This window comes from Pseudomonas sp. HY2-MNA-CIBAN-0224 (assembly GCF_040310285.1).
Lineage (GTDB): Bacteria > Pseudomonadota > Gammaproteobacteria > Pseudomonadales > Pseudomonadaceae > Aquipseudomonas > Aquipseudomonas helleri.
Map to the genome: position 1 here is coordinate 1 of NZ_JBEOPQ010000048.1, position 45,402 is coordinate 45,402.

40 protein-coding genes and 1 riboswitch are annotated in these 45,402 nt (G+C 60.5%); of the genes, 28 read left to right on the plus strand and 12 right to left on the minus strand.

The genetic code is table 11. From position 1 onward, the window contains the following. Positions 1-67 precede the first annotated feature (67 nt). The 4 genes from AAEZ03_RS18950 to AAEZ03_RS18965 form a co-directional block, all read right to left on the minus strand. Positions 68-1,024, minus strand: coding sequence for a hypothetical protein (locus tag AAEZ03_RS18950; RefSeq protein WP_048366633.1), 957 nt, complete (start codon positions 1,022-1,024; stop codon positions 68-70). A 41-nt stretch (positions 1,025-1,065) separates the two neighbouring features. Beyond that, positions 1,066-1,878: an aldo/keto reductase gene (locus AAEZ03_RS18955; RefSeq protein WP_123751136.1), complete on the minus strand. Its 813-nt coding sequence runs from the start codon at positions 1,876-1,878 to the stop codon at positions 1,066-1,068. Next, a complete protein-coding gene (locus AAEZ03_RS18960) occupies positions 1,875-3,050 on the minus strand; it encodes an NAD(P)/FAD-dependent oxidoreductase (protein WP_350580716.1) in 1,176 nt (391 codons plus the stop codon). Before AAEZ03_RS18960 ends, AAEZ03_RS18955 begins: the two co-directional genes overlap by 4 nt. 99 nt (positions 3,051-3,149) lie before the next feature. Then, the gene (locus AAEZ03_RS18965; RefSeq protein WP_048366630.1) at positions 3,150-3,482 is read right to left on the minus strand and encodes a DMT family transporter; all 333 of its coding nucleotides are present in this window, start codon (positions 3,480-3,482) and stop codon (positions 3,150-3,152) included. 149 nt (positions 3,483-3,631) lie between these two features. Here AAEZ03_RS18965 and waaA point away from each other — a divergent pair, with 149 nt between their 5' ends. Further along, entirely contained in the window at positions 3,632-4,909 is a 1,278-nt protein-coding gene (waaA, locus tag AAEZ03_RS18970) for a lipid IV(A) 3-deoxy-D-manno-octulosonic acid transferase (RefSeq protein WP_350580719.1), read from the plus strand. A 65-nt stretch (positions 4,910-4,974) separates the two neighbouring features. On the opposite strand, the gene AAEZ03_RS18975 is transcribed toward waaA, so the two are convergent. Further along, complete coding sequence (locus AAEZ03_RS18975) at positions 4,975-6,411, minus strand: TolC family outer membrane protein (protein ID WP_048385224.1); 1,437 nt, start codon at positions 6,409-6,411, stop codon at positions 4,975-4,977. A gap of 179 nt (positions 6,412-6,590) precedes the next feature. Continuing rightward, a riboswitch (TPP riboswitch) is annotated at positions 6,591-6,696 on the plus strand. A gap of 154 nt (positions 6,697-6,850) precedes the next feature. Between AAEZ03_RS18975 and thiC the strand changes: the two genes are divergently transcribed. Continuing rightward, the gene (gene thiC / locus AAEZ03_RS18980; RefSeq protein WP_048366627.1) at positions 6,851-8,740 is read left to right on the plus strand and encodes a phosphomethylpyrimidine synthase ThiC; all 1,890 of its coding nucleotides are present in this window, start codon (positions 6,851-6,853) and stop codon (positions 8,738-8,740) included. 148 nt (positions 8,741-8,888) lie between these two features. After that, a complete protein-coding gene (cytX, locus tag AAEZ03_RS18985; RefSeq protein ID WP_350580723.1) occupies positions 8,889-10,151 on the plus strand; it encodes a putative hydroxymethylpyrimidine transporter CytX in 1,263 nt (420 codons plus the stop codon). A gap of 75 nt (positions 10,152-10,226) precedes the next feature. Here the strand turns inward: cytX and AAEZ03_RS18990 are convergent, their stop codons facing one another. After that, positions 10,227-10,964, minus strand: a complete 738-nt coding sequence (locus tag AAEZ03_RS18990) for an RsiV family protein (RefSeq protein WP_350580726.1) — start codon at positions 10,962-10,964, stop codon at positions 10,227-10,229. A 223-nt stretch (positions 10,965-11,187) separates the two neighbouring features. Here AAEZ03_RS18990 and AAEZ03_RS18995 point away from each other — a divergent pair, with 223 nt between their 5' ends. From AAEZ03_RS18995 to AAEZ03_RS19035, 9 genes are all read left to right on the plus strand, one after another. Further along, positions 11,188-11,811 carry an NUDIX domain-containing protein gene (locus AAEZ03_RS18995; RefSeq protein ID WP_123751141.1) on the plus strand — a complete coding sequence of 208 codons (624 nt, stop codon included), beginning with the start codon at positions 11,188-11,190 and terminating at the stop codon, positions 11,809-11,811. Further along, complete coding sequence (locus AAEZ03_RS19000) at positions 11,802-12,254, plus strand: DUF1249 domain-containing protein (protein ID WP_048366623.1); 453 nt, start codon at positions 11,802-11,804, stop codon at positions 12,252-12,254. Before AAEZ03_RS18995 ends, AAEZ03_RS19000 begins: the two co-directional genes overlap by 10 nt. A gap of 118 nt (positions 12,255-12,372) precedes the next feature. Next, entirely contained in the window at positions 12,373-13,188 is an 816-nt protein-coding gene (cpdA, locus tag AAEZ03_RS19005; RefSeq protein ID WP_350580730.1) for a 3',5'-cyclic-AMP phosphodiesterase, read from the plus strand. A 109-nt stretch (positions 13,189-13,297) separates the two neighbouring features. After that, a complete protein-coding gene (locus tag AAEZ03_RS19010) occupies positions 13,298-13,906 on the plus strand; it encodes a YqiA/YcfP family alpha/beta fold hydrolase (RefSeq protein WP_350580733.1) in 609 nt (202 codons plus the stop codon). 52 nt (positions 13,907-13,958) lie between these two features. Continuing rightward, positions 13,959-15,863, plus strand: a complete 1,905-nt coding sequence (gene parE, locus AAEZ03_RS19015; protein WP_153334875.1) for a DNA topoisomerase IV subunit B — start codon at positions 13,959-13,961, stop codon at positions 15,861-15,863. Continuing rightward, positions 15,863-16,843, plus strand: a complete 981-nt coding sequence (locus tag AAEZ03_RS19020) for an esterase-like activity of phytase family protein (protein ID WP_278941656.1) — start codon at positions 15,863-15,865, stop codon at positions 16,841-16,843. Before parE ends, AAEZ03_RS19020 begins: the two co-directional genes overlap by 1 nt. Continuing rightward, entirely contained in the window at positions 16,840-17,361 is a 522-nt protein-coding gene (locus AAEZ03_RS19025) for a retropepsin-like aspartic protease family protein (protein ID WP_048366618.1), read from the plus strand. Before AAEZ03_RS19020 ends, AAEZ03_RS19025 begins: the two co-directional genes overlap by 4 nt. Before the next feature lie 11 nt (positions 17,362-17,372). Beyond that, on the plus strand, positions 17,373-19,637 hold the full coding sequence (gene parC, locus AAEZ03_RS19030) for a DNA topoisomerase IV subunit A (protein ID WP_350580737.1): 2,265 nt from the start codon (positions 17,373-17,375) through the stop codon (positions 19,635-19,637). A 171-nt stretch (positions 19,638-19,808) separates the two neighbouring features. Beyond that, positions 19,809-20,513, plus strand: coding sequence for a PqiC family protein (locus AAEZ03_RS19035; protein WP_178126534.1), 705 nt, complete (start codon positions 19,809-19,811; stop codon positions 20,511-20,513). Between the two features lie 177 nt (positions 20,514-20,690). Here AAEZ03_RS19035 and AAEZ03_RS19040 read toward each other — a convergent pair whose 3' ends face one another. Continuing rightward, on the minus strand, positions 20,691-22,220 hold the full coding sequence (locus tag AAEZ03_RS19040) for an AhpA/YtjB family protein (RefSeq protein ID WP_350580739.1): 1,530 nt from the start codon (positions 22,218-22,220) through the stop codon (positions 20,691-20,693). A gap of 132 nt (positions 22,221-22,352) precedes the next feature. On the opposite strand from AAEZ03_RS19040, the gene serB reads away from it, so the two are divergent. Further along, the gene (serB, locus tag AAEZ03_RS19045) at positions 22,353-23,567 is read left to right on the plus strand and encodes a phosphoserine phosphatase SerB (RefSeq protein WP_123751149.1); all 1,215 of its coding nucleotides are present in this window, start codon (positions 22,353-22,355) and stop codon (positions 23,565-23,567) included. Positions 23,568-23,660: 93 nt separating this feature from the next. Here the strand turns inward: serB and asd are convergent, their stop codons facing one another. Genes asd through AAEZ03_RS19060 form a run of 3 tightly spaced genes read right to left on the minus strand, consistent with a single transcriptional unit; the run spans position 23,661 to position 26,931 of the window. Beyond that, positions 23,661-24,512, minus strand: coding sequence for an archaetidylserine decarboxylase (asd, locus tag AAEZ03_RS19050; RefSeq protein WP_048385252.1), 852 nt, complete (start codon positions 24,510-24,512; stop codon positions 23,661-23,663). A 9-nt stretch (positions 24,513-24,521) separates the two neighbouring features. Next, complete coding sequence (locus AAEZ03_RS19055; RefSeq protein ID WP_282363771.1) at positions 24,522-25,349, minus strand: rhodanese-like domain-containing protein; 828 nt, start codon at positions 25,347-25,349, stop codon at positions 24,522-24,524. A gap of 43 nt (positions 25,350-25,392) precedes the next feature. Continuing rightward, positions 25,393-26,931: an HDOD domain-containing protein gene (locus AAEZ03_RS19060; protein ID WP_048366611.1), complete on the minus strand. Its 1,539-nt coding sequence runs from the start codon at positions 26,929-26,931 to the stop codon at positions 25,393-25,395. A gap of 165 nt (positions 26,932-27,096) precedes the next feature. Between AAEZ03_RS19060 and motA the strand changes: the two genes are divergently transcribed. Beyond that, entirely contained in the window at positions 27,097-27,948 is an 852-nt protein-coding gene (motA, locus tag AAEZ03_RS19065) for a flagellar motor stator protein MotA (protein WP_123751150.1), read from the plus strand. 3 nt (positions 27,949-27,951) lie between these two features. Further along, complete coding sequence (gene motB / locus AAEZ03_RS19070; RefSeq protein WP_350580743.1) at positions 27,952-28,968, plus strand: flagellar motor protein MotB; 1,017 nt, start codon at positions 27,952-27,954, stop codon at positions 28,966-28,968. A 112-nt stretch (positions 28,969-29,080) separates the two neighbouring features. On the opposite strand, the gene rsgA is transcribed toward motB, so the two are convergent. After that, complete coding sequence (rsgA, locus tag AAEZ03_RS19075) at positions 29,081-30,112, minus strand: small ribosomal subunit biogenesis GTPase RsgA (protein ID WP_350580746.1); 1,032 nt, start codon at positions 30,110-30,112, stop codon at positions 29,081-29,083. A 104-nt stretch (positions 30,113-30,216) separates the two neighbouring features. On the opposite strand from rsgA, the gene orn reads away from it, so the two are divergent. Beyond that, positions 30,217-30,759 (plus strand): oligoribonuclease, encoded by a 543-nt coding sequence (gene orn, locus AAEZ03_RS19080; RefSeq protein ID WP_350580748.1) that lies wholly within the window; start codon positions 30,217-30,219, stop codon positions 30,757-30,759. A 185-nt stretch (positions 30,760-30,944) separates the two neighbouring features. Next, positions 30,945-31,556, plus strand: a complete 612-nt coding sequence (locus AAEZ03_RS19085) for a trimeric intracellular cation channel family protein (RefSeq protein ID WP_048366606.1) — start codon at positions 30,945-30,947, stop codon at positions 31,554-31,556. Between the two features lie 223 nt (positions 31,557-31,779). Here AAEZ03_RS19085 and queG read toward each other — a convergent pair whose 3' ends face one another. Then, complete coding sequence (queG, locus tag AAEZ03_RS19090) at positions 31,780-32,847, minus strand: tRNA epoxyqueuosine(34) reductase QueG (RefSeq protein ID WP_350580750.1); 1,068 nt, start codon at positions 32,845-32,847, stop codon at positions 31,780-31,782. A 62-nt stretch (positions 32,848-32,909) separates the two neighbouring features. On the opposite strand from queG, the gene AAEZ03_RS19095 reads away from it, so the two are divergent. The 11 genes from AAEZ03_RS19095 (at position 32,910) to AAEZ03_RS19145 (ending at position 45,253) form a co-directional block, all read left to right on the plus strand. Then, positions 32,910-33,770: an NAD(P)H-hydrate dehydratase gene (locus tag AAEZ03_RS19095; RefSeq protein ID WP_262124798.1), complete on the plus strand. Its 861-nt coding sequence runs from the start codon at positions 32,910-32,912 to the stop codon at positions 33,768-33,770. Continuing rightward, entirely contained in the window at positions 33,758-34,228 is a 471-nt protein-coding gene (gene tsaE, locus AAEZ03_RS19100; RefSeq protein WP_350580753.1) for a tRNA (adenosine(37)-N6)-threonylcarbamoyltransferase complex ATPase subunit type 1 TsaE, read from the plus strand. Before AAEZ03_RS19095 ends, tsaE begins: the two co-directional genes overlap by 13 nt. Before the next feature lie 2 nt (positions 34,229-34,230). Then, on the plus strand, positions 34,231-35,673 hold the full coding sequence (locus AAEZ03_RS19105; RefSeq protein WP_228392679.1) for an N-acetylmuramoyl-L-alanine amidase: 1,443 nt from the start codon (positions 34,231-34,233) through the stop codon (positions 35,671-35,673). Then, on the plus strand, positions 35,670-37,580 hold the full coding sequence (gene mutL, locus AAEZ03_RS19110) for a DNA mismatch repair endonuclease MutL (protein WP_502947934.1): 1,911 nt from the start codon (positions 35,670-35,672) through the stop codon (positions 37,578-37,580). The genes AAEZ03_RS19105 and mutL overlap by 4 nt, the downstream gene beginning before the upstream one ends. Next, a complete protein-coding gene (gene miaA, locus AAEZ03_RS19115) occupies positions 37,580-38,560 on the plus strand; it encodes a tRNA (adenosine(37)-N6)-dimethylallyltransferase MiaA (protein WP_350580756.1) in 981 nt (326 codons plus the stop codon). Before mutL ends, miaA begins: the two co-directional genes overlap by 1 nt. Before the next feature lie 90 nt (positions 38,561-38,650). After that, positions 38,651-38,911, plus strand: coding sequence for an RNA chaperone Hfq (hfq, locus tag AAEZ03_RS19120; protein WP_048366600.1), 261 nt, complete (start codon positions 38,651-38,653; stop codon positions 38,909-38,911). Positions 38,912-38,923: 12 nt separating this feature from the next. Continuing rightward, entirely contained in the window at positions 38,924-40,225 is a 1,302-nt protein-coding gene (gene hflX, locus AAEZ03_RS19125; RefSeq protein ID WP_048366599.1) for a ribosome rescue GTPase HflX, read from the plus strand. A gap of 96 nt (positions 40,226-40,321) precedes the next feature. Continuing rightward, positions 40,322-41,506, plus strand: a complete 1,185-nt coding sequence (gene hflK, locus AAEZ03_RS19130; RefSeq protein ID WP_048366598.1) for an FtsH protease activity modulator HflK — start codon at positions 40,322-40,324, stop codon at positions 41,504-41,506. Continuing rightward, a complete protein-coding gene (hflC, locus tag AAEZ03_RS19135; protein WP_048366597.1) occupies positions 41,506-42,378 on the plus strand; it encodes a protease modulator HflC in 873 nt (290 codons plus the stop codon). Before hflK ends, hflC begins: the two co-directional genes overlap by 1 nt. 343 nt (positions 42,379-42,721) lie before the next feature. Beyond that, a complete protein-coding gene (locus tag AAEZ03_RS19140) occupies positions 42,722-43,909 on the plus strand; it encodes an ATP phosphoribosyltransferase regulatory subunit (protein ID WP_048385271.1) in 1,188 nt (395 codons plus the stop codon). A gap of 54 nt (positions 43,910-43,963) precedes the next feature. Continuing rightward, positions 43,964-45,253 carry an adenylosuccinate synthase gene (locus AAEZ03_RS19145; protein WP_048366595.1) on the plus strand — a complete coding sequence of 430 codons (1,290 nt, stop codon included), beginning with the start codon at positions 43,964-43,966 and terminating at the stop codon, positions 45,251-45,253. The last annotated feature ends 149 nt before the right edge of the window (positions 45,254-45,402 follow it).

Sequence of the window (45,402 nt, forward strand, 5' to 3'; positions counted from 1 at the left end):
AGCTTGCCTCGCGATCTTTCAAGATCAAAAGATCGCGAGGCAAGCTCGCTCCTACAGGCGTGTTGGGCTATCCGGCCTTTACGACCTTCCTGAACATCTGCCGCGCCTTGCCCGTCAGGCGTTTGAGCCGCGACTCTTTGTCGGGTGCGCTCAAACCTTGCTGCTTGAGCCAGTCTTTCCAGCGAATGCGTTCTTCGCTCACCACCCAGCCCTCTTGCGGCGCAAAACTTTCCGCCAGGTACACGCCTCGGGTGCTGGCCGGTTTCAGTTGATCCTTGTGCAAGGTGTACAGCTCGGCGCACGGCTGGCCGTCGGTCAGCGGCATCAGGTACAGGTCCGGGCGCTTGCGGTTGAGGCGGGCGACCAGTTGATCCCCTTCCAGACGCTCATCAACATGAAACAGGCTCAGTGACTTGGCTTCTTTGGGCACTTCAAGGCGCAGGTCGTAAATCAGTTGCAAAGAGGCGGTGGGCAAGTGCACATAGGCTCGCGGGCGCTCAAGCAACGGCTGGTTGGCGCAGCGCACCGGGCGCGCCGCGCCGGAAAACGGCGTCAGGCGAAACGACAGCGCTTCACGGTAATGCAGCGCGCTGGCGTAGGGCGCTGGCAGCCAGATGTCGTTGAAACGCCCGCTGAGCCAGCCTTCGGGGGTCTCCAGCAGGCACTCTTCGGCCACTTCCTGAACCGCCGTGTGCAAGGGCAAGTTGACCTCATGGGCCGGTACGTAGCCGGAGATCAGCTTGAGCACCACGTCACCCCGGTCCTGACGGCGCTGGCGCACCAGCACCCAGTAATCGCGGCCTTGCCAATGCAGCGTCAAACGCACCGACACGCCGAGGTTGGCCAGCTCCAGCGTGAAACGTTCGGTGTCGGCAACGCTGACCGGGCGGCGCTTGCTCAGGGTTTGCGCGAAGTTGAGCGGCATGCCGACACTTTGATAACTCAAGCCTTCTGCCGTGGCTTCGACAAGCAACGGCAGGGTTTTGAAGTCGCTGGGGTTCTTACGGATGAGCATTCGCGGCATGTCGGCTCCTTCTTGCGTCGGGGTCGGCCGAATCGGCGGCTTTAGGCGCTACGCAAAACCTGCGCAACCATTGCCACGTTATGGGCCAAGTGCAGCGGATTGATAGTGCCGACAATAGCACTGGCAACCCCGTGATGGCCAAACACCAGTTCGAAGCTGGCGCGCACCGGGTCGATGCCGGGCTTGAGGCACACATGGCCGCTGGCCAGGGCCTTTTTCACCAAAATGGCTTTGCCATGGGCAGCGGCGTAGTCGATTACCGCCTTCTCGGCTTGCTCATTGAGGTTGTAGGTGACCATGGCGCAGTCGCCGTTTTCCAGGGCCTTGAGACCGCCTTCGACGGTTTTGCCAGAAAAGCCGAAACCACGGATCTTGCCCTCGCGCTTCAGCTCGGCAAGGGTGGCGTACACCTCGCTGTCGTTGAGGATCGCCAGGTCGTTGCCGTCCGAGTGCACCAGCACCAGGTCGATAAAATCCGTTTCCAGACGTTGCAGGCTGCGTTCTACCGAGCGGCGGGTGTGTTCGGCGCTGAAGTCGTGGCGCGACTCACCGTTGTCGAACTCTTCGCCGACCTTGCTGACAATCACCCAGTCCTGACGCTGGCCGCGCAACAGCGGGCCCAAGCGTTCTTCGCTGCGGCCATAGGCGGGCGCGGTGTCGATCAAGTTGATGCCCAGGTCGCGGCTCAGTTTGAGCAGCATCTTGGCTTCCTGGTCATCCGGGATCTGAAAACCGTTGGGGTACTTCACCCCTTGGTCGCGGCCCAGCTTGACGGTGCCAAGGCCCAGCGGCGACACGTGCAGGCCGGTGCTGCCCAGCGGGCGCAAAAAGTCGTGCAGGGTCGCCTGGCTCATGGCAGCAGTTGCTCCCAAGCGGTTTTGCCTAGTGGCGGGCGAGGGAAGTCAGGCAGTGCAGGCACATTGCCGGGTTTTATTCCGTCTTGCTCAAGCGCGTTAATGACCCGGTCCGAGAAGTCTGGCGCCAGCGCCAGCTTGGTCGGCCAGCCCACCAGCAAACGGCCTGTATCGGAGACAAACGCGTTATCCGGGCGTACCAGACCGGACTGCGCCGGTTCAGCGCGGTCGACTCGCAGGGTGGCCCATTGCGCCTGGCTCAGATCGACCCACGGCAACAGACTGGCCAGCTCTTTTTTGGCGGCGGCGATTTGTTCGTCCGCGGTGCGGGCCACGCCCTCGGCTTCGGCAATGTCACCGCCCACATACCAGACCCATTCGCCGTTGGCGGCCGGGTGAGTGGTCACGGTGATGCGCGGCTTGGGGCCACCGCCCAGGCAATGGGCATACAGCGGTTTAAGGCTCGGGCCTTTGACCATCACCATGTGCAGCGGGCGCAGTTGCTGGGCAGGGACGTTGATTTCAAGGCTGGCCAGCAGCTCGGCATTGCCTTGCCCGGCGCTGAGCACGATGCGTTGCGCGAGGATATCCAGGCCGTCGACGCGCAGGCCGATCAGGCGCTCATTTTCAAACAGCGGCTCGACCTTTTGCCCTGCCAGCAGGCTGTCACCGGCCAGTTCGGTCAAGCGCTCGACCAGGCTGGGCACATCCACCACCAGCTCGGCCAAGCGATACACCTTGCCCTTGAAACGCGGGTTTTGCAGGGCAGGCGGCAATTGATCGCCTTTAACCTGATCAACCCGGCCGCGCACGGCCTTGCTCGCAAAAAAGCTGGTCAGGTTGCCTGCCAACGTGCCGGGGGACCACAGGTAATGGGCTTCGGAGAGCAGGCGCACGCCGCTCAAGTCCAGCTCGCCATCACCGGCAAGGGCCTCGCGCCAGCGGCGCGGCATATCAGCAATGGCTTCGGAAGCGCCGGTCAGCGCGCCGTGCAGCGCGTACTTGGCGCCGCCGTGAATAATGCCCTGAGACTTCAGGGTCTGTGCGCCACCCAGCGAATGGTTTTCAACCAGCACCGTGGAAAAACCCTGACGACGCAGGCGGGCATTGAGCCAGAGGCCAGCGACGCCAGCGCCGACAATCAGCACGTCGGTGGAAATTACAGATGCCATGGGCGACCTCAGCGTTGAAAGACAAGGCTGGGAGTATACAGCCTGATCCCGACTCTGCCTTTGAGGTGCCCAGAAAAGAAGGGCTACAGTGGCAAAGCTTTAATGCCCTGCCGTTTTGGAAAACAGTTGAATCACCACCACGCCCAGCACAATCAGACCCATGCCGAGCATGGCCGGCAGGTCGAGTTTTTGCCCGTAGATAAACAAGGCGGCAACGCTCACCATCACAATGCCCATGCCCGCCCACACGGCATAAGCAACGCCCACGGGGATGGTGCGCACCACCAGGGTCAGCATCCAGAACGCGGTGGCGTAGCCCACAATCACCAAAATGAGTGGCAATGGCGTACTGAACCCTTTGACCGCTTTCATTGAAACAGTGGCAATGACTTCAGCGCAGATAGCGATAGCCAGGTAGTAGTAAGCGGTCATGGTGCAATCCTGAGTGTGTGGCGAAGCAATTTAACAGCACGGCATTCTAGTGGTTGTAAAAGTGTGTAGGGGGCCTTTTTGTCGCGCCTTGAAATGGGCGTGTTCGGTGCCATCATCGTGGAGGTCGTTTTCAAGTAAACTCCGGGCCCATGAATAGAACTCTCTACACCTTGCTGTTTCATTTGGGGCTGCCGCTGGTGGCGATTCGCTTATGGCTGCGGGCCCGCAAGGCCTCGGCGTATGCCAAGCGCATTGGCGAGCGTTTCGCGCTGAATATGCCCGCCATGCAGCCGGGCGGGATCTGGGTCCACGCCGTGTCCGTGGGCGAGAGTATTGCCGCCGCCCCGATGATCCGGGCGTTGCTGCAACGTTATCCACAGTTGCCGATTACCGTGACCTGCATGACCCCGACCGGATCGGAGCGCATTCAAGCCCTGTTCGCCGACGAACCGCGCATTCAGCACTGTTATTTGCCTTATGACCTGCCATGGGCCGCCGCACGTTTTCTGGAGCGGGTGCAGCCCACACTGGCGGTGATCATGGAAACCGAACTGTGGCCTAACCATATCCACCAATGCGCCAAGCGCGGCATCCCGGTGGCGCTGGCCAATGCGCGCCTCTCGGCACGTTCGGCCAAAGGCTATGCGCGGTTTGCCAAGCTCACCCGGCCAATGCTCGAAGAGATGAGCCTGATTGCCGCGCAGACCGAAACCGAAGCCGAGCGTTTCCGCCAGTTGGGCGCCCGCCCCGAGTGCGTGCAAGTGACCGGCTCGATCAAATTCGACCTGACGATTGACCCCCAGTTGCTGATCAAGGCCCGCGCACTGCGTGAGCAATGGCAGGCGCTGGAGCGCCCGGTGTGGATCGCCGCCAGCACCCATGAAGGTGAAGACGCCATCGTGCTGGCGGCGCATCGGCAGTTGCTCGCGAGCTACCCGAATGCCTTGTTGATCCTGGTGCCGCGCCACCCGGAGCGCTTTAACGCGGTGTTCGCGTTGTGCCAAAGCGAAGGGTTCGACACGGTACGGCGCTCGGCCGCAACGCCGGTCAGCGCGCAAACACAGGTGCTGTTGGGCGACACCATGGGCGAGTTGCTGTTTTTGTACGCCCTGGCCGACAGCGCGTTTGTGGGCGGCAGCCTGGTAGCCAATGGCGGGCACAACCTGCTGGAGCCAGCGGCGCTGTCCAAGCCGGTGTTGAGCGGGCCGCACCTGTTCAACTTCCTCGAAATCGCCGCGCTGTTGCGTGACGCCGGGGCGCTGGAAGAAGTGGACGATGCGCACGCTTTGGCGGTGGCGGTACGGCGCTTGTTTGAACTGCCGCAAGACGCCCGGCACATGGGCCAGGCCGGTTTGAACGTGATGCTCGCCAACCAAGGTGCCTTGCAGCGCTTGCTGGACGGGTTGGGGCGGTTGCTGAGTCGTTGACGACCCTGTAGGAGCGAGCTTTTGATCTTTAAAAGATCGCGAGCAAGCTCGCTCCTACAGAGTTTTTACTGACCGGCGTTACGAATGTTGGCAGCCGCTTCCTGGGCCAGGTCTGGCGGCAGGAAATCTTTGTCCGGGTTGTAATCGGCTTTCAGGTAACGCGACAACGCATCCAGATCGCCCGGGTTCAACGTGCCCGCCGCCTGTTTAAGGCGCAGGTTGTCGAGGATGTAGTCGTAGCGGCTGTTGTTGTAGTCGCGCACTGAGTTGTACAGCTGGCGCTGGGCGTCGAGCACGTCAACGATGTTGCGTGTGCCCACCTGATAACCGATTTCCGTGGCTTCCAGAGCGCTCTGGTTCGAGATGATCGACTGTTTGCGCGCTTTCACCTGCTCGACATCGGTATTCACCGCGCGGTGCAGGTTGCGGGTGTTTTCTACCACCTGGCGGCGCAGTTGCTCACGCTGCTGCTCGGTCTGGTCCAGACGTGAGTACGACTCGCGCACTTGCGAGCTGGTCAGGCCGCCGCTGTAAATCGGGATGTTCAACTGAATGCCGATGCTGGTCTGGTTGACCGGCCCACCGTAACGCTGGTTCAGGGCGTTCGGGTTGGTCAGGCCGAAGGCATCGTTGTCACCGGTCTTGTATTGCGCCACGGCATCCACGGTCGGTGCGTGCCCGGCCTTGCGCTGCTTGAGGGTCTCTTGCGCGGCGTCTACCGCGTAGTTACTGGCCAGCAAGTTGAGGTTCTGCTGCGCGGCGGTGTCGACCCAGGCTTTGGCGTCGTTCGGCGTGGGCGGCAAAATCGGCAGGCTGTGGCGCATGCCCTCAATGGCGTTGTACTGGCGGTTGGTCAGCGTCACCAACGCTTCAAAGGCGTCTTCGACCTGGCGCTTGGCGAGCATGCGGTTGGCTCGCGCCGTGTCGTAGCTGGCTTGGGATTGCAGCACGTCGGTCTTGTCTGACAGGCCCACATCAAAACGCTCGCGGGACTGGTCCAGTTGACGCTTGAACGCCGCTTCTTCGGCCTTGGTCGCGGCCAGGGTGTCCTGGGCACGCAACACCGAAAAGTAAGCATTGGCGCTTTGCAGAATCAGATTTTGCTCAGTGGCCGAGAGTTGCAGCGCGGCCTGTTCATTGATCGATTCGGCCGCCTTGAGCTGGAACCAGCGGTCAATGCGGAACAGCGGCTGGGCCAGTGTGGCCTGGTAAACCATCAGGCTGCGGTTGGTGGTCATCGATGGCCTGTCGATGGAGGTGCGCACACTGCTCGACTCGGCGCCGCCCGACAGATTAGGCAGCAACCCGGCGCGGGCCTGGGGGACGACTTCCTTTTGTGCCGAGTAGCTGGCACGGGCTGCCGCGAGGTCGGCGTTGTTGTCGACAGCTTCCTGGTAAACGCTGACCAGACCGTTTTGGTTGGACACGGGCGCGGGTGAATCCACAGCCATAGCGTTGGTCGCCCAGGACACGGCGATAGCCAGCGAGAGTTTGCGCAGCATGAGCGATCCCTAGTTCAATAATGCGAAATTGATTGTCGAGGCCGTGTTCTGGCACTCGGAGTTACAAGACGTAGCGAGTGTAGTTGCCGTGACACCTTGCAACAATGCCGTTGTTGCCTCTTTCGTCATGCTGTTTATTTCAGGGTTGGCGTTCTGCCACACACTTCTTTATATTGGCCGTGTTCTTGTCGGGGTGCCTTGCTATGAGGCTGAGATCGAATAATTTCGGATCCCGTTGAACCTGATCAGGTTAGCGCCTGCGTAGGGAACAAGATTTCTCGTCTCCCGGCGAGTCCTCTTGAGTGCCGTCCGGGATCGATTGTTCAAAAAATGATCAATCGTTCGAGGTCGTCACTCAGCACCCAGTCCTTGGGTGCGTCCGTGCTTTTTTCAGGTTCTCCCTCCGACAATCCACCTGGATGCAGTCTGGAGAGCCGTGATGAGTACAACACTAAAAAACGCGATCAATCTCAGTGATTCGGCCAAGGTCGATGAGCAGTCGGTCAAGCCGTTTACCCGCTCGCAAAAAGTTTACGTACAGGGTTCGCGCCCGGACATTCTGGTGCCGATGCGTGAAGTCAGCCTTGATGTCACGCCGACCGATTTTGGCGGTGAAATCAATGCGCCGGTATTGATCTACGACACTTCAGGCCCGTATACCGACCCTTCAGTACAGATTGACGTGCGTAAAGGCCTGGGCGACGTGCGTTCGGCCTGGATCAATGACCGCGATGACACCGAACGCCTGCCGGGCCTGAGTTCGAACTTCGGGCAAATGCGCCTCGAAGACGCCGAACTGACCAAACTGCGTTTCGCCCACGTGAAAAACCCGCGCCGCGCCAAGGCCGGGGCCAACGTCACCCAGATGCACTACGCGCGTCAGGGCATCATCACCGCCGAGATGGAATACGTCGCCATCCGCGAAAACATGAAGCTGCAAGAAGCCCGTGCGGCGGGCCTGCTGGACCAGCAGCACGCCGGTCACAGCTTCGGCGCCAACATCCCGAAAGAAATCACCCCGGAGTTCGTGCGCGACGAAATCGCCCGTGGCCGCGCCATCATTCCGGCCAACATCAACCACGTTGAGCTGGAACCGATGATCATCGGCCGTAACTTCCTGGTGAAGATCAACGGCAACATCGGCAACAGTGCGCTGGGCTCCTCCATCGAAGAAGAAGTAGCCAAGCTGACTTGGGGCATTCGCTGGGGCTCGGACACGGTCATGGATTTGTCCACCGGCAAGCACATTCACGAAACCCGCGAGTGGATCATCCGCAACTCGCCGGTGCCGATCGGTACGGTGCCGATTTACCAGGCGCTGGAAAAGGTCAACGGCGTGGCCGAAGACCTGACCTGGGAGCTGTTTCGCGACACCCTGATCGAGCAGGCAGAGCAGGGCGTGGACTACTTCACCATCCACGCCGGGGTGTTGCTGCGCTACGTGCCGCTGACCGCCAAACGCGTGACCGGCATTGTGTCGCGGGGCGGTTCGATCATGGCCAAGTGGTGCCTGGCGCACCACAAAGAGAACTTCCTCTACACCCATTTCGACGAAATCTGCGAAATCATGAAGGCCTACGACGTCAGCTTCTCGCTGGGCGACGGCCTGCGTCCGGGTTCGATTGCCGACGCCAACGACGCGGCGCAGTTCGGTGAGCTGGAAACCCTTGGCGAGCTGACCAAAATCGCCTGGAAGCACGACGTGCAGTGCATGATCGAAGGCCCGGGCCACGTGCCGATGCAGTTGATCAAAGAGAACATGGACAAGCAGCTGGAATGCTGCGACGAGGCGCCGTTTTACACCCTCGGCCCGCTGACCACCGACATCGCGCCGGGCTACGACCACATCACCTCGGGCATTGGCGCGGCGATGATCGGCTGGTTCGGGTGCGCCATGCTCTGTTACGTCACGCCTAAAGAGCACTTGGGCTTGCCGAACAAGGATGACGTGAAGACCGGCATCATCACCTACAAAATCGCTGCCCACGCCGCGGACTTGGCCAAGGGCCACCCCGGTGCGCAAATCCGCGACAACGCGTTGAGCAAGGCACGTTTCGAGTTCCGTTGGGAAGACCAGTTCAACCTTGGCCTGGACCCGGACACGGCGCGCTCGTACCACGACGAAACCCTGCCAAAAGACTCGGCCAAGGTCGCGCATTTCTGCTCCATGTGCGGGCCGAAATTCTGCTCGATGAAAATCACCCAGGAAGTGCGCATCTACGCCGCCAACCAACGCATTGAAGCGGTCGACGTCGACGTGGCCAAAGGCCTGGCGGAACAGGCCGAGCGCTTCAAGCAGGAAGGCAGTCAGTTGTACAAGAAGGTGTGATGTAAGCAGTTCCCCTTGTGGGAGCGGGCTTGCTCGCGATGCGAACGACGCGGTCTGCATGTGAAACCGTGTCGACACCCTCGCGAGCAAGCCCGCTCCCACGGGTTTGATTTTCCGGCACCTTCTTTCTCTTCAAGAGACTCTTTCCTTGAACACACCCAGCACTTACTCGCCGGATACCGCCGTCCCGTTGGACAAGCGCGTCTTCGGCGCTCGCGATCTGTTTTCCTTGTGGTTCTCCCTCGGCGTCGGGCTGATGGTGTTGCAGACCGGGGCCTTGTTGGCGCCGGGGCTGGGCCTGTCGGGTTCGCTGCTGGCGATTTTTCTCGGCACTTTGGTCGGCGTGGCGTTATTGGCGTCGGTCGGGGTGATCGGCAGCGACACGGGGCTGTCTTCCATGGCCGCGCTAAAACTCAGCCTGGGTAGCCGCGGTGCCATGCTCCCTGCCGTGTTGAATGTGCTGCAACTGATTGGTTGGGGCTCATTTGAAATCATTGTGATGCGCGATGCCGCCAGCCTGCTCGGCGCGCGGGCCTTCAGTGAGGGCAGTTGGCTGAGCAACCCGCTGCTCTGGACATTATTCTTCGGCGCCCTGGCCACGTTGCTCGCGGTCAGCGGGCCGTTGGCGTTTGTGCGCAAGATCTTGCGCAAGTGGGGCATCTGGCTGTTGCTGGCCGCGTGCCTGTGGCTCACCTGGAACCTCTTCGCCAAAGCCGATCTGGCCGCGTTATGGGCGCAGAAGGGCGACGGCTCGATGCCGTTCGCGGTGGGTTTCGACATTGCGATTGCCATGCCGCTGTCGTGGCTGCCGCTGATCGCCGACTATTCGCGCTTCGGCAAACGCGCCAAAAGTGTGTTTGGCGGCACCGCGCTGGGCTTTTTGATTGGCAACTTCTGGCTGATGAGCTTGGGCGTGGCCTACACCCTGGCGTTCGCGCCGAGCGGTGAAGTCAATGCGCTGCTGTTGGCGCTGGCAGGGGCGGGGCTGGGGATTCCGTTGTTGCTGATTTTGCTCGACGAATCTGAAAACGCCTTCGCCGATATTCACTCGGCGGCCGTCTCCAGCGGGTTCTTGCTGCGCTTGAAAGTTGAGCACCTGGCCTTGGCGATTGGCGTTATCTGCACGTTGATCGCCCTGCTGGCGCCGCTGGCGCAGTACCAGAACTTCTTGCTGCTGATTGGCTCGGTGTTTGCGCCGTTGTTCGGCGTGGTGCTGGTGGACCACTTCATTGTGCGTAAACGCAGCGTCGACGTGACACCGGGTGTGCTGCGCTGGCCGACATTGCTGGCCTGGTTGGGCGGGGTGCTGACCTACCACCTGCTGGCAAACTTCTACCCGGATGTCGGCGCAACCTTGCCGGCGTTGCTGCTGGCCGGGCTGCTGATGTGGGTGCTGGGCCGCAAACACTAACCCAAAACCCACCCTGTAGGAGCGAGCTTGCTCGCGATCTTTTGATCTTCCAAAAGGTCGCGAGCAAGGCGGGTATCAACCGTGACCCGGCAACCACTCCGGCTTGATAATCCCGTTCAAGCGCGAATACGGAATGCTCAGCTCAACGTTGCCATCGGAGTACGGGGCAATGCTGTACACGTCGTACTTGAGCAAGACGCTGTCTTTAAGCAGCGCCACGTTCGGGGTTTGCTGGAACGGCCAGGTTTTGACGAACTCTGCATCGTTGCTGCGGTGCGAGTTGATCAGCCAGTTGTTGTGCGCCACTTTGGCCGCGCCCCAGAAGGCTCTTTCCTGACCCGGCAGCAGCATGTCCTGCAAGGTCACTTCTTTATGGTCTTTACGCGACCAGTTGATAAAGCCACGGCCCGGCATGCCATGCGCGCCGCCGGTGTCCAGGTAGCTGATCAACTCGATTATCACCAAGTCGTCATGCTGCTCACGTACCTTGGCCTGCAAATACATGCTGTTGCGGGTGTCGGCAGTGCGCAGGAACTGTTCGCGGTAAGCGTTCAGCGACGGCGCCAATTTGTCGTCCGGCGAGTTGACGGTCATTTTCAGCAGGCGCTGTTCGATCAGGGCGTCCAGCTTCGGGTCGGCGGCAAAGTGCACCGTCTCAATGTTGACCAGCGGGCAGTCATCGCCCTTGCAGCCCGCTTTGACCTGCTCGGAGGCATCGGGGGTGAACGCCAGCGGTTTGGGTTGAAAAGCACTCTGGCAAGCACCCAGCGCGAGGGCGATGCAAGTCAGGGAAGCCAGTTTTAAAAGTGACATGGTCGTCCTTCATCAACGAAAGAAAGGTGAACGCAGGCTCGTTCGACTGCCAACAAGGGCGTCAGTTCGCCGCTAAGCTTGAAGGTGTCAATTAGAGTTGGTTTGCAGGCAATCCGTCTATCCCCACGTTATAAAAGGGGCTGCATCCAGAAGCACAGGCGCGTTAGGATGCGCGATGCCGTGGGGTCACCCCCGGTGTGAATTTGCCAGCAAGAGGTTTTCCATGACTGACATCACCAAGGCCAAGCCCAGCGCCGTCGAGATCGTAAAACGCGAAAACGGCTACCAGGGGTTTTACCAACTGGACCGGGTTTTCCTGCGCCATGAGCTGTTTGCCGGTGGCATGAGCCGTGAGATCAGTCGTGAGGTGTTTGTGCGTCATGACGCGGTGTGTGTGCTGCCTTATGACCCGGTGCGCGACGAAGTGGTGTTGATCGAGCAGTTTCGCGTTGGCGCCCTGGGCAAAATCGACAACCCGTGGCTGATCGAGCTGGTGGCCGGCCTGATCGACAAAGAGGGTGAAAATGACCCCGAAGACATCGCCCACCGCGAAGGCGAAGAAGAAGCGGGACTGACGTTCTCGGCGTTATGGCCCATTACCCGTTATTTCCCGTCACCCGGCGGCAGCACTGAATTTGTGCACGTGTTTCTGGGGCGTTGCGACAGCTCTAATGCGGGCGGCCTGCATGGTCTGGACGAAGAAGCCGAAGACATTCGCGTGACTAAATGGGCGTATGAAGATGCGCTGCAAGCGGTGCGTGATGGACGTATTTCTAACGCGGCGAGCATTATTGCCCTGCAGTGGCTGGCGCTTAACCGCGCTGAAGTGAGGGGGTTATGGCAGTAAATGGCGTCCGTGATCGCTACCGGGTTGATTTGATTGGCTTGCAGGCTGCCTGCGAAGCCAACTATGCGCGGCTGATGCGTTTATTGCCTGACATGCGCGAGCAACCGAGCGCGCGACAGATCGCGGTCACTCAGGGTGAGCAGATGCTCGGCGTGCTGACCCTTGAAGTGATGCTCGACTGCCCGTACACCAGCACCTTGCGCGTGCGCCAGGAACACAGCCTGCCGTGGCTGCCGGTGCCGGAACTGCAAGTGCAGGTGTACCACGATGCGCGCATGGCCGAAGTGATTGGCGCAGAACATGCGCGGCGCTTTCGCAGCATCTATCCTTACCCCAATGATGCGATGCACCAGCCCGACGAAAAGGCCCAGCTCAATGTCTTTTTGGGTGAGTGGCTGAGCCATTGCCTGGCCTGCGGGCACGAGTACGCCGAAGTCCGCTGATCGTTGTATCAGGTAGGAGCTGCCGCAGGCTGCGATCTTTTGATTCTTTGTAAAGATCGCAGCCTGCGGCAGCTCTTACGTTTGAGATTGATTTTTACCGTTGCTCGGGAGAGCCATCTTGCCCAACGCTTCCACGCCGACCACCGAAGACTCGGTGCTGCTGGTGCAACTGACCGATAGCCATTTATTTGCTGACGCAGACGGTTCGCTGCTGGGGCTGAACACGGCGCAGAGCCTGCAACTGGTGGTCGACAAGGCGCGGGCCGAGCAGGCGCAGGTCGATCTGCTGCTGGCCACCGGCGATTTGGCTCAGGACGGCAGCGTTGCGGCGTATCAGCGGTTTCGGCAGGTGAGCGAGCCGTTGTGCGCCAATGCCCGCTGGCTCCCCGGCAATCACGACCGATTGGCGCAGATGCGCGAAGCCACCGTGCAAACCCGTCTGTTGGACCCGGTTGTGGATATCGGCAACTGGCGCATCATTTTGCTCAACTCGCAGGTGCCGGGCGCCACGCCGGGTTATCTGGAGGATGAGCAATTACAGTTGCTCGCCCAGGCTGTGAGCGAAGCGCCGCAGCGTCATCATCTGGTTTGCCTGCATCATCATCCGTTGCCGGTGGGCAGTAAATGGATCGAGCCGATCGGTCTGCGCAACGCTCAAGCGTTTTGGGACGTGCTGGATCGCTTCCCGCAGGTGCGTGCCGTGCTCTGGGGGCACATCCACCAGCCGTTCGACCGTGTGCACAACGGTGTGCGCTTGCTGGCAACGCCTTCTACCTGCGTGCAGTTCACGCCGGGCAGTACAGACTTTGATGTCAGCGGCGAGGCGCCCGGCTATCGCTGGCTCCGCTTGCACCCCGATGGCACGCTGGACACCGGCGTGTCGCTGCTGGATAACTTTGTGTTCACGCCCGATTACAGCGCGAACAACTACTGAGTGGGCGGGCCTGAATTATCTTGAAACGGCCATGGCCCCTTGAGTCAGGCTAAACTGCGCGTCTTTCTTGAAACAGCGTTCGGCTAAATCTGTACTCGGGAGTTATTGCATGTCGGGTTCCATCTTGTATATCCATGGGTTCAACAGCGCCCCCGAGTCGAAAAAGGCCGTCCAGCTGGCCACCGTGATGCAGCGCATCGGGCTGAGTGAGCAGTTGCGCGTTCCGGCCTTGCACCACCATCCGCGTGAGGCGATGGCGCAATTGCAGGCGGCAATCAACGAACTGGGCCGTCCTTTGCTGGTCGGAAGCTCGCTCGGCGGCTACTATGCGACCTATCTGGCCGAACAGCATGGGCTCAAGGCCTTGCTGGTCAACCCGGCCGTCAGCCCGCATCGTCACTTCGACGGCTACCTGGGCACGCAAACCAACTTTTACAGCGGCGAAACCTGGGAGTTGACCCACGATCACGTGCTGGCCCTGGCAGCGCTGGAAGTTCCGGCCCCGCAAGACCCGCAGCGTTATCAGGTATGGTTGCAAACCGGCGACGAAACCCTGGATTACCGCCATGCCGAACAGTACTACGCCGCGTGCGCGTTACGGATTCAGGGCGGCGGCGATCACAGTTACCAAGGGTTTGCCGAACAACTGCCGGGGCTGTTGAGTTTCGCCGGGATAGCGGCACCCCAGTATCAAACCATCGACTTCGCGGCGCTTTAAAGCGCGAGTCCAATGGCCCTTATTTTTCACTTACGACTAACGACGAGACCCTATGGCCACTCCCAGCGCTAGCTCTTATAACGCAGACGCCATCGAAGTCCTCTCGGGCCTCGACCCGGTGCGCAAACGCCCCGGCATGTACACCGACACCAGCCGGCCAAACCACCTGGCCCAGGAAGTCATCGACAACAGCGTCGACGAAGCCCTGGCCGGTCACGCCAAATCGGTGCAAGTCATCCTGCACGCCGACCACTCGCTGGAAGTCAGCGACGACGGGCGCGGCATGCCGGTCGACATTCACCCGGAAGAGGGCGTGTCAGGCGTCGAACTGATCCTGACCAAGCTCCATGCGGGCGGCAAGTTCTCGAACAAGAACTACCAGTTCTCCGGCGGCCTGCACGGCGTGGGGATCTCGGTGGTGAACGCCTTGTCGACCCAAGTGCGGGTCAAGGTCAAGCGCGACGGCAACGAATACCAGATGACCTTCGCCGATGGCTATAAAGCCACCGACCTCGAAGTCGTCGGTACGGTCGGCAAGCGCAACACCGGGACCAGCGTGTACTTCGCCCCGGACCCTAAATACTTCGATTCGCCCAAGTTCTCGGTCAGCCGCCTCAAGCACGTGCTCAAGGCCAAGGCCGTGTTGTGCCCGGGCCTGTTGGTCAGCTTTGAAGACAAAGGCACCGGCGAGAAGGTCGAGTGGCACTACGAAGATGGCCTGCGCTCGTACTTGGTCGATGCGGTCAGCGAATTTGAACGCCTGCCAGACGAGCCGTTCTGCGGCAGCCTGGCGGGTAATAAAGAAGCTGTCGACTGGGCGCTGCTGTGGCTGCCAGAGGGCGGCGACAGCGTGCAGGAAAGCTACGTCAACTTGATTCCGACCGCCCAGGGCGGCACGCACGTCAACGGCCTGCGCCAAGGCTTGCTCGACGCCATGCGTGAGTTTTGCGAGTTCCGCAGCCTGCTGCCACGTGGCGTGAAGCTGGCACCTGAAGACGTCTGGGAACGCATTGCCTTCGTCTTGTCGATGAAAATGCAGGAGCCGCAGTTCTCCGGCCAGACCAAAGAGCGTCTGTCGTCCCGTGAAGCGGCGGCGTTTGTCTCGGGGGTGGTCAAGGACGCGTTCAGCCTGTGGCTCAACGCCAACCCTGAGCTGGGCATGCAACTGGCAGAGCTGGCGATCAACAACGCCGGTCGTCGTCTCAAGGCCAGCAAAAAGGTCGAACGCAAACGCATCACCCAAGGCCCGGCCTTGCCCGGCAAACTGGCTGATTGCGCCGGGCAGGACCCGATGCGCTCCGAGCTGTTTCTGGTAGAGGGTGATTCCGCAGGCGGTTCTGCCAAGCAAGCGCGGGACAAAGAGTTCCAGGCCATCCTGCCGTTGCGCGGCAAGATCCTCAACACCTGGGAAGTCGACGGCAGCGAAGTCCTCGCCAGCCAGGAAGTGCACAACATCGCCGTGGCCATTGGTGTTGATCCGGGCGCGGCGGACATGAGCCAGCTGCGCTACGGCAAAATCTGCATCCTCGCCGACGCCGACTCCGACGGTCTGCACATTGCCACCTTGCTCTGCGCGTTGTTCGTGCAGCATTTTCGGCCGTTGGTCGACGCCGGTCACGTGTACGTGGCCATGCCGCCGCTGTACCGGATCGACCTGGGCAAAGAGATTTACTACGCCCTCGACGAAGCCGAGCGCGACGGTATTCTCGACCGTCTGGTGGCCGAGAAAAAACGCGGCAAGCCGCAGGTCACGCGATTCAAAGGCCTGGGCGAAATGAACCCGCCGCAACTGCGTGAAACCACCATGGACCCGAATACCCGGCGTCTGGTGCAGCTCACCCTCGAAGACTTTGCCGCGACGTCAGAAATGATGGACATGCTGCTGGCGAAAAAACGCGCCGGTGACCGCAAGTCCTGGCTTGAGTCCAAAGGCGATCTGGCGCAGGTGCTGGCCTGATGCGCAGTGCCTTGCTGGCGTTGCTGTGTGTGACTGCGGCCCCGGTTCTGGCGGATACCTGGCCAGAGCTGGCGCTGCAGTCCGAGCATCCGGTAGCAGGCATGCGCGGGGGTAACTTGTCCGGCCTGGCGATGTGCCAGGGCGAGATGTGGGCCGTGTCTGATCGCGATGATGATCAGCTGTACCGTCTGGATACCCGCGACACGTTGTGGCAGGCCGAGGCGGTGACCATTGAAGTGCCGCCTGCGCCCGAAAGCGGCTTGCCGTGGGGCGTGCGCATGATGGGTAAAGCCATCAGCCCGCTGCGCGGGGGCGATCTGGATTTCGAAGGCATCACCTGCGACGACGCCGGTAACCGTTACGTGGTCAGTGAAGCCCATGCTGCCGTGCTGCGGGTGCCGCCGATTGGCGCCCCGGCCTGGCTGAAAATCGACCCGGCGCTGGTGCGTCAGGCCCGCGCCAGCGGCATGTTGCTGCACTTTAATGCGCTGTTTGAAGGCATTGTGGTTAACCCGCAGGGCACGCAGCTCTGGTTGGCGGCCGAGCGCGAGCGCCGGGGTTTGCTGACCATCCGCAAAAAGCAGAGCGTGTGGGACTGTGAAAACGGTTGCGTGTTGATGAGCGAAGGCGGCCTTGAACAGCCACCGCCGCAACTCAAAGGCAAGCCCCAGCAGAAAGACTTTTCTGATCTGGCGCTGTTCGAGGGCAAGCTGTTTACCCTTGAACGCATGGCCTACCGCGTGTGCCGTCGCACTCTGGACACCGGTGAAGTCGAGCGTTGCTGGTCATTTGCCAACGACGCCTTGACCAAAGAGCGCTTGTACAAAAGCCCGTACGGCAACGCCGAAGCGCTGGTCATCGACGCCAAAGGCGCGTGGATCGGGGTGGATAACGGCAGTCACGTGCGCGCCGATGGCGAGAAACGCCCGATTGTCTGGCGCTTTGCTGCCCCGCAAGGTGGCTGGAGCGCCAAGTCATGAGCCAGCAGGCGCCGGGTAAAGGGATGGGGCGCATCTTCATGATCGTGGCCTGGTGCGCCGGTTTGTACCTGGCCACGCAGTTTTTCGGGCGTGTAGAACAGCGTCAGCAAAACCCCAATACCGAGGTGGCCTCGCAGCAAGGCAAGGGCTATATCGAAGTGACCCTGCGCGGCAACGTGCAGGGCCACTTTGTCGCCAGCGGCCGCATCAACAACGTGCCGGTGGAATTTTTACTCGATACCGGGGCCACCGATGTGGCGGTCCCGCAGGAACTCGCCAGGCAACTGGCATTGCCCAGGGGCGCCGCCGTGACCCTGAACACCGCCAATGGCCGGGTTCAGGGCTACCGCACGCAAATCGACCGCCTGCAACTGGGCGCCATCGTGTTGCGCGACGTGCGTGCAGTGGCGGCGCCGGGGCTTGAAGGCGAACAAGTGCTGCTGGGCATGAGCGCTTTGAACAAACTTGAATTTACCCAGCGCGACGGCACCATGCTGTTGCGCCAGACAACGAACTGAATGAGGTCCGCATGAGCGACTCCCTTGATCTCAGCCTGGACGGCGTAGAACGCCGGTCACTGGCCGACTTCACAGAACAGGCCTACCTCAACTACTCCATGTACGTGATCATGGACCGGGCCTTGCCGCACATCGGCGACGGCCTCAAGCCGGTACAGCGGCGTATTGTCTACGCCATGAGCGAGCTGGGGCTGGACGCTGACGCCAAGCACAAGAAATCGGCGCGTACCGTCGGTGACGTGCTCGGCAAGTTCCACCCGCACGGCGACTCGGCCTGCTACGAAGCCATGGTGCTGATGGCTCAGCCGTTCAGCTATCGCTACACCTTGGTCGACGGCCAGGGTAACTGGGGGGCGCCGGATGATCCCAAGTCGTTCGCGGCCATGCGTTACACCGAAGCGCGCCTGTCGCGGTACTCCGAAGTGCTGCTCAGCGAGCTGGGGCAGGGCACGGCAGACTGGGTGCCGAACTTTGACGGCACTCTCGATGAACCTGCGGTGTTGCCGGCACGTTTGCCGAACATCCTGCTCAATGGCACCACCGGCATCGCCGTGGGCATGGCCACCGACGTACCGCCGCACAACCTGCGCGAAGTCGCCAGCGCCTGCGTGCGTTTGCTCGATGACCCAAAAGCCACCGTCGAGCAACTGTGCGAGCACATTCAGGGCCCGGACTACCCGACCGAAGCCGAAATCATCACCCCGCGTGCCGACCTGCTGAAGATCTACCAGACCGGCCGTGGCTCGGTGCGCATGCGTGCGGTGTACCACGTAGAAGACGGCGACATCGTGGTTACGGCGTTGCCGCACCAGGTGTCGGGCGCCAAGGTGCTGGAGCAAATCGCTGCGCTGATGCAGGCCAAGCCGACCAAGCTGGCGATGGTCACCGACCTGCGTGACGAGTCCGACCACGAAAACCCGTGCCGTATCGTGATCATCCCGCGCAACAACAAGGTCGATCTCGACGAGCTGATGCAGCACTTGTTCGCCGTGACTGAGCTGGAGTCGACCTTCCGGGTCAACATCAACATCATCGGTCTGGACGGCAAGCCACAACTGAAAAACCTGCGTGCCTTGCTGGTCGAGTGGCTGGAGTTCCGCGTACAAACCGTGCGCCGCCGCTTGCAGTTCCGCCTGGATAAAGTCGAGCGCCGCCTGCACCTGTTGGACGGTTTGCTCACCGCGTACCTGAACCTCGACGAAGTGATCCACATCATTCGGACCGAGGAGCATCCAAAGGCTGAACTGATCGCCCGTTTTGCCCTGACTGAAACCCAGGCCGACTACATCCTCGACACGCGCTTGCGCCAATTGGCCCGCCTTGAAGAGATGAAGCTGCGCGACGAGCAAGACGCCCTGCGCAAAGAACAAGCCAAGCTGCAAACCTTGCTGGGCAGCGAAGCCAAGCTGAAAAAGCTGGTGCGCAGCGAATTGCTGGCCGACGCCGAAACCTACGGCGACGACCGTCGTTCCCCGATCGTGGCCCGTGCAGAAGCCAAGGCCCTGTCGGAAAACGAGCTGATCCCGACTGAAGCCGTCACCGTGGTGCTGTCTGAAAAAGGCTGGGTACGTTGCGGTAAAGGCCACGACCTGGACGCCACCGGGTTGTCCTATAAAGCCGGCGACGGTTATAAAACCGCGGCGGCCGGGCGCTCTAACCAATTTGCCGTGTTTATTGATTCCACCGGGCGCAGCTACTCGGTGGCGGCGCACACCTTGCCGTCGGCCCGTGGCCAGGGCGAGCCGCTGACCGGGCGTTTGGCCCCGCCACCGGGCGCCACCTTTGAATGCGTGCTGCTGCCTGACGACGACGCGCTGTACGTGATCGCCTCGGACGCCGGTTACGGGTTTGTGGTGAAAGGTGAAGACCTGCAAGCCAAGAACAAAGCCGGTAAAGCCTTGCTGACCTTGCCAAAAGGCGCGCAAGTGATGGTTCCGCGCCCGGTCGCAGACCGAGAAAACAACTGGCTGGCGGCGGTAACCACCGAAGGCCGACTGTTGATTTTCAAAGTCAGCGACCTGCCGCAACTGGGCAAGGGCAAAGGCAACAAGATCATCGGCATTCCGGGCGAGCGCGTGGCCAGTCGCGAAGAGTACGTGACCGACCTCGCCGTGCTGCCCGACAACGCCACGCTGGTGTTGCAGGCGGGCAAGCGCACCTTGTCGCTCAAGGCCGATGACCTTGAGCATTACAAAGGTGAGCGCGGGCGCCGAGGCAACAAGCTGCCGCGTGGCTTCCAGCGCGTAGACGCCCTGTTGGTAGAGACGCCTAACTAAGCACGGTGCGCCGATCTGGGTTTTTTCGCGCAGATCGGCGCTGCGGCGCTGGAGTCAGGCTGCATATTCACGGATGATATGGCGCTCTTTCGCACAGCTAATGGCGATGTGCCCGATATTTTCTGAGAATGACACTGTGGCGTGCCGTGTGGCGGCCACCTGGATGGAATGATGAACGTTCTGCGCCTTCCTTTAATTGCGTTGCTGGCCGGTGTGCTTGGCCTGGCAGGGTGCAGCGTGCACCAGCCAGCGTCCTTGTACCAACTGGACAGCGGCAACCCCGGCCAGCCCAAGCAAAGCGCTGGCATGGCCGTACTCCTTGGCCCGGTGACCGTGGCTGACTACCTGCAACGTGAAACCCTGTTGCAGCGCCAAACCGATGGCAGCCTGAGCGCGGCGACCGATGGTCGTTGGGCGGGCAGTTTGTCGTCTGACATTGACCAGTTGCTGGTGCGCCAGCTGGCCTGGCGTCTGGACAGCCAGCGCGTGGTACTAGCCCCGGCCACGGCGGGGTTTGCCCCGGACGTGCAAGTGCTGCTGTCGATCACCCGATTGGACTCGGGTAAAAACCAGCCCGCGATCCTGGATGCCCAATGGCGTTTGCTCGACCGTCGCGGCCAGGTGCGTGACAGCCGCATGGTCCACCTTGAGCAGAAACACGATGGCAGCACAGCCGATCAGGTTCGCGCCCAGGGTGAGTTGTTGCAGCAACTGAGCGAACAACTGACCGTGGCGCTCAAGCCATTGGCCAACCAGCCTCCCTTGATCGAGCTACGCAAGCCCGAGCCCAAGCCTGCGCCCAAGCAGGATGTGAACAGACCCAAGATCCCGACGGCTTCACCGATTCGCACCGACATGGAAGTGTTCCGCTTCTGAGGTGATGGCCAGAAAACAAAAATCCCGCACGTGTGCGGGATTTTTTTTGCGTGTGGCCGGTACGTCAACCTCTATGTGGGAGCGGGCTTGCTCGCGATTCAGTCGACTCGGTACGTCTGACCCACCGAGGCGCGGCAATCGCGAGCAAGCCCGCTCCCACAGGATGTTCCGAGTGGCCTACCCGCGGTTCTCGTGCATCCGCGCCAGTTGGCGTTCGAGCATGGACGGGTAGGGCTCCATCAGGCGCTCAACACAGCAGGCGCCTTCGGGGCTGGCGATCGGGCGGATGCGCGCGCGCTGACGAATCAGTGCGTCGTCGCTGATCTTGCGCTCTACCAGCAGCAGGTTGCGGCTGTGTTGCGACAAGGCCAGGGCGTCCTGGGCGGTTTCGGTCAGCAGCAGGTCGATCTGGCTCATGCCACTCAGGCCTTCGCCCAACACCAGGCCCAATTGCAGTTGCAGGGTGATGCCGCTGTCCGCGACTTCGATCTGCAAGGCATGGCCCAACGCACGTAGCAGTTCACCGCAGCAAATGGCGTTGGTCAGGTAGTCTTCGCCGCTGTCGTCGCTGTGGAACAGCATCAGCGTGCTGCCATCGTTCAGCGTGTGCAGCTCGCTCTGGTACAGCGACGCCGCTTGGTTGAGGCAATCGCGATAACGCTCCAGCAGTTCCATCAAGCGGGCACGTGGCAGGCGACGCAGTTGCTCCTGGGCGCCCAGTTGCACGGCCAGTACAGCACTCGGTTGCGGTGCGGCAGGCTTGGCCGGTTGGGCCTTGACCACCGGCGCTGGCGCCTCGGACGCTGTGTCGCGCAGGTCGGCAAACGGGTCTTCGTCGTCGTTTTCGTCTTCTTCGGCGCTGATGACCTGACGCGGCGCAGCTTTTAGCGTCGGTGCAGGCGGGGTTTCATCAAAGCCCGGATCACGCAAGTTACGCACTTCGAACGCCGGCTCGTCGTCTTCGGCTTCTTCGTCGTCGTATTCGGGTTCTGGCTCGGGTTCCGGCTCAGGCGCTGGCGGGGCCAGGCGTGTGTGCAACTGGCGGGCGAGGTCGCCGATTTCATCCTGGCGGTTGATGGCCGGGGTGTAAGGGTCCGGCTCACGCAGCCAGACACGCAGTTGCAACAAAGGTGTCGTAATGTTCCTGCCCAAACGCAAGCTCAAGGCCAAGGCCAGCGCCAGCAAAATGGCACTCAGGATGCCCATGCTCTGCAAGCTGATGGTCATCGGCTGTTCGAACTGGTTCATGTCCAGGCTGATGCGCAAATGCCCGGCGGTTACATCCTGAAAGGTGATCTTGGTTTGATACACGCCTTCGGTTTCGCCCAGCAGGCCGCTTTTCGGGCGTTGCCCGGCTTCAGCGAGGATGCGGTTGTCGACGCTATAAATAGCGGCGTGGGCCACCAGCGGGTTTTTCGTCAGGTTATTGAGCAGCACGTTGAGGCTGAGGATGTCGTTGGATACCAGCAACTCGGTGGCCGATGTGGCTGTTTGTGTGGTCAGGCTCTGACCCAGCGCATCGGCTTGCTCGTGCATGGCCTGTTTGAACTGCAAACCCATGACGACCGCATAAATGACCAACGCCAACGCGACCAGAATCACGTTGTGGCTGGCAATACGCAGAGCTATCGGAACGCGTCTATCGCGAAGGGCCCGGAAGATCAGCAGGAAGAAGTTATCGGTTTTGACAGGCGATGGCCGGTTCACTGAGCGCGGCTCTTAGTCCGTTAAGTTGGTGCGCAGTATAGCGAGCAGCCCTTAGGCGGCAAAGCCTTGGCGATGCCCGATGGTCACTGAAAGTGGGTAGAATGCGTTTTTTTTAGCGAATGGGGGTGTGCCTTGCGCGAAATCGTCCTGATAAACATCACCGGTGAAGACCGTCCGGGTCTCACTGCGGCCATTACCGGCGTGTTGGCCAGCAATGGGGTGAATATTCTCGACATCGGTCAGGCCGTCATCCATGGCGTTTTGTCGTTGGGTTTTCTGGTGAATATTCCCGAAGCCGAGCAAGTCTCCGCAGTGCTTAAAGACCTCCAGCCCTTGATTGCCAATGAGGGCCTGCAACTGCGTTTTGACCCGATCACTGAAGATCACTACCAGCGCTGGGTCAGCGAGCAAAGCCAAAAACGCCATGTGGTTACACTGATGAGCCGCCAAGTGACGGCCCATGAGTTACAACGTGTGACGTCGGTGATCAGCCAGCACGGGCTGAACATCGAACAGACCGATCGTTTGTCGGGCCGTGTCCCGCTGGACGCCCCCACCGAACTGAGCAAAAGCTGCATTGAACTGCGCGTGGTCGGCGAGCTGGCTGACATCGACGCCTTGCGCACTGCCTTCTTTAACCTGGCGCAAGAACTCCAGGTTGATATCGCCTTGCAGGAAGACACCCTGTTCCGTCGCAATCGCCGTCTGGCGGTATTCGACATGGACTCCACGCTGATCGAAGCCGAAGTGATCGACGAGTTGGCCAAGGCCGCAGGCGTGGGCGACAAAGTGTCGGCCATCACCGAGCGTTCCATGGCCGGTGAGCTGGACTTCAAGGCCAGCTTCAAAGAGCGTTTGGCGCTGCTGCAAGGGCTGGATGTGAGCGTGCTGGACTCGATCGGCGCGTCGCTGCGACTGACCGAAGGGGCTGAGGTGCTGTTTGCCGAGCTCAAGCGTCTGGGCTACAAAACCGCCATTTTGTCGGGTGGCTTTACCTACTTCGCCAAGCAATTGCAGGCCAAGCTGGGCATCGACTATGTGTTCGCCAACGAGCTGGAAGTGGTGGATGGCAAAGTGACTGGCGTGGCAGTCGAGCCGATTGTGGACGCACAGCGCAAAGCCGATTTACTAACAGAGCTGGCGCGCAAGGAAGGCTTGAGCCTGGAGCAGACCATTGCGGTCGGTGACGGCGCCAATGACTTGCCGATGCTGGCCATTGCCGGGTTGGGTGTGGCGTTCCGCGCCAAGCCGCTGGTTAAAAAATCGGCTAAATACGCGATCACGACCCTGGGTCTGGATGGTGTGCTGTACCTGCTGGGCCAGCGTGACCGTAACGGTCAGGGCTAACGCCCGGTGAAACCTGTGTAGGAGCGAGCTTGCTCGCGAGCTTTTAAAGATCAAAAGATCGCGAGCAAGCTCGCTCCTACAGGGTCTGAAGTGTTATTCGCCGATCTTCTCGCCCATCATCACCGGCGTACCGGCCGCCAGGGTTTCAGCCCACTTCACTTGCTCCGGGCCAAACAACACGATGGCCGTCGAGCCCAGTTTGAAACGACCCAGCTCTGCACCTTTTTCCAGGTGGATTGGCGCACGGGCCGCTTCGTCGTAACGGAAGGTTTTCAGCTCGCGTTTAGGCGGCGTCACCAGGCCGGCAAATACTGTTTCAATCGAAGCCACGATCATGGCACCCACCAATACCACCGCCATCGGGCCGCGTTCGGTATCAAAAATGCACACCGCACGCTCGTTGCGGGCAAACAGCTCCGGCACGTTTTCAGCAGTGGTCTGGTTCACCGAGAACAGACGGCCCGGCACGTAGATCATCTCGCGCAGGGTGCCCGCCAGTGGCATGTGCACGCGGTGGTAGTCTTTTGGCGACAGATAAATAGTGGCGAATTCACCGCCCATAAACTGTGCTGCCACAGCGGCATCGCCGCCCACCAGTTCTTGCACGCTGTAGCTGTGGCCTTTGGCCTGGAACACGCGACCGTGTTCAATCGGGCCGAGCTGGCTGATTGCGCCGTCTGCCGGGCTGAGGATTGCGCCGGGTGTTGGGTCCAGCGGGCGGGCGCCGTCTTTCAGGGCACGGGTGAAGAAGGCGTTGAAGTGCTCGTAGGCGGTGACGTCTTCAATCAACGCCTGGGACATGTCCACTTGGTAGCGCTTGGCGAACCAGGTGGTGAACGCATTTTTAAACCAGCGCACACGGCATTCGGCAATACAGCCCGCCAGGCGCGACAACAGATGGTGCGGCAACAGGTACTGACTCAGAAGGAACAAACGCTTTTTCATGCAAAATCCTTAGTGTTTTACAGGCGGCTCAACAGGCGTGTCTGGGTGGTTGCCCCATTCGCCCCAGGAACCGGCATAGGCTTTAACGCGCGGATAACCGAGCGCTTTGGCGACCAGATAAGTAAAGCCAGAGCGGTGGTGGGTCTGGCAGTGGGTAATCACTTCTTTGTCCGGCGTGATCCCGAGGTCCTTGAGAATCTCGGGCATGTCGGTGCGGATACGCAGGCTGCGTTCTTTGTCCATGCCTGCGGTCCATTCAAAATTCGCGGCGCCCGGGATGTGCCCACCCTTGGCTGCCAGCACTTTCTCACCACGGTATTCGGCGACGCTGCGGGCGTCCCAGATGGCCAGGTCCGCAGCGCCCAGGCGGCTTTGCAGGTACTCGCGGGTGGCAGTGGGTTCGTCGTGCAAGGTCAAGGCAACCGGGCCGCCGACCGCTGGCGGTACGTCTTGGGTAACGTCGTAGCCTTCAGCAATCCAGGCGTGGATGCCGCCGTCCAGATAGTGATAAGCCCGGTGCCCGATAACATCCAGTAACCAAATAAAACGCCCGGCCCAGCCGCCGCCTTCGTCGTCATAGACCACGTACACCGCGTCTGGGGTGTGCCCCAATTCGCCAAACAGCGCTTCGAGCGCGGCTTGGGTCGGCAGCAGGCCCGGTGCTGGCGGCAAACCCAGTTGCGTGCGTTTGGGCTCGACAAAGCGGGCGCCCGGGATATGCCCGGCTTCGTAGCGTGCAGCGCTGCTCAGGTCGACCACGATCACATGGGGGGCATCGAGCCGGGCTTTGAGGTCGCGGGGTTCAATGACTAACGGCAAGCCAGAGAAGTCAGGCATGTGTTCTCCAGAGCAAAAAAAGGGGTGAATTGTAGCGCAAGCGTTAGCGCCCGCGAGCAGTAAAGGTGTGCAGCGCTTTCTCGATACATTGCGCGGTTTTACCAAACGCTTGCACGCTGGTTTCCGAAAACGGCCCGCCGTCCTGGTCGGCCAGTATCAGCATGACCACGCGCCCGTTATTGCTGAGCGAGCGTAACAGCAGATGCTCGCCGGGGAACAGACTGCGCAGGTTAGCGGGCATGGCTGCCGAAATCACCGCGTTGTTTTCAGGCGTGAGGCGCACTTGCGCCGGTTGCGCCATCAAGCGTTGCAGGGCAGGGCTGTCGCTGACATTGAGGGTCATGTCGAACGCAGTCTTGGGCAGCCCGAGCACTTGAAACGCGCGCAACAAACTTGAGGTTTTATCGGCCATCAGCAGGATGATCCGGCGCATGCCGCACGCTTGCAGGGCTTCACGGGCGCATAAGGTCAGGTGCATAGGGTTGGCGAAGGCCGTCGGTTCTTCCAGCAGTTGCCCGCAGTATTTGCGCCAGGCCTGCAAGGCTTGCGCGGACGGTGGCGGGGCCGGTTGCCCGTGGGTGTTTACGCGGCGCGCCTCCCACGGCATGAGCAAGGCCAGCGCCGGGTGCCAGAGGTCCGGGGTTGAGTGATAGCGGGCGCTGCTCGCGGCGTTCTGGTGCACTTGCTGCTGCACTTCATGCAGCGGCAGTTGCAGGTACAGGCTGGTCAGGTACTGCCAGCGCAGGTTGTGCGGCGAGTCCCAACCCTGTTGCGCGGACAGCGCCAAACCGTTGGCCAGCAACAGGCTGTTGGCGGGATGGCTCAGCCAGCGGCGCAGGGCCGGGTCGGCATCCAGTTGTTGCTGCTGGTGCAATGGGCGATGGGTGTCGCGGGCAATATGCAGCACACGGATCAACGTGCGCTTATCGTCGGTGATTACCGCGTAGCCCTGCATGATCCATTCGGGCAGCCGCCACAACTGGGCCAGCGCACGGCAGATCTCGAACAGGCGCACGCCGAACAGCGCCCGTTCAACCTTGTCGGCGCATTCGCCTTTATGAATCACCCGCGCTTCCCATTCTTCCAGCTGTTTGGGGTGCGTCATAGCCATGGCCCACAGCGGCGAGAAGAACAACAAGCTGCCCCAGTACACTTCTTGCCACAGTCTGGCCAGGCGGTTGCCGAACAGGCCAATTCCTTGCTGGGCCGCGTGCTGGCTGATGAGCAGCACTTGGCGCAGGGCAACGGGGATGTCTTCGGCCGGCAGCACCGGCATGCTTTCGAGCAGTTCCTGGGTGCGTTTTAGCCCCAGGCGATTGAGTGCCACTTCAAGGCTTTCGGCGGGCTCGGTCAGGCTGCTTTGCGCGTGTTGATTGGCTTCGCGGATCAGGCTCAAGGCCAGCGCAGGGCTGTCTTGCATGACTTCGGCGATCTCGCGCAATGAGCGGCGACTGTCGCTGAGGGTCTTGCCGACTAACACATGGCTGCGCTGCGGGATCGGCAAACGTACCGCGTCGAGGTGGCTGACCCACGCGTCCAGAGAAGCAGGTATGACTGTCGATGGAACGGTTTCATTCGCCATGATGGTCGCGCGGTCATCATCAATTGTTAAAGGCCCTACAGGGCCAAATGGCTTTTCAGCTTGAACGACTATAGTCTGGCGCAGATTAGCCGATAAGGATAAGAAGAGTTTTAGCTTTGCTGGAATATGAACTTGAACCTGACTCAACAAGTACCTTAACGACCTATGGCTAAAATTATCGGCATCATCGTCGTGTTTGCGAGCGTGCTCGGCGGCTACGTACTCTCTCACGGCAAGATCGGAGCGCTGATTCAGCCTTTCGAAGTCATGATCATCGGCGGGGCTGCCTTTGGTGCATTCCTGCAGGCCAACCCCGGCTACATGACCCTGCACGTGATCAAAAAATCACTCAGCATGTTCGGCACACGCTTTACCCACACCTTCTATTTGGAAGTGCTGGGCCTGGTGTACGAGATCCTCAATAAAAGCCGCCGCGAAGGCATGATGGCCATTGAGGCTGATGTTGAAGACCCTGCGGCCAGCCCGATTTTTGCCAAGTACCCGACCGTATTGAAAGATGAGCGCATGACCGCGTTTATCTGTGATTACCTGCGCATCATGTCGTCGGGCAACATGGCGCCCCACGAGCTGGAAGGGCTGTTCGACATGGAACTGTTCAACCTCAAGGAAGAACTCGAGCACCCGTCCCACGCCATCACCGGCATCGCCGACGGGATGCCGGGCTTCGGCATTGTGGCCGCGGTACTTGGCATTGTTGTGACAATGGCGTCGTTGGGTGAGGGCGATCAGGCGGCCATCGGCATGCACGTGGGTGCGGCACTGGTGGGGACGTTCTTCGGTATCCTCGCGGCCTACGGCTTCTTTGGTCCGCTGGCGACGTCGCTGGCTCATGACGCCAAAGAAGAGATCAACGTGTACGAGTCGATCAAAGCCTCGCTGGTGGCCTCGGCCTCGGGCATGCCGCCTTCGCTGGCCGTCGAATTTGGCCGCAAAGTGCTGTACCCCAAGCACCGGCCGAGCTTTTCCGAGCTGGAACAAGTGGTTCGCGGTCGCTGAGTTATGGAAAACAATCAGCCGATCATCATCAAGCGCGTCAAGCGCTATGGCGCAGGCCACCACGGTGGCGCCTGGAAGATCGCCTTTGCGGACTTTGCCACCGCGATGATGGCGTTCTTTCTGGTGTTGTGGCTCATGACCGCCGCCACGCCAGAGCAGAAAATCGCCATTGGTGGCTACTTTAAAGACCCGATCGGTTTCTCTGAAAGCGGCACGCCGTACACCATCGACCTGGGCGGCACCCCCGCACTGGCGCCGGAAAACACCCTCAACCCGGAAGAGAAAAAGGAGCCCGTGCCGGACAAGATCAAAATCGACGCGGACCAGATCCAGGGCATGGCCGAGCAGGTTGAGAAGGAGCGCCTTGAGTTACTGCTTCAGGAGTTGCAAAACAAGGTCGAAGAAAACCCGCAACTGAAGAAATTCAAAGACCAACTGTTGTTCGAAATCACCCCGGACGGCTTGCGTATCCAGGTGATGGACGCCGAAAACCGCCCGATGTTTGACGTGGGCAGTGCGCGTCTCAAGCCGTATTTCGAAGATATTTTGCTGGCCATGGCCGACACCATTGCGGCGGTGCCGAACAAGATCAGCATCAGCGGCCACACCGACGCCATGCCCTATGCGGGCACGGGTGATTACGGCAACTGGGAATTGTCGGCCAACCGTGCCAACGCGGCGCGGCGCACGCTGGTGGCGGGCAGCTACCCTGACAGCCAGGTGGCGCGGGTGGTGGGGTATGCCTCGTCAGTGCTGTTCGACAAGGCCCACCCGAACAACCCGGTCAACCGTCGGATCGACATCGTGGTGCTGACCAAAAAGGCCCAACAAGCGATTGAGGGTGAACAAGGGCCGGACCCGGTCAAGGCTGAACAGTTGCCCAAAGCCCTGGACGACCCGATCACCTTGCCGCCCGACCAACAGCCAAAGCCGATGCATGAAGAGCGCCAGAAGCTGAACTTGTTTGATGATCCGGCGCCGCCCTCACCCCAACCCTCTCCCGGAGGGAGAGGGAGCTAACCGAGTAAATTTCGAGGGCGCCACCAGGCGTTCAGACCAGAGAAAATCTGCAGCAACCCCCAATCGGTTCCCTCTCCTTCGGGAGAGGGCCAGGGTGAGGGGCTCTTGATCTTTAGTAACTGCTTTCCGGCAAGCTCGCAATGATCGAACGATAGCTGTTCATGCGCTGTTGCTGCACACGGCCGTCTTCCAGGGCCATCAACAACGCGCAGCCCGGCTCGCGGTCGTGCTTGCAGTCGCGGAAGCGGCAGCGGCCGATCAAATCGTGGAACTCGATAAAGCCCGCCTCAACGTCAGCCCGGCTGACGTGGCCCAGGCCAAATTCACGAATACCCGGTGAGTCGATCAACTGACCGCCGCCCGGGAAGTGGAACAACCGCGCGGTGGTGGTGGTGTGCGTGCCCTGACCGGACAGCTCCGACAGCGGCCCGACCCGCAGGTTGACCTCCGGCAGCAAGCTGTTGACCAGCGAGGATTTACCCACGCCCGATTGCCCCACAAACACGCTGATACGGCCGTTGAGTTGCTCTTGCAACTGCTGCATGCCGTCGCCGTGATGAGCCGATACTTCCAGCACCGGGTAGCCCAACTGGCGATAAACCCCCAGCAGTGCATTCAGAGCGGGTGCGTTTTGATCGTCGATCAAGTCTGCCTTGTTCAGCAGCAGGAACGGACGGATCCCGGCGTGCTCGGCAGCCACCAGGTAACGGTCGATCAGGTTGGCGTGAGGCTCGGGCATTGGCGCGAAGACGATCACGATCATGTCGACGTTGGCCGCGACCGGCTTGAGCTGGCCACGGTTGTCGGGGCGGCACAGTTCGGTTTTGCGCGGCAATTGGGCGACGATCACGCCGATGCCCTGATTGCCTGCGCGCCACACCACGGTGTCACCGGTGACCAGTGCGGGCAGGTTGGCGCGCAAGTGGCAACGGAACGTCTGGCCTTTCAGCTCGCCTTCTTGAGCATCGACTTCGACCTGCACACCGAAGTGCGCGATCACCAGGCCGAGTTGCTCGGGGCCTAAGTCGCCGCCCTCAAGCGCTTCAAGGGCGCTGGATTCGCGTTTGGCGGCGCGGGCAGCGCGCTCGCCCTGGATCTTTTCGATGCGCCAGTTTTGGCGACGATTGAGCTGGCGTTTGGCCATGGGTGTTCCGTGTTGATAACGATAAGAAGGGTAAAACGCTGGCGAGTTTAGCACGTGGGCCGGGCGCCTAAGCTAAACTGCGCGACTAAGCACTGGAGGCCTTTATGAACAACGCGCAGAACCTGATCTGGATCGACCTGGAAATGACCGGCCTTGATCCGGACAACGACGTCATTATCGAAATGGCCACCATCGTCACCGACAGCAACCTCAACACCTTGGCTGAAGGCCCGGTGATTGCCATCCACCACAGCGACGAAGTGCTCGCCCGCATGGACGAATGGAACACCCGCACCCACGGCGCCAGCGGCCTGACCCAGCGGGTCAAGGACAGTACCGTGAGCATGGCCGAAGCCGAAGCGCAGACCCTGGTTTTCCTTGAGCAGTGGGTGCCTAAAGGCAAATCGCCGATCTGTGGCAACAGCATCTGCCAGGACCGGCGTTTTCTGTACACCCACATGAAGGCCCTCGAAAGCTACTTCCACTACCGCAACCTGGACGTCTCGACCCTCAAGGAACTGGTGGCCCGCTGGGCGCCGGAAGTGCGCGATACCCTGGTGAAAAAAGGCACGCACCTGGCACTGGACGACATTCGCGAGTCGATTGCCGAGCTGCAGCATTACCGCAAGCACTTCATCAAGTTTTAAGCGCCCGCCCCTGTAGCCGCTGCCGCAGGCTGCGATGGGCTGCGCAGCGGCCCCCGCTTTTAAGATTCAAAGAGAAGGTCCTTCGGCCCTTATCGCAGCCTGCGGCAGCGGCTACAAAAATACGCCCCCTTTTGGTGCTCTCAGCAACTGAGTAGACTGCGCGCCTCATTGCAAGGATCGCCGCCATGTTGCTGATGCTCTATTTAGTTGCCATTACTGCTGAAGCCATGACCGGCGCGCTGTCTGCCGGGCGTCGGGGCATGGACTGGTTTGGTGTGGTGCTGATTGCCTGCGTCACCGCGCTGGGCGGCGGTTCGGTCCGTGATGTGCTGCTGGGGCATTACCCGCTGACGTGGGTTAAACACCCGGAATACCTGGTGCTCACCACCTTTGCCGCGTTGGTGACGATTTTTATCGCACCGCTGATGCGCCATTTGCGTTCACTGTTTTTGGTGCTCGATGCGCTGGGGCTGGTGGCGTTTACCCTGATCGGCTGCATGACCGCCCTGGAAATGGGCCAGGGCATGCTGGTGGCGTCGGTGAGCGGGGTGATAACCGGCGTGTTTGGCGGCATCCTGCGTGACATCTTCTGCAACGACATCCCGCTGATCTTCCGTCGCGAACTCTACGCCAGCGTGTCCTTCGCGGCCGCGTGGTGCTTTTTGCTGTGCACCTACCTGAACATGCCCAACGAACAGGCGATCTTCGTCACCTTGTTCGGTGGGCTCTTGCTGCGCCTGCTGGCGATTCGCTTTAACTGGGAAATGCCCAAGTTCGTGTACAACGACGAGCATTAATCGGCCAGCAGCGAATCCACCAGCGCGCGGGCCGTCTCCATGTTGTGAATGACCTGCCAGAGTTACTCGGCCTCAATGCCTGGCAGGTGGGTGTTGGGGATTATGTGGGAATTGCAGGCATTCCCTTGTGGGAGCGGGCTTGCTCGCGATGCAGGCTACGCGGTGAGTCAGGTGTTATGCGTCGATGCCATCGCGAGTAAGCCCGCTCCCACAGAGTTCTGCTTCATACTCGCTCAGCATGCTGCTTGAGCGCCCATTCCACATGCTCTTGCACCAGCTCAGACGGGTACTCACGCCGGGCTTTCAACGCTTCCAGCACCGGAATCGTTGAAGGCGCGTTGCCCAGCCCCACCGCCAAGTTGCGCAGCCAGCGCTCGTAACCGGCCCGGCGCAGGGGCGAGCCTTCGGTGCTGCTCAAAAATTTGTCTTCGTCCCACATGAACAATTCGGCCAGCTCGGCGTTGTCCAGGTTGTGGCGGGGCTTGAAGTCGCCCTCGCCGGTCGCGCGGGCGAAGCGGTTCCACGGGCAGACGATCTGGCAGTCATCGCAGCCAAACACCCGGTTGCCCATCATTGAGCGCAGTTCTTCCGGGATCGCGGTTTTAAGCTCGATGGTCAGGTACGAAATGCACCGCCGCGCATCCAGCACATACGGCCCCACAAACGCCTTGGTCGGGCAAATGTCCAGGCATGCGCTGCAGCGCCCGCAGTGTTCGGTGGTGTGGGGCTCGTCCTCGGGCAGCGGTATGTCGACAAACAGTTCACTTAAAAAGAAGTAACTGCCCGCCTTGCGGTTGAGCACCAGGGTGTTTTTGCCGATCCAGCCCAGCCCGGCTTTTTGCGCGATGGCTTTTTCCAGCACCGGGGCGCTGTCAACGAAGGCGCGAAAGCCGAACGGGCCTATTTCGGCCTGAATGCGGTCAGCCAACTGTTGCACGCGTTTGCGGATCAGCTTGTGGTAGTCGCGGCCCAGGGCGTAACGCGATACGTAGGCTTTTTCGGGTTGGGCCAGCAATTGCGCCATGTGCGTGTCGCCGGGCAGGTAGTCCATGCGCAACGACACCACGCGCAAGGTGCCGGGCACCAGCTCTTCGGGGTGCGAACGTTTGCTGCCGTGGGCGCCCATGTATTCCATGTCGCCGTGGTAGCCAGCGGCCAGCCAGCGTTCAAGGTGTTGCTCGTGTTCCCCCAGATCAAGGCCGGCAATGGCGACTTGTTGAAAGCCCAACTCACGGCCCCATTCCTTGATGGACTGAGCGAGAGCGGGGAGGTCGGCAGTAATAGCAGGCATGAGGCAAGAGAAACCAGAGCTGAGATGCGTATAATTCTGCCAGACATCGGAGCCCGACACGCATGCCGCAGACCAAACACCTCTTTGCTGACTCCCAACCGCTGCTGGCAGACACCCTGCCACGCCTGCCTGCACGTGCGCCCGACGCCCATAAAGGCCAGTTCGGCCATGTGCTGCTGATTGGCGGTGACCGGGGTTTTGGCGGCTCCATTACCCTCAGCGCCCAGAGCGCCTTACGCTGTGGTGCCGGACTGGTGTCACTGGCTACCCGCCCGGAGCATGTACCGGCTGCCTTGACCCGCTTGCCCGAGGTGATGACCCTCGGCGTGTCGTCGGCCAACCAGTTAATGGGCGTGCTGGCGCAAGCCAGCGTGGTTGTGGTGGGGCCGGGGTTGGGGCAGGCCGCGTGGGGGCGCAGCTTGCTGTCGGCGGCGGCTCAGGCAAAAAAGCCACAAGTCTGGGATGCCGATGCGCTCAATCTGTTGTCCAACGCTGACTGTGCGCTGCCAGCAGGCTGCGTGCTCACCCCGCACCCCGGCGAAGCCGCGCGTTTGTTGGGGTTGAGCACTGAACAGGTGCAGGCAGATCGCCCGGCGGCGGCTCGTGCGCTGGTTAAAAAATACTCAGCGGTGTGCGTTCTTAAGGGGGCAGGCACGCTGATTGCCGGGCTGGAGGGCCAATTGGCGCTGTGTACGCAGGGGCATCCGGCCATGGCCACGGCCGGTTTGGGCGACGTGCTGGCCGGTGTGGTCGGCGCGCTGCTGGCGCAGGGCATGAGCGCCTTTGATGCTGCATGCCTGGCGGTGTGGCTGCATGCCCGCGCCGGCGAACAACAAGGACAATTGGGCCGTGGGCTGGCGGCCAGTGATTTGATACCAGCCATTCGTCAGTTGTTGGAGGAGCAAACACCGTGTCTGAATTAACACTGCATCTGGCGGATGAAGAGGCCATGGTCGCCTTTGGCGGGCATTTGGCCCGCATCACCCAGGGGCATGGGCTGATTTTTCTGGAAGGGGATTTGGGCGCGGGTAAAACCACCCTGTCTCGCGGCATTATTCGCGGCCTGGGCCACACCGGCGCGGTTAAAAGCCCGACGTTTACCCTGGTTGAACCCTACGAAATTGGCGACATCCGCGCATTTCACTTCGACCTTTATCGCCTGGTTGACCCGGAAGAGTTGGAATATATGGGGATTCGCGACTATTTCGACGAAGACGCCCTATGCTTGATTGAGTGGCCCCAACAAGGTGCAGGCTTTTTGCCAAAGGCCGACCTGACCATTACCATTAGGCCGCATAACACCGGGCGCGCGCTGAAGCTGTCGCCCCAAGGCTCGCGTGGCGAGGCTTGGTGTGCCGCAGTGGCGCTGGAATACAAATAATGATGGGGTTTGGTATGCGCTTTCGCGCGTTAGTGAGTGTCGTGGGTCTGTTGCTGAGTGTCATGGCGGTTAATGCCATAGCAGCGACACAAGTGAAAAGCGTGCGTTTGTGGCGTGCCCCGGACAACACGCGGCTGGTGTTTGACCTGACCGGCCCGGTGCAGCACAGCGTGTTCACGCTGACGGCGCCTGACCGTCTGGTGATTGATATCAACGGTGCAACCCTGGCCGGGCCGCTGAATGTGGCCACGGCCAATACGCCGATCACCAGCATGCGCTCGGCGCAGCGCACACCGACCGACCTGCGGGTGGTCATCGACCTGAAAAAACCGGTCACCCCCAAAAGCTTTGTGCTGGCCCCTAACGCCCAATACGGCAATCGCCTGGTGGTCGATTTGTTCGACCAGGGCGCAGACCTGACGCCAAGCCTGCCCGCCACGACAGTGGCCAAGGTGCCTGTGGTGCCGGTCCCGGTCCCTGTTCCGGTCACGCCTGCCCAGCCTGATATCAAGCTGCCGCCGGTGCCGAGCGGTAAGCGCGAAATTGTTGTGGTGATCGACCCCGGCCACGGCGGTGAAGACCCGGGTGCTTCGGGTTCTGCGGGCCAACACGAAAAGAACGTGGTGCTGGCGATTGCCAAAGAGTTGCAGCGCCAGATCAACGGCATGCGCGGCTTTCGGGCTGAGCTGACCCGTACCGGCGACTATTTCATCCCGTTGCGTGGCCGTACCGAAATCGCCCGTAAAAAGGGTGCCGACCTGTTTGTGTCGATTCACGCTGACGCTGCGCCGTCGAAGGCGGCGTTTGGTGCATCGGTGTTTGCCTTGTCTGAACGCGGCGCCACGTCCGAGACGGCGCGCTGGCTGGCTGACAGCGAAAACCGTTCTGACTTGATCGGCGGCGCGGGCAACGTGAGCCTCGATGACAAAGACAAAATGCTCGCAGGCGTATTGCTCGACCTGTCGATGACCGCCTCGCTGACCTCCAGCCTCAACGTCGGCCAGAAGGTTCTGAGCAACATCGGCCGGGTCACGCCGTTGCACAAGCAGCGCGTGGAGCAGGCCGGGTTTATGGTGCTCAAGTCGCCGGATATCCCGTCGATCCTCGTGGAAACCGGATTTATCTCGAACGCCAACGAAGCCTCGAAACTGTCCTCGGCCAGCCATCAGCAGGCGCTGGCGCGTTCGATCAGCAGTGGCGTGCGCCAGTTCTTCCAGCAAAACCCGCCACCGGGCACCTACATTGCCTGGCTACGTGACACTGGCAAAATCGCCCAAGGGGCCCGTGAACACACGGTTCGCCCTGGCGAAACCCTGGCGATGATTGCGGTGCGTTACCAAGTGGGCGTGGCGACGCTGCGCTCCACCAACGGCTTGAAAAGCGATGAACTGAAAATCGGTCAAAACTTGAGCATTCCGGCCACTGAGCTGGTGACCAAGCAATGAGTGATGAGGTGATGAACAGCGCCCGCATTGAACTGCTTAGCCCGCGGCTGGCTAACCAGATTGCCGCGGGTGAAGTGGTTGAGCGCCCGGCCTCGGTGATCAAAGAGTTGCTGGAAAACAGCCTCGACTCGGGCGCCAAGCGCATTGACGTGGACGTCGAGCAGGCCGGGATCAAGCTGCTGCGGGTGCGTGACGACGGCAGCGGTATCTCCAGTGACGACTTGCCGCTGGCGCTGGCGCGACACGCCACTAGCAAGATCCGCGACCTCGAAGACCTTGAGCGGGTGATGAGCCTGGGCTTTCGGGGCGAGGCGCTGGCATCGATCAGTTCGGTGGCCCGCCTGACCCTGACCTCGCGCACCCGTGGCGCCGAGCAGGCGTGGCAGGTCGAAACCGAAGGCCGCGACATGGCCCCGCGGGTTCAGCCAGCGGCGCACCCGGTGGGCACGTCGGTTGAAGTGCGCGACCTGTTTTTCAACACCCCGGCGCGGCGCAAATTCCTCAAGACCGAAAAAACCGAATTCGATCACCTGCAAGAAGTGATCAAGCGTCTGGCTTTGGCGCGTTTTGATGTGGCGTTCAACTTGCGCCACAACGGCAAAAGTATTCTCAATCTGCATGAAGCTCGCGACGCCACGGCCCGCGCCCGGCGTGTGGCGGCGGTGTGTGGCCCTGCGTTTCTGGAGCAGGCGCTGCCCATCGAGGTCGAGCGTAACGGCCTGCATTTGTGGGGCTGGGTGGGCTTGCCGACGTTTTCTCGCAGCCAGGCCGACTTGCAGTACTTCTATGTGAATGGCCGTGCGGTGCGCGACAAGCTGGTGGCGCACGCGGTGCGTCAGGCGTACCGCGATGTGCTGTTCAATGGTCGGCACCCGACCTTTGTGCTGTTTTTTGAAGTCGACCCGTCGGTGGTCGACGTCAACGTGCACCCGACCAAACACGAAGTGCGTTTCCGTGACGGGCGCATGGTGCACGACTTTTTGTACGGCACGCTGCACCGCGCGCTGGGCGACGTACGCCCCGAAGACCAATTGGCCGCGCCTGCGCCGGTGCCGGGGGCTGAACGCCCGACCGGGATCGAAGCCGGTGAGTTCGGCCCACAAGGCGAGATGCGCCTGGCCGCGCACCTGCTGGAGCAGCCTCAGGCTGCACCGGCTGCGCACGTACCGGGTTCCGGCGCGGGGGCGGGTTATCAGTCTTACTACCGGCCGCCGACTTCCGGGCCGTCCATGGCGACCGCCGAAGCCAAAAATGCCTACCGCGAGTTTTTCGCGCCATTGCCCGAGGCCACGGCGGCGCCGATGCCTGAGGGGCAGGGTGATATTCCGCCATTGGGCTTTGCCCTGGCGCAGCTCAAGGGTATCTATATCCTTGCGGAAAACGCCCACGGCCTGGTGCTGGTGGACATGCACGCGGCCCACGAGCGGATCATGTACGAGCGCCTCAAAATCGCCATGGCCAGCGAAGGCCTGAGCGGCCAACCGCTGCTGGTGCCTGAGTCGATTGCGGTCAGCCAGCGTGAAGCCGATTGCGCCGAAGAGCACGGCGAATGGTTCCGTCGCCTGGGCTTCGAGTTGCAGCGCTTGGGCCCGGAGACTCTGGCCATTCGCCAGATCCCGGCCTTGCTCAAGCAGGCCGAGGCGCAGCGCCTGGTGCATGACGTGCTGGCCGACTTGATGGAATACGGCACCAGTGACCGGATCCAGGCGCACCTCAACGAATTGCTCGGCACTATGGCGTGCCACGGCGCGATCCGGGCCAATCGGCGTTTGGCCATCCCGGAAATGAACGGCTTGTTGCGGGACATGGAAAACACCGAGCGCAGCGGTCAGTGCAATCATGGTCGTCCCACCTGGACCCAAATGGGCCTGGACGACTTGGACAAACTCTTTTTGCGCGGTCGCTGATGACAGGTTCCAAGGCTTTACCCCCGGCCATCTTTTTGATGGGCCCCACCGCCGCAGGCAAGACGGATCTGGCGATCGAGCTGAGCAAGGTGCTGCCCTGTGAGCTGGTCAGCGTGGATTCGGCGCTGGTGTATCGCGGCATGGACATCGGCACGGCCAAGCCGTCCAAAGATATTCTGGCGGCGCATCCGCACCGGTTGATCGACATCATTGATCCGGCCGAGAGCTATTCGGCAGCTGATTTTCGCCGCGATGCGTTGCAATCCATGGCCGAGATCACCGCACGGGGCAATATCCCGCTGCTGGTGGGCGGCACGATGTTGTATTACAAAGCGTTGCTTGAAGGCCTGGCCGACATGCCGGCCGCCGACCCGCAGGTGCGTGCGCAACTTGAAGAAGAAGCCCAGCGCCTTGGCTGGCAGGCGCTGCACGATCAGTTGGCAGCGGTCGACCCGGAGTCGGCGGCGCGTATTCACCCCAATGACCCGCAGCGTCTGACCCGGGCGTTAGAGGTGTATCGGGTGAGCGGCCTGAGCATGACGGCCCACCGGCACAAACAATCTGAAGAATCTACTAAAGCAGCAGCTTCTGGCGGCGGCCAATTGCCCTATACTGTCGCCCAACTGGCCATCGCTCCGGCGAACCGGCAGGTGCTGCATGACAGAATCGCGCAAAGATTCATGCAAATGCTGGAACAGGGATTCATCGACGAGGTCTTAGCCCTGCGAGATAGAAGTGACCTGCACGCCGGGTTGCCGTCTATACGTTCAGTGGGCTACCGCCAAGTCTGGGATTATCTGGACGGCAAGCTGACAGCGACCGAGATGCAGGAGCGCGGCATCATTGCTACGCGCCAATTGGCCAAACGTCAGTTCACCTGGTTGCGCGGTTGGGATGATCTACATTGGCTGGACAGCCTGGACTGCGACAATCTGCCGCGCGCCTTGAAATACTTGGGATCGGTCTCCATATTGAGCTGAGTCCCGGAAATTGCCGTCTATCCTATGGGTATGGCGACATCGCCATCTAATTTTTGTATCTATTTTTTTATCCTTACAGGAGTGCGGCACATGTCAAAAGGGCATTCGCTACAAGACCCTTACTTGAATACTTTGCGTAAAGAGAAGGTTGGCGTTTCCATCTACCTGGTCAACGGTATCAAGCTGCAGGGGACTATCGAGTCGTTCGACCAGTTCGTGATCCTGCTGAAAAACACCGTGAGCCAAATGGTTTACAAACACGCTATCTCGACAGTCGTCCCAGTACGTCCGATCCGTCTGCCTAGCGCGAGCGAATCTGATCTGGCAGACGCTGAGCCAGGTAACGCTTGATAGGAGTCTCCTTTGTTCTTTGAGCGCCACGGTGGTGGTGAGCGGGCGATCCTCGTTCACTTGGAAGTTCAGGACCCTGAGGCGCACGAAGATCCGCAGGAGTTCCAGGAGTTAGCAGTATCGGCTGGCGCCGAGACCGTCGCGTTTTTCAACGTGCCGCGTCATCGGCCTTCGGCCAAGTACCTGATTGGCAGTGGCAAGGTCGAGGAGTTGCGCGACCTGGTCAAGGCCGAGAAGGTCGACATTGTGATTTTCAATCACGTCCTCACGCCCAGTCAGGAGCGTAACCTCGAACGCGTGTTCGAGTGTCGCGTGCTTGACCGTACCGGGCTGATTCTCGACATCTTCGCTCAACGCGCCCGTACCCATGAAGGCAAGCTGCAGGTCGAACTGGCCCAGCTTGATCACATGAGCACGCGTCTTGTGCGCGGCTGGACCCACCTTGAGCGTCAAGGTGGCGGCATTGGTATGCGCGGGCCGGGTGAAACCCAGCTCGAAACCGACCGCCGTCTGTTGCGTATACGCATCAGCCAGATCAAGTCGCGTCTGAAAAAAGTCCGCAGCCAACGTGAACAGTCCCGTAGAGGGCGCCAACGCGCCGATATTCCTACGGTGTCGCTGGTGGGGTATACCAACGCCGGTAAGTCCACGTTGTTCAACGCGGTCACTCAGTCAGACGTATTTGCCGCAGACCAGTTGTTCGCCACGCTCGACCCGACCTTGCGCCGCGTTGACCTGGACGACCTGGGGCCGATCGTACTGGCCGATACCGTGGGCTTTATTCGTCACTTGCCGCACAAGCTTGTTGAAGCATTCCGGTCTACGCTCGAAGAGTCGAGCAATTCGGATTTGCTGCTGCACGTGATCGACGCGCATGAGCCCGAGCGCATGCAGCAGATCGAACAGGTGATGATCGTCCTCAACGAGATTGGCGCGCAGGACTTGCCGATCCTTGAGGTCTACAACAAAATCGATTTGCTTGAAGGTGTAGAGCCGCAGATCCAGCGTGATGCCGATGGCAAACCGCAGCGGGTCTGGTTGTCGGCCCGTGAAAACCAAGGTCTGGAGCTGCTTGAGCAGGCCATTGCCGAGTTGCTGGGCAGTGATTTGTTCGTTGGCACCTTGCGCTTGCCGCAACGTTTTGCTCGACTGCGTGCACAGTTCTTCGAACTGGGGGTTGTGCAAAAAGAAGCGCATGACGATGAGGGCTCCAGTTTGTTGGACGTACGCCTGCCGCGTTCCGAGCTCAATCGCTTGGTCAGCCGTGAAGGGATGCAACCGCTGGAATTCATCGAAGAACACACTTTGCAATAAAAGCCTCCTAAAGCGGCCGTGCCGCTGTGGTAGGCATTCTGTAGCATTGGTCGGCGCGCCGTGGGCGCGTCTTTGCTTTATCAGATGGAGAGCGCTATGGCTTGGAATGAGCCGGGTGGCAACTCGAACAATCAAGATCCCTGGGGTAGCAAACGCCCTAAAAATGGCGACCGCAAGGGACCACCGGATCTCGACGAGGCCTTCCGAAAGCTGCAGGAAAGCCTGAATGGGTTGTTCGGTGGTGGAAAAAAACGTACCGGTGGCGGTGGCAACGAAGGTGGCTCAGGCGGTAAGAGCGCCGGCTTCGGTGTGCTCGGCCTGGTACTGGTCGTTATGGCAGCCGTCTGGCTGTACAGCGCGGTTTATGTGGTCGACGAGCAGGAGCAAGCCGTCGTGCTGCGCCTGGGCAAGTACTACGACACGGTAGGTCCGGGTCTGAACATCTACTTGCCGCCGTTCGATAAAAAGTACATGGAAAACGTAACGCGTGAGCGTGCGTACACCAAGCAGGGCCAGATGCTCACTGAAGACGAAAACATCGTCGAAGTGCCGCTGACCGTGCAGTACAAGATCAGCAACCTGCGCGACTACGTGCTGAACGTTGATCAACCGGAAGTCAGCCTGCAGCAAGCCACAGACAGTGCCTTGCGTCACGTCGTGGGTTCCACGTCGATGGACCAGGTGTTGACCGATGGCCGTGAACAAATGGCCGTAGAGATCAAGGAGCGCCTGCAGCGTTTCCTCGATACCTACAAAACCGGTATTACGGTGACTCAGGTCAACGTACAAAACGCTGCTGCACCGCGTGAAGTACAAGAAGCCTTTGACGACGTGATCCGTGCCCGTGAAGACGAGCAGCGTGCCCGCAACCAGGCCGAAAGCTACGCCAATGGCGTGGTGCCGGAAGCCCGTGGTCAGGCACAGCGCATCATCGAAGATGCCAACGGTTACCGCGATGAAGTGGTATCTCGCGCCAAGGGTGAAGCTGACCGCTTTACCAAGCTGGTGGCCGAGTACCGCAAAAATCCTGACGTGACCCGTGACCGTCTGTACCTGGACACCATGCAGGATGTCTTCAGCAACACCAGCAAAGTACTCGTGACCGGCAACAAAAACGGCCAGAGCAACCTGCTGTACTTGCCGTTGGACAAAATGATTGAAGGCCGTACTGGCGGCAGCAACTCGGTAACGGGTTCGGCAGCTGCGGCGAGCAGTTCTGATGCTGGCACGCACATCAACACGGATCTGCCGACACCACCGCGTACCAGGGAGAGTCGCTGATGAGCAATAAATCGCTGGTCGCCCTTATTGTTGCCGTTGTTGTGGCGATCGTTGCCTGGAACAGCTTCTACATCGTCTCGCAAACCGAACGTGCCGTGCTGTTGCGCTTCGGCCGTGTGGTTCAGGCCGATGTTCAGCCAGGCCTGCACGTGAAGATCCCTTACGTTAACCAGGTGCGTAAGTTTGACGCCCGCCTGATGACGCTGGATGCGCCGACGCAGCGTTTCCTGACGCTGGAAAAGAAAGCGGTCATGGTCGATGCTTTCGCCAAGTGGCGTGTGAAAGATGCCGAGCGCTTCTACACCGCGACTTCGGGCATGAAGCAGATTGCTGACGAGCGCCTGTCGCGTCGTCTGGAATCGGGCCTGCGTGACCAGTTCGGTAAGCGCACCCTGCACGAAGTGGTGTCGGGTGAGCGTGATGCATTGATGGCTGACATCACCGCATCGCTGAACAAAATGGCTGAGAAAGAGCTGGGTATTGAAGTGGTCGACGTTCGCGTCAAGGCTATTGACTTGCCCAAAGAAGTAAACCGCAGCGTTTTCGAACGTATGAGCACCGAGCGTGAGCGTGAAGCACGTGAGCATCGGGCCAAGGGTAACGAACTGGCAGAAGGCATTCGTGCTGACGCCGACCGTCAACGTCGTGTTCTGCTGGCCGAGGCTTATCGCCAGTCCGAAGAAGCACGTGGTGATGGCGATGCCCAGGCTGCTGCGATTTACTCCAAGGCTTACGGTCAGGACCAGGAGTTCTACAAGTTCTATCGCAGCCTGCGCGCTTACCGCGAAAGCTTTGCGAACAAGAGCGATGTACTGGTTCTGGACCCAAGCAGCGAGTTCTTCCGCTACCTGGACAAGTCCAAGCCGCAGTAAACCTGTAGGAGCGAGCTTGCCTCGCGATCTTTTGATCTTGAAAGCTCGCTCCTGCAGCAAAAAAGCATCCTGTACACGCACTCCGCCGGGCGGGCAAATTGCCTCGCGGGGTGATCCTTTTAGAAAACGTGTGTATGATGCGGCAGCCGGGAAATTCCCGGCTTTTTTGCGTCTGCATGTTTGATTGACCGAATGGCTGTGACAGCATCGGTAGATTTTTCGAGGAATGTGCTGAGCCTGTCATTCAGGCTTTTTTGCTGTGCGCGCTAAAGACGCAGCCACGTTCTGCTTTACTCAAGGCTTGCCTGCTGGCTGGCCACCCGGATCATAGGGGAATGGCGTAATGGCAACGGTAGACCGCTGGCTTCTGCCAGATGGCATCGAAGAAGTACTTCCACCAGAAGCTGCGCGCATTGAAGTCGCGCGGCGTCAGGTGTTGGATCTGTTCCAGAGCTGGGGCTATGAGTTCGTCGTCACCCCGCATATCGAATACCTGGAGTCCCTGCTGACAGGGGCTGGCCAGGATCTCGACCTGCGGACCTTTAAGGTTATTGACCCCAAGACGGGTCGCCAGATGGGTTTTCGTGCCGACATCACGCCGCAAGTGGCGCGCATTGATGCGCATACCTTGCGTCATGAAGGCCCGAGCCGTCTGTGCTACGCCGGTAGCGTTCTGCATGCTCAACCGCGTGCATTGTCGTCCTCGCGCAGCCCGATCCAGTTGGGCGCCGAGTTGTATGGCGATGCCAGCCCGAGCAGCGACGTAGAAGTCATCAGCTTGATGCTGGCCATGCTGCAACTGGCCGATGTGCCGGATGTGCACATGGACCTGGGGCATGTCGGCATTTACCGTGGGCTGGCCCGTGCGGCCAACCTGTCGGTTGAAGTGGAACAACAATTGTTCGACGCTCTGCAACGCAAGGCGATCGACGAAGTAACAGCCTTGACCGAAGGTTTGCCGGCCGATCTGGCCGACATGCTTCAGGCATTGGTGGGTTTGTGTGGCGGCCGTGAAGTGCTGGTTGCTGCGCGTGAGCGTCTGGCCAAGGCTCCGGCTGAGGTGATGGCCGCTCTGGACGACTTGCAGGCCATTGCCGAGCGGTTGTCGGTGCGTTTCCCGCAGTTGCCGCTGTATTTTGACCTGGGTGAGTTGCGTGGGTATCACTACCACACAGGTGTGGTGTTTGCGGTGTTTGTTCCGGGCGTTGGGGATTCCATCGCCCAGGGCGGTCGTTATGACGATATCGGTGCTGTGTTTGGGCGTGCCCGTCCGGCGACCGGTTTTTCGACCGATTTGAAAACCCTGGTAACCCTGGGGCGTGCTGAGGTTCAGCTACCGTCTGGCGGTATCTGGATGCCTGACAGCACAGATGCGGCACTCTGGCAGCAGGTTTGCCAGCTTCGCAGTGAAGGTCAGCGTGTGGTTCAGGCATTGCCTGGCCAGCCACAGACCGCCGCCCGTGATGCGGACTGCGACCGCCAATTGATTCAGCAGAACGGCTTGTGGCACGTCGTGCCGCTGGCTTCTTGAGTTTTCCTGCCGGCGGTTGCCGGCACCAAGTTTGCGCGAATGAGGACAAGTGTTATGGGTAAGAATGTCGTAGTCCTGGGCACCCAGTGGGGTGATGAGGGCAAAGGCAAGATCGTTGATCTGCTGACCGAACATGCTGCCGCTGTAGTGCGCTACCAAGGTGGCCACAACGCTGGCCACACCTTGGTGATCGACGGCGAAAAAACCGTTCTGCACCTGATTCCGTCGGGCGTATTGCGCGAAGGCGTGCAGTGCCTGATCGGCAACGGTGTGGTGGTTGCTCCAGACGCTCTGTTGCGTGAAATCATCAAGCTGGAAGAGAAAGGCGTACCGGTGCGTGAGCGCCTGCGTATCAGCCCGTCCTGCCCGCTGATCCTGTCGTTCCACGTTGCACTGGACCAGGCCCGTGAAAAAGCCCGTGGCGAGCTGAAGATCGGTACAACCGGTCGCGGCATTGGCCCGGCATACGAAGACAAGGTTGCACGTCGCGGTCTGCGCGTTGGCGATCTGCTGAACATGCCGCGTTTTGAAGCCAAACTGCGTGAACTGGTGGATTACCACAACTTCATGCTGGTGGGTTACTACAAAGACACCGCCATCGACTTCGACAAGACGCTGGCCGAGTGCAAAGAATACGCTGAGCTGCTCAAGCCGCTGATGCTGGACGTGACCGCTGAGCTGCACGACCTGCGTCGCGCTGGCAAAGACATCATGTTCGAAGGCGCTCAAGGTTCGCTGCTGGACATCGACCACGGTACCTACCCGTACGTGACCAGCTCCAACACCACCGCGGGTGGCGTTGCGACCGGTTCGGGCGTTGGCCCGATGTTCTTGGACTACATCCTGGGCATCACCAAGGCTTACACCACTCGCGTGGGGTCGGGCCCGTTCCCGACTGAGTTGTTCGACGACGTCGGCGCTCACCTGGCCAAGCAAGGTCACGAGTTCGGTGCAACCACCGGCCGTGCCCGTCGTTGCGGCTGGTTCGACGCCGTTATCCTGCGTCGCGCTATCGACGTGAACAGCATCTCGGGCATCTGCCTGACCAAGCTGGACGTACTCGACGGTCTGGAAACCATCAACATCTGCGTTGGCTACAAAGATGCAGACGGCAACGAAGTGGCGCCAACCGACGCTGACAGCTACGTAGGCCTGCAGCCTGTGTACGAAGAAGTACCGGGCTGGACTGAATCGACCGTGGGTGCCAAAACCCTGGAAGAGCTGCCAGAAAACGCCCGTGCTTACATCAAGCGCGTAGAAGCACTGATCGGCGCGCCGATCGACATCGTCTCGACAGGTCCGGACCGCAACGAAACCATCGTTCTGCGTCACCCGTTCGCGTAACACTTCGCGATGCAAAACAAAGGGCCCTTCGGGGCCCTTTGTTGTTTTAGCCCTCTGTAGGAGCGAGCTTGCCTCGCGATCTGTTGATCTTGATCTGGTTTTTGATCTTGATCTAAGAGGCCCCGTTAAACCACGCTGGCCGAACGCAG

Coding starts and splice junctions, on each gene's coding strand:
- hflK (WP_048366598.1), top strand. CDS start 40,322: ATGGCTTGGAATGAGCCGGGTGGCAACTCGAACAATCAAGATCCCTGG.
- AAEZ03_RS19010 (WP_350580733.1), top strand. CDS start 13,298: ATGTCGGGTTCCATCTTGTATATCCATGGGTTCAACAGCGCCCCCGAG.
- hfq (WP_048366600.1), top strand. CDS start 38,651: ATGTCAAAAGGGCATTCGCTACAAGACCCTTACTTGAATACTTTGCGT.
- waaA (WP_350580719.1), top strand. CDS start 3,632: ATGAATAGAACTCTCTACACCTTGCTGTTTCATTTGGGGCTGCCGCTG.
- AAEZ03_RS19060 (WP_048366611.1), bottom strand. CDS start 26,931: ATGGCGAATGAAACCGTTCCATCGACAGTCATACCTGCTTCTCTGGAC.
- mutL (WP_502947934.1), top strand. CDS start 35,670: ATGAGTGATGAGGTGATGAACAGCGCCCGCATTGAACTGCTTAGCCCG.
- AAEZ03_RS18955 (WP_123751136.1), bottom strand. CDS start 1,878: ATGAGCCAGGCGACCCTGCACGACTTTTTGCGCCCGCTGGGCAGCACC.
- parC (WP_350580737.1), top strand. CDS start 17,373: ATGAGCGACTCCCTTGATCTCAGCCTGGACGGCGTAGAACGCCGGTCA.
- hflC (WP_048366597.1), top strand. CDS start 41,506: ATGAGCAATAAATCGCTGGTCGCCCTTATTGTTGCCGTTGTTGTGGCG.
- AAEZ03_RS19095 (WP_262124798.1), top strand. CDS start 32,910: ATGCCGCAGACCAAACACCTCTTTGCTGACTCCCAACCGCTGCTGGCA.
- parE (WP_153334875.1), top strand. CDS start 13,959: ATGGCCACTCCCAGCGCTAGCTCTTATAACGCAGACGCCATCGAAGTC.
- AAEZ03_RS18960 (WP_350580716.1), bottom strand. CDS start 3,050: ATGGCATCTGTAATTTCCACCGACGTGCTGATTGTCGGCGCTGGCGTC.
- AAEZ03_RS19025 (WP_048366618.1), top strand. CDS start 16,840: ATGAGCCAGCAGGCGCCGGGTAAAGGGATGGGGCGCATCTTCATGATC.
- asd (WP_048385252.1), bottom strand. CDS start 24,512: ATGAAAAAGCGTTTGTTCCTTCTGAGTCAGTACCTGTTGCCGCACCAT.
- AAEZ03_RS18965 (WP_048366630.1), bottom strand. CDS start 3,482: ATGACCGCTTACTACTACCTGGCTATCGCTATCTGCGCTGAAGTCATT.
- AAEZ03_RS19145 (WP_048366595.1), top strand. CDS start 43,964: ATGGGTAAGAATGTCGTAGTCCTGGGCACCCAGTGGGGTGATGAGGGC.
- AAEZ03_RS19000 (WP_048366623.1), top strand. CDS start 11,802: ATGGCAGTAAATGGCGTCCGTGATCGCTACCGGGTTGATTTGATTGGC.
- rsgA (WP_350580746.1), bottom strand. CDS start 30,112: ATGGCCAAACGCCAGCTCAATCGTCGCCAAAACTGGCGCATCGAAAAG.
- motB (WP_350580743.1), top strand. CDS start 27,952: ATGGAAAACAATCAGCCGATCATCATCAAGCGCGTCAAGCGCTATGGC.
- thiC (WP_048366627.1), top strand. CDS start 6,851: ATGAGTACAACACTAAAAAACGCGATCAATCTCAGTGATTCGGCCAAG.
- motA (WP_123751150.1), top strand. CDS start 27,097: ATGGCTAAAATTATCGGCATCATCGTCGTGTTTGCGAGCGTGCTCGGC.
- AAEZ03_RS19055 (WP_282363771.1), bottom strand. CDS start 25,349: ATGCCTGACTTCTCTGGCTTGCCGTTAGTCATTGAACCCCGCGACCTC.
- AAEZ03_RS19020 (WP_278941656.1), top strand. CDS start 15,863: ATGCGCAGTGCCTTGCTGGCGTTGCTGTGTGTGACTGCGGCCCCGGTT.
- queG (WP_350580750.1), bottom strand. CDS start 32,847: ATGCCTGCTATTACTGCCGACCTCCCCGCTCTCGCTCAGTCCATCAAG.
- AAEZ03_RS19085 (WP_048366606.1), top strand. CDS start 30,945: ATGTTGCTGATGCTCTATTTAGTTGCCATTACTGCTGAAGCCATGACC.
- AAEZ03_RS19105 (WP_228392679.1), top strand. CDS start 34,231: ATGGGGTTTGGTATGCGCTTTCGCGCGTTAGTGAGTGTCGTGGGTCTG.
- AAEZ03_RS18990 (WP_350580726.1), bottom strand. CDS start 10,964: ATGTCACTTTTAAAACTGGCTTCCCTGACTTGCATCGCCCTCGCGCTG.
- AAEZ03_RS18950 (WP_048366633.1), bottom strand. CDS start 1,024: ATGCCGCGAATGCTCATCCGTAAGAACCCCAGCGACTTCAAAACCCTG.
- AAEZ03_RS18975 (WP_048385224.1), bottom strand. CDS start 6,411: ATGCTGCGCAAACTCTCGCTGGCTATCGCCGTGTCCTGGGCGACCAAC.
- AAEZ03_RS19140 (WP_048385271.1), top strand. CDS start 42,722: ATGGCAACGGTAGACCGCTGGCTTCTGCCAGATGGCATCGAAGAAGTA.
- AAEZ03_RS19035 (WP_178126534.1), top strand. CDS start 19,809: ATGAACGTTCTGCGCCTTCCTTTAATTGCGTTGCTGGCCGGTGTGCTT.
- miaA (WP_350580756.1), top strand. CDS start 37,580: ATGACAGGTTCCAAGGCTTTACCCCCGGCCATCTTTTTGATGGGCCCC.
- AAEZ03_RS18995 (WP_123751141.1), top strand. CDS start 11,188: ATGACTGACATCACCAAGGCCAAGCCCAGCGCCGTCGAGATCGTAAAA.
- orn (WP_350580748.1), top strand. CDS start 30,217: ATGAACAACGCGCAGAACCTGATCTGGATCGACCTGGAAATGACCGGC.